Annotated in this window: 50 protein-coding genes, 8 tRNA genes and 1 pseudogene (1 of these 59 running past the window's edge); 57 read left to right on the top strand and 2 right to left on the bottom strand. The window is 35.8% G+C overall.

Annotation, left to right across the window (positions count from 1 at the left end; all coding sequences use genetic code 11):
- The 3 genes in view from pheS to HMPREF9013_RS07610 are tightly spaced (at most 13 nt apart) and all read left to right on the top strand, a layout consistent with a single transcriptional unit that may run on beyond the window.
- Positions 1-44 carry the end of a phenylalanine--tRNA ligase subunit alpha gene (gene pheS, locus HMPREF9013_RS03900; RefSeq protein WP_006627074.1) on the top strand. The gene continues 994 nt to the left of window position 1, outside the view, so 44 of the gene's 1,038 nt are visible here — the last part of the coding sequence; its start codon lies off the left edge, out of view; its stop codon occupies positions 42-44.
- A 13-nt stretch (positions 45-57) separates the two neighbouring features.
- Positions 58-2,250 (top strand): phenylalanine--tRNA ligase subunit beta, encoded by a 2,193-nt coding sequence (gene pheT / locus HMPREF9013_RS03895; RefSeq protein ID WP_006627073.1) that lies wholly within the window; start codon positions 58-60, stop codon positions 2,248-2,250.
- Positions 2,225-2,443, top strand: coding sequence for a phenylalanine--tRNA ligase subunit beta-related protein (locus HMPREF9013_RS07610; RefSeq protein ID WP_232209565.1), 219 nt, complete (start codon positions 2,225-2,227; stop codon positions 2,441-2,443). Before pheT ends, HMPREF9013_RS07610 begins: the two co-directional genes overlap by 26 nt.
- 62 nt (positions 2,444-2,505) lie before the next feature.
- On the opposite strand, the gene HMPREF9013_RS03890 is transcribed toward HMPREF9013_RS07610, so the two are convergent.
- The gene (locus tag HMPREF9013_RS03890; protein WP_006627071.1) at positions 2,506-4,764 is read right to left on the bottom strand and encodes a glycogen/starch/alpha-glucan phosphorylase; all 2,259 of its coding nucleotides are present in this window, start codon (positions 4,762-4,764) and stop codon (positions 2,506-2,508) included.
- A gap of 337 nt (positions 4,765-5,101) precedes the next feature.
- On the opposite strand from HMPREF9013_RS03890, the gene HMPREF9013_RS03885 reads away from it, so the two are divergent.
- The 15 genes from HMPREF9013_RS03885 (at position 5,102) to HMPREF9013_RS03825 (ending at position 20,988) form a co-directional block, all read left to right on the top strand.
- Positions 5,102-6,424, top strand: coding sequence for an ABC transporter substrate-binding protein (locus HMPREF9013_RS03885; RefSeq protein WP_006627070.1), 1,323 nt, complete (start codon positions 5,102-5,104; stop codon positions 6,422-6,424).
- A 72-nt stretch (positions 6,425-6,496) separates the two neighbouring features.
- Entirely contained in the window at positions 6,497-7,339 is an 843-nt protein-coding gene (locus HMPREF9013_RS03880) for a carbohydrate ABC transporter permease (protein ID WP_006627069.1), read from the top strand.
- A 1-nt stretch (position 7,340) separates the two neighbouring features.
- Positions 7,341-8,177 (top strand): carbohydrate ABC transporter permease, encoded by an 837-nt coding sequence (locus HMPREF9013_RS03875; protein WP_006627068.1) that lies wholly within the window; start codon positions 7,341-7,343, stop codon positions 8,175-8,177.
- 9 nt (positions 8,178-8,186) lie between these two features.
- Complete coding sequence (locus HMPREF9013_RS03870; RefSeq protein WP_006627067.1) at positions 8,187-9,197, top strand: LacI family DNA-binding transcriptional regulator; 1,011 nt, start codon at positions 8,187-8,189, stop codon at positions 9,195-9,197.
- 20 nt (positions 9,198-9,217) lie between these two features.
- On the top strand, positions 9,218-10,720 hold the full coding sequence (gene malQ, locus HMPREF9013_RS03865) for a 4-alpha-glucanotransferase (protein ID WP_006627066.1): 1,503 nt from the start codon (positions 9,218-9,220) through the stop codon (positions 10,718-10,720).
- Between the two features lie 4 nt (positions 10,721-10,724).
- Positions 10,725-11,888, top strand: coding sequence for an ABC transporter ATP-binding protein (locus HMPREF9013_RS03860; RefSeq protein ID WP_006627065.1), 1,164 nt, complete (start codon positions 10,725-10,727; stop codon positions 11,886-11,888).
- 171 nt (positions 11,889-12,059) lie between these two features.
- Positions 12,060-13,757, top strand: coding sequence for a M3 family oligoendopeptidase (locus HMPREF9013_RS03855; protein WP_006627064.1), 1,698 nt, complete (start codon positions 12,060-12,062; stop codon positions 13,755-13,757).
- 140 nt (positions 13,758-13,897) lie between these two features.
- Positions 13,898-14,182 (top strand): co-chaperone GroES, encoded by a 285-nt coding sequence (locus HMPREF9013_RS03850; RefSeq protein ID WP_040333477.1) that lies wholly within the window; start codon positions 13,898-13,900, stop codon positions 14,180-14,182.
- Between the two features lie 9 nt (positions 14,183-14,191).
- Positions 14,192-15,802, top strand: coding sequence for a chaperonin GroEL (gene groL / locus HMPREF9013_RS03845; RefSeq protein ID WP_006627062.1), 1,611 nt, complete (start codon positions 14,192-14,194; stop codon positions 15,800-15,802).
- A gap of 552 nt (positions 15,803-16,354) precedes the next feature.
- On the top strand, positions 16,355-17,215 hold the full coding sequence (locus tag HMPREF9013_RS03840) for a hypothetical protein (RefSeq protein ID WP_006627061.1): 861 nt from the start codon (positions 16,355-16,357) through the stop codon (positions 17,213-17,215).
- A gap of 261 nt (positions 17,216-17,476) precedes the next feature.
- Positions 17,477-17,626, top strand: coding sequence for a hypothetical protein (locus HMPREF9013_RS07445; RefSeq protein WP_156780632.1), 150 nt, complete (start codon positions 17,477-17,479; stop codon positions 17,624-17,626).
- 104 nt (positions 17,627-17,730) lie between these two features.
- Entirely contained in the window at positions 17,731-18,018 is a 288-nt protein-coding gene (locus tag HMPREF9013_RS07560; protein ID WP_006627060.1) for a MerR family transcriptional regulator, read from the top strand.
- A 110-nt stretch (positions 18,019-18,128) separates the two neighbouring features.
- Positions 18,129-18,578 (top strand): hypothetical protein, encoded by a 450-nt coding sequence (locus HMPREF9013_RS07555; protein ID WP_198002124.1) that lies wholly within the window; start codon positions 18,129-18,131, stop codon positions 18,576-18,578.
- Positions 18,579-18,904: 326 nt separating this feature from the next.
- Positions 18,905-20,437, top strand: coding sequence for a hypothetical protein (locus tag HMPREF9013_RS03830; RefSeq protein WP_006627058.1), 1,533 nt, complete (start codon positions 18,905-18,907; stop codon positions 20,435-20,437).
- Positions 20,434-20,988 (top strand): haloacid dehalogenase-like hydrolase, encoded by a 555-nt coding sequence (locus HMPREF9013_RS03825; RefSeq protein ID WP_006627057.1) that lies wholly within the window; start codon positions 20,434-20,436, stop codon positions 20,986-20,988. Before HMPREF9013_RS03830 ends, HMPREF9013_RS03825 begins: the two co-directional genes overlap by 4 nt.
- Before the next feature lie 77 nt (positions 20,989-21,065).
- On the opposite strand, the gene pta is transcribed toward HMPREF9013_RS03825, so the two are convergent.
- Positions 21,066-22,067 carry a phosphate acetyltransferase gene (gene pta, locus HMPREF9013_RS03820; protein WP_006627056.1) on the bottom strand — a complete coding sequence of 334 codons (1,002 nt, stop codon included), beginning with the start codon at positions 22,065-22,067 and terminating at the stop codon, positions 21,066-21,068.
- 90 nt (positions 22,068-22,157) lie between these two features.
- On the opposite strand from pta, the gene HMPREF9013_RS03815 reads away from it, so the two are divergent.
- The 39 genes and pseudogenes from HMPREF9013_RS03815 to HMPREF9013_RS03630 form a co-directional block, all read left to right on the top strand.
- The gene (locus tag HMPREF9013_RS03815) at positions 22,158-22,970 is read left to right on the top strand and encodes an aldose 1-epimerase family protein (protein ID WP_006627055.1); all 813 of its coding nucleotides are present in this window, start codon (positions 22,158-22,160) and stop codon (positions 22,968-22,970) included.
- An 11-nt stretch (positions 22,971-22,981) separates the two neighbouring features.
- Positions 22,982-23,713 (top strand): glucosamine-6-phosphate deaminase, encoded by a 732-nt coding sequence (nagB, locus tag HMPREF9013_RS03810; RefSeq protein WP_006627054.1) that lies wholly within the window; start codon positions 22,982-22,984, stop codon positions 23,711-23,713.
- Between the two features lie 59 nt (positions 23,714-23,772).
- Positions 23,773-24,081: a thioredoxin gene (trxA, locus tag HMPREF9013_RS03805; RefSeq protein WP_006627053.1), complete on the top strand. Its 309-nt coding sequence runs from the start codon at positions 23,773-23,775 to the stop codon at positions 24,079-24,081.
- Between the two features lie 145 nt (positions 24,082-24,226).
- A complete protein-coding gene (locus HMPREF9013_RS03800) occupies positions 24,227-24,769 on the top strand; it encodes a helix-turn-helix domain-containing protein (RefSeq protein WP_006627052.1) in 543 nt (180 codons plus the stop codon).
- A 9-nt stretch (positions 24,770-24,778) separates the two neighbouring features.
- A complete protein-coding gene (locus HMPREF9013_RS03795) occupies positions 24,779-26,353 on the top strand; it encodes an ABC transporter ATP-binding protein (protein WP_006627051.1) in 1,575 nt (524 codons plus the stop codon).
- Complete coding sequence (locus tag HMPREF9013_RS03790) at positions 26,353-27,132, top strand: ABC transporter permease (protein WP_006627050.1); 780 nt, start codon at positions 26,353-26,355, stop codon at positions 27,130-27,132. The genes HMPREF9013_RS03795 and HMPREF9013_RS03790 overlap by 1 nt, the downstream gene beginning before the upstream one ends.
- Positions 27,132-27,944, top strand: a complete 813-nt coding sequence (locus HMPREF9013_RS07550) for an ABC transporter permease (RefSeq protein WP_006627049.1) — start codon at positions 27,132-27,134, stop codon at positions 27,942-27,944. Before HMPREF9013_RS03790 ends, HMPREF9013_RS07550 begins: the two co-directional genes overlap by 1 nt.
- A complete protein-coding gene (locus HMPREF9013_RS07545; protein ID WP_006627048.1) occupies positions 27,919-29,010 on the top strand; it encodes an ABC transporter substrate-binding protein in 1,092 nt (363 codons plus the stop codon). Before HMPREF9013_RS07550 ends, HMPREF9013_RS07545 begins: the two co-directional genes overlap by 26 nt.
- Before the next feature lie 37 nt (positions 29,011-29,047).
- Complete coding sequence (locus tag HMPREF9013_RS03780; protein ID WP_006627047.1) at positions 29,048-29,635, top strand: HD domain-containing protein; 588 nt, start codon at positions 29,048-29,050, stop codon at positions 29,633-29,635.
- A gap of 297 nt (positions 29,636-29,932) precedes the next feature.
- The gene (locus tag HMPREF9013_RS03775; protein WP_006627046.1) at positions 29,933-30,400 is read left to right on the top strand and encodes a PTS sugar transporter subunit IIA; all 468 of its coding nucleotides are present in this window, start codon (positions 29,933-29,935) and stop codon (positions 30,398-30,400) included.
- The gene (locus HMPREF9013_RS03770; protein ID WP_006627045.1) at positions 30,393-31,220 is read left to right on the top strand and encodes a PRD domain-containing protein; all 828 of its coding nucleotides are present in this window, start codon (positions 30,393-30,395) and stop codon (positions 31,218-31,220) included. Before HMPREF9013_RS03775 ends, HMPREF9013_RS03770 begins: the two co-directional genes overlap by 8 nt.
- Positions 31,221-31,264: 44 nt before the next feature.
- Entirely contained in the window at positions 31,265-32,761 is a 1,497-nt protein-coding gene (locus HMPREF9013_RS03765) for a PTS transporter subunit EIIC (protein ID WP_006627044.1), read from the top strand.
- A gap of 196 nt (positions 32,762-32,957) precedes the next feature.
- Positions 32,958-33,737: a leucine-rich repeat domain-containing protein gene (locus tag HMPREF9013_RS03760; protein ID WP_006627043.1), complete on the top strand. Its 780-nt coding sequence runs from the start codon at positions 32,958-32,960 to the stop codon at positions 33,735-33,737.
- A gap of 272 nt (positions 33,738-34,009) precedes the next feature.
- A tRNA-Arg gene (locus tag HMPREF9013_RS03755) sits at positions 34,010-34,083 on the top strand.
- Positions 34,084-34,087: 4 nt separating this feature from the next.
- Positions 34,088-34,164, top strand: a tRNA-Pro gene (locus HMPREF9013_RS03750).
- Between the two features lie 3 nt (positions 34,165-34,167).
- Positions 34,168-34,244, top strand: a tRNA-Met gene (locus tag HMPREF9013_RS03745).
- A gap of 31 nt (positions 34,245-34,275) precedes the next feature.
- A tRNA-Ile gene (locus HMPREF9013_RS03740) sits at positions 34,276-34,349 on the top strand.
- Positions 34,350-34,354: 5 nt separating this feature from the next.
- Positions 34,355-34,445, top strand: a tRNA-Ser gene (locus HMPREF9013_RS03735).
- Positions 34,446-34,464: 19 nt separating this feature from the next.
- Positions 34,465-34,542 (top strand) — tRNA-Met (locus HMPREF9013_RS03730).
- A gap of 2 nt (positions 34,543-34,544) precedes the next feature.
- Positions 34,545-34,617: transfer RNA gene (locus tag HMPREF9013_RS03725), tRNA-Phe, on the top strand.
- A gap of 48 nt (positions 34,618-34,665) precedes the next feature.
- The gene (locus HMPREF9013_RS07350; RefSeq protein WP_006627042.1) at positions 34,666-35,556 is read left to right on the top strand and encodes a carbohydrate kinase family protein; all 891 of its coding nucleotides are present in this window, start codon (positions 34,666-34,668) and stop codon (positions 35,554-35,556) included.
- Between the two features lie 142 nt (positions 35,557-35,698).
- A complete protein-coding gene (locus tag HMPREF9013_RS03715) occupies positions 35,699-37,705 on the top strand; it encodes an HAD-IC family P-type ATPase (protein ID WP_198002123.1) in 2,007 nt (668 codons plus the stop codon).
- 237 nt (positions 37,706-37,942) lie between these two features.
- Positions 37,943-38,023 (top strand) — tRNA-Leu (locus HMPREF9013_RS03710).
- Between the two features lie 175 nt (positions 38,024-38,198).
- Positions 38,199-38,573: a hypothetical protein gene (locus HMPREF9013_RS03705; RefSeq protein WP_006627039.1), complete on the top strand. Its 375-nt coding sequence runs from the start codon at positions 38,199-38,201 to the stop codon at positions 38,571-38,573.
- Positions 38,574-38,611: 38 nt separating this feature from the next.
- On the top strand, positions 38,612-39,937 hold the full coding sequence (locus HMPREF9013_RS03700) for a replication-associated recombination protein A (protein WP_006627038.1): 1,326 nt from the start codon (positions 38,612-38,614) through the stop codon (positions 39,935-39,937).
- Between the two features lie 67 nt (positions 39,938-40,004).
- On the top strand, positions 40,005-42,287 hold the full coding sequence (lon, locus tag HMPREF9013_RS03695; protein WP_006627037.1) for an endopeptidase La: 2,283 nt from the start codon (positions 40,005-40,007) through the stop codon (positions 42,285-42,287).
- 198 nt (positions 42,288-42,485) lie between these two features.
- On the top strand, positions 42,486-45,161 hold the full coding sequence (locus HMPREF9013_RS03690) for a DEAD/DEAH box helicase family protein (RefSeq protein WP_006627036.1): 2,676 nt from the start codon (positions 42,486-42,488) through the stop codon (positions 45,159-45,161).
- Positions 45,162-45,183: 22 nt separating this feature from the next.
- The gene (locus HMPREF9013_RS03685) at positions 45,184-45,606 is read left to right on the top strand and encodes a hypothetical protein (protein WP_232209567.1); all 423 of its coding nucleotides are present in this window, start codon (positions 45,184-45,186) and stop codon (positions 45,604-45,606) included.
- Between the two features lie 429 nt (positions 45,607-46,035).
- Positions 46,036-46,515, top strand: coding sequence for a hypothetical protein (locus HMPREF9013_RS03680; protein ID WP_040333470.1), 480 nt, complete (start codon positions 46,036-46,038; stop codon positions 46,513-46,515).
- A gap of 439 nt (positions 46,516-46,954) precedes the next feature.
- On the top strand, positions 46,955-47,290 hold the full coding sequence (locus tag HMPREF9013_RS03675; protein ID WP_006627034.1) for a hypothetical protein: 336 nt from the start codon (positions 46,955-46,957) through the stop codon (positions 47,288-47,290).
- 122 nt (positions 47,291-47,412) lie between these two features.
- A pseudogene (locus HMPREF9013_RS03670) lies at positions 47,413-47,814 on the top strand (YfbM family protein); the annotation flags it as partial.
- A 67-nt stretch (positions 47,815-47,881) separates the two neighbouring features.
- On the top strand, positions 47,882-48,472 hold the full coding sequence (locus HMPREF9013_RS03665) for a DUF6707 family protein (RefSeq protein ID WP_006627031.1): 591 nt from the start codon (positions 47,882-47,884) through the stop codon (positions 48,470-48,472).
- 252 nt (positions 48,473-48,724) lie between these two features.
- The gene (locus HMPREF9013_RS03660) at positions 48,725-50,038 is read left to right on the top strand and encodes a C1 family peptidase (protein ID WP_006627030.1); all 1,314 of its coding nucleotides are present in this window, start codon (positions 48,725-48,727) and stop codon (positions 50,036-50,038) included.
- A gap of 53 nt (positions 50,039-50,091) precedes the next feature.
- A complete protein-coding gene (locus HMPREF9013_RS03655) occupies positions 50,092-50,994 on the top strand; it encodes an ROK family protein (RefSeq protein WP_006627029.1) in 903 nt (300 codons plus the stop codon).
- Positions 50,991-52,448 (top strand): DUF2779 domain-containing protein, encoded by a 1,458-nt coding sequence (locus HMPREF9013_RS03650; RefSeq protein ID WP_006627028.1) that lies wholly within the window; start codon positions 50,991-50,993, stop codon positions 52,446-52,448. Before HMPREF9013_RS03655 ends, HMPREF9013_RS03650 begins: the two co-directional genes overlap by 4 nt.
- A gap of 55 nt (positions 52,449-52,503) precedes the next feature.
- Complete coding sequence (gene hpf / locus HMPREF9013_RS03645; protein ID WP_006627027.1) at positions 52,504-53,031, top strand: ribosome hibernation-promoting factor, HPF/YfiA family; 528 nt, start codon at positions 52,504-52,506, stop codon at positions 53,029-53,031.
- A gap of 170 nt (positions 53,032-53,201) precedes the next feature.
- A complete protein-coding gene (locus HMPREF9013_RS03640; RefSeq protein WP_006627026.1) occupies positions 53,202-53,450 on the top strand; it encodes an MG284/MPN403 family protein in 249 nt (82 codons plus the stop codon).
- Between the two features lie 46 nt (positions 53,451-53,496).
- Positions 53,497-55,200, top strand: a complete 1,704-nt coding sequence (ptsP, locus tag HMPREF9013_RS03635; RefSeq protein ID WP_006627025.1) for a phosphoenolpyruvate--protein phosphotransferase — start codon at positions 53,497-53,499, stop codon at positions 55,198-55,200.
- A 491-nt stretch (positions 55,201-55,691) separates the two neighbouring features.
- The coding region (locus HMPREF9013_RS03630; protein WP_006627024.1) for a prealbumin-like fold domain-containing protein at positions 55,692-57,671 on the top strand (1,980 nt) is incomplete at its 3' end.

Below are 57,671 nucleotides of genomic sequence, written 5' to 3'. Positions count from 1 at the left end.
CCAATGATACTCGATTCTTGGATCAGTTTCGGGAATTAGACTAGGGGGAAAGAAAAGATGAAATTAAGTTATAACTGGTTATCTCAATATGTGGATTTAAAGGGAATTTCTCCGACTGAATTGGCACAATCATTAACCCGTTCTGGTCATGAGGTGGAAGGGTTGAATACTTTGGCGAATGCCAGTGGTTTGGTGATTGGTGAAATTATTGAATCAGACTTGATTCCGGAAACGCATTTGCATAAAGCACAAGTTCGTATTTCTAATCATGATGTGAAACAAATTATTTGTGGAGCACCAAATTGCCGATCTGGTTTAAAGGTTATTGTGGCTTTGCCTGGTGCAAAATTACCGATTGGTGAAATTAGTGCTAAATCTCTTCATGGGTTGGAATCTTATGGCATGTTATGCAGTTTAAAAGAATTAGGGGTGGATTTGAAACTTCTCAATGAAGCACAAATCAATGGGATAGAAGAATTGCCTCAAGAAGCACCAGTTGGGGAAACAGATGTGTTGGCTTATCTTGGCCTAGACGATACGATTTTAGATGTTTCTTTAACCGCTAATCGATCAGATTGTTTATCTATTTGGGCAATGGCAAGAGAAGTGGCCGCTATTGTTGGTCGTAAAGTGACACTGCCTGAACTTCAAAAGCATGTTGAAAAACCTTCTTCTTTTCAAGTTGTATTAAAGAGTGAAAAAGCTCCTTATTATTTAGGAAAAGTGATTGGTCATATCAAGGTAGGACCTAGTCCGAAATGGTTAAAAGAAGTATTGATTTCTTCGGGAATCAACAGTATCAATAATGTGGTCGATATCTCAAATTATGTGATGTTGGAAACGGGACAACCGCTTCATTTCTATCAATTGAATAAATTAAAAAACCATTCTATTGAGGTGGTAGATGGTCGTCGGGAGAAGATTAAAGCTCTTGATGGAATGGAATTTCAATTAGAATCGGAAGATATTGTGATTGAAACGAATGGTACTTTTGCCGGAATTGCCGGCATCATGGGTGGAGAAGAATCCATGATTGATGATGAAACGGTGGCTATTTTTATGGAAGCGGCTCATTTCTCTCCTGTTCAAATTCGTCATACTTCTATTCGTTTAAATTTGGTGACCGAAGCTGCTTCTCGTTTTATTAAGGGTATTGACCCTTTAGCGGCTCAACAAGCTATTCAAAGAGCGACGGATTTATTAGTGGAATGGGCTGATGGCGGAGAAATTGAAGAAACGGTTGAAGTGGGTCATGATGGCTATACACCAATTAAAATTAAGGAATCTTTGACCCGTTTAAATCAGGTTTTAGGAACAAAATTCACTATGAATCAAGTGACTTCAGTGCTGGAAAGATTGAATTTTGCGCCGTTAGTTCAAGGCGATGAAGTGGTTTGTCATATTCCAAGCTATAGAAGGGATATGGAGTTGGCTGCGGACGTACAAGAAGAAGTGATTCGTTTATTAGGATACGATGATTTAGAAACAACTTTGCCACGCATGGAAGCTAATGTTGGTGAAAGAAATGAACGTCAGGTAGCGAAGCGAAAGACTCGAGAAACATTGATTTCTTTAGGCTTACAAGAAATAGTAACTTATACTTTGCAATCAAAAGAAGAAAGTGAAAAGTCCCTATGGCCTTTGGGTGAAGCCATTGTTTTATCCATGCCGATGTCGGAAGCAAGAAGCCATATTCGAACATCTTTAATGAGATCTGTTTTAGCGAGTGCTCAATACAATATTGCTCATAAGAATTATCCATTAGCTTTTTATGAAATTTCAAAGGTATATGCGAAAGGATCTGAACAGGAACGTCTAGCGATTTTCTTAGAAGGAAATTACCAAGAAGATAAACTGTTTGGATTAGAAGAGAAGAGTGACTTCTATACTCTAAAGGGCATTATAATGAGCTGGTTAGAGAAGTTTGGTTTGCCTCAAGAGCGGATTGAAATCAATGAAAATAATCGGTATGACGATCATTTTCACCCTTATCGATCGGCCTTGGTGAATCTGGATGGTCAATTCTTAGGTGTTTTTGGTGAAGTGCATCCAAAACTTCAGAAAGAATATTCTTTAAAAGAAGCCTTATATGCTGAAATAGATTTAGAAGTGTTCTATCAAGCTAAAATAGATCGCCTTCACTTCAAAGAATTAGATCGTTATCCATCAATTGATCGTGATATTGCCTTAGTGGTTAAAAAAGATGTTCCGGCACAAAAAAATGGTGGATACGATCCGTCAATATGGTAAGAAAATTGTTCGCCAAGTCGATATTTTTGATATTTATGAAGGGGAACATGTGGAAAAAGGGTATAAGTCTGTTGCGTTAAGAATTCGTTACCAAGATGCAGATCATACTTTACAAGACGCGGAAGTAAGTGAAGTTCATGAGGTCATTCTTCATGAATTGGAAAAACAATGTCAAGCGATACTAAGATCGTAAAATAAATAAAGGAAATGTTCGTAAACATTTCCTTTATTTTTTGATCAAGATTTCCAGCAACTTTACTTTAAATGCCAAATATCCCGATTATATTCTTCGATTGTTCGATCACTTGAGAAGAATCCGGCTTTAGCAATATTGATCAGGACTTTTTTCTTCCAGACATTTCGATTTTCATAACAAGCCAGTAATGATTCTTTGACGGTGAAATATGAATTCACATCCAAAAGGGTCATAAACCAATCTGCATGGATCAAATTATTTTTTAAAGAAGATAGCATTTTTTCATCACCAAGAGCTAAAAGTTCTGGAGAAGTAATGAAATCAATACAATCATGAATGATAGCATTATTTTGATAATAGTCCATGGCATGATAACCTTCTGTTTCGTATAAATGAATCACTTCATCAGAAGATTTTCCGAATGTGTAGATATTTTCATCACCAACCAATTGGCGAATTTCTACATTGGCACCATCATTTGTTCCTAAAGTAATAGCTCCATTCAGCATGAATTTCATATTTCCGGTACCGGATGCTTCCTTTGAAGCAAGAGAAATTTGTTCGGAAATGTCACAGGCTGGAACAACCATTTCAGATTTCGCCACGTTATAGTTGTTTAACATAACCACTTTTAAATGTTGGTTGACAACCGGGTCGTGTTGAATTAGATCTTGTAGACAAATGATCAGATGAATGATGTTTTTAGCCATGTCATAAGCAGGAGCTGCTTTAGCTCCAAAGATAACGGTGATTGGTCTTTTCGGAAATTGTCCTGCTTTGATTTGTAAATATTTATGGATAATCCATAAGGCATTTAGCTGTTGACGTTTGTATTCATGTAGACGTTTGACTTGGATGTCAAAGATGGAATTTGGATCGACCTCAATTCCTTCCTGTTCTTTAATTTGTTGAGCAAGGAATGTTTTATTTTTATACTTAATTTCATCCAGTTGATTTAGTACATGCTCATCTTCGCTGAATGCCAATAATTTCTCCAGTTGATTTGCGTTTTTATGCCATGAATTCCCAATTAAACGATCAATTAAATTCGCTAAATCAGGATTACAATGCATGATCCAGCGACGGAAAGTAATGCCATTGGTTTTATTGTTAAATTTATTAGGGTAAATCGTATAGAAAGCCTTTAATTCCTGATTTTTTAGAATTTCTGTATGAAGGGCGGCAACACCGTTAATGGAGGAACTGTAGTGCATATCAATACGAGCCATATGGACACGGTTTTGTTCATCGATGATTGCTAAATCAGGCTGGCCATGAAATGCAGTATGAATGGAATGGTTTAGATCATGGATGATTGGAATCAATTGTGGCACCACTTCTTGTAAATAGTCTAAAGGCCATTTTTCTAATGCTTCTGCTAAAATGGTGTGATTTGTATAGGCACAAGTATTGGTTACAATGGACACGGCTTTTTCAAATGGGATTCCTTCTTGAATAAGCAAGCGAATCAATTCCGGAATGATCATGGAAGGGTGAGTATCATTAATTTGAATGGATACGTGTTTATCTAAATCATCTAAACAGTGTCCTTTTTCTTTTTCTTCTTGAATGATCAATTGAGCAGCATTGCTTACCATAAAATACTGCTGATAGATGCGTAGTAATTGTCCATCTTTATTTCGATCATCTGGATATAGAAATAGGGTAAGATTCCTAGCGATATCTGTTTTATCAAATTCTATACCATCATGAACAATCGATTCATCAATTGTATCTAGATCAAATAAATGCAATGTGTTTTTTTGACCATTATAACCAACGATATCCACATCATACATATGTGAAACATAAGTTTTTCCTGCTAACTCAATAGGAAAATGAACATCTGTTGGATGGAGAATGGTATTATCTTGTAACCATTCATCAGCCACTTCAAATTGTTTTCTGTCTTTGAATTCTTGATGAAATAACCCTAAATGATAATTCAATCCGATACCATCTCCTTGTAGGTTGAGTGTCGCAATAGAATCCAAGAAGCAGGCGGCTAGTCGTCCAAGTCCGCCATTACCAAGAGATGGTTCTTTTTCAATTTGCTCGATTTGTTTGAGGCTTTTATTGTTTTTAGTTAACACTTGATCTAACTCATGGTACAAGCCAAGATTAATTAAATTTTTACCCAATTGTTTGCCGATTAAAAATTCAGCACTGATGTAATATAATTTTTTTTCACCCTTGATGAAAGGCAATTCGAGTTTCTTTTGATTCACAATTTGTGTGATAGCATAAAATAATTCGGTATTTGATGCTTCTTTAATGGATTTGTTTAGTCGAGAATTTAAAAGTGTTTCTAGTTCCATACTTACTCCTTCATACAGACAATTCAAAAGTTAAAATAGATATGGAAAGACAAACTGTAAGGAATGTTATACAGTCTACGGGAAATCTTTATATTTATTTACTTTTTGTCTGTGGAATATAAATTCCACTGCTTATTTTAGCGAAAAACAATCAAGCAAGTAAAGCGTATCAGGCAAATTGAACTAAATAATAGGGCACTAAATATGGAATAAAAAATAATTTTATAAAATTGCTCAAAAACAATTGACGAATGATAGCGTTTTCAATAATATATAAGTATACCGTAATCGTTAACGGGAACGGTTACAGAATGAATAATGAAGCGGGAGGGAAAATATGAAACGCTTATTCAAAGCAGGTATTACAGCATTGATGGCTACCACGATGCTTGTAGGATGTGGGACACCATCCTCTAAAAGTTCAAATGAAAAACCAAAAGGTAAAGTGTATTACTTAAACTTCAAGCCGGAAGCAGATGCACAATGGCAAGAATTAGCTAAGTTGTATACGAAGAAAACAGGTGTTCCTGTAACAGTATTGACAGCTGCATCTGGTCAATATGAACCAACCTTAAAAGCGGAAATGGCTAAAAAAGATGCGCCAACTTTATTCCAGGTAAACGGCCCTGTAGGATTAGCCGGTTGGAAAGACTATTGTTATGATTTATCAGGATCGGGTGTTGTCGGACAATTAACTTCAGAAGATTTTGCTTTGAAGGATGGTAAGCAAACATTGGGTGTGGCTTATGCTTTGGAAACATATGGTTTAATTTATAATAAGAAACTATTAGCTAAAGCAGGATACAAACCAGAAGATATTAAATCATTTAATGATTTGAAGAGGGTTGTTGAAGATATTACAGCTCGCAAGAAATCTTTAGGTTTCTCAGCATTTACCTCTTCCGGTATGGAAGGTTCCTCAGATTGGCGTTTCAAAACGCATTTAGCGAACTTGCCAATTTACTATGAATATAAGGCAGATGGGATTACCACCACTAAGGCTATTAAAGGAACTTATTTAGATAATTACAAGAAGATTTGGGACTTATATATCAATAACTCTACCGTTGCTCCTAGTCAATTATCGGTTAAAAAGGGTGATGATGCGGTTGCTGAATTTGTGAAGGGCTCGGCTGTTTTCTATCAAAATGGTACATGGGCATATAATGACATTGCGGCAGTCGGTGATGAAAACTTAGGAATGTTACCAATTTATACTGGTGTTCAAGGGGAAGAAAAGCAAGGTTTATGTACAGGTACAGAAAACTATTGGAGTGTGAATAAGAAGGCAAGTAAAGAAGATATTCAAGCTACATTGGATTTCATGAATTGGTGTGTTACTTCTGAAGAAGGCATTAAGGCCTTGTGTGGTGGAGAAGGTGCTATGCCTAGCGGTGAAGCCGGTATGGGACTTGTGACTCCTTTCAAGAAGAACTTGAAATCTAAGAATTATTTGGCAACGATTGCAGAAGAATATGTTAAAAAGGGATTGACTCCTGTTTCATGGAATTTTACAACAATGCCTTCTGAAGCATGGAAGAATGGTGTTGGTTCTGCATTGACAACCTATGCAGCAAAACAAACCGATGCCAATTGGGCAGCCGTTAAGAAAGCATTTGTAGATGGCTGGGCTGCTGAAGCAAAAGCTACCAAAAAATAAATACAAAATGATTAGTGCTTGGCAGCAGGCGAGTTTACAGGCTTGCTGCCAATATATTTTTAGAGGTGAGATATGGAAAAAAACATAAAAAAATATTGGCCTTTATTTGTGGTTCCGACAATAGCTGCTTTCGCAATTGGATTTCTAATTCCGTTTTTGTTGGGAATCTATTTATCATTCTGTGAGTTTAGAACAGTAACGGACAGTCAATTCGTTGGATTGAGCAATTATATAAAAGCCCTTTCTGATACTATATTTCAGCACTCCTTTTTTTACACAGCTGCGTTTGCTTTTGTGACAGTGATTGTGATTAATGTTGCAGCATTTGCATTAGCCATGGCACTGACAAAGAAGTTGAGAGGCACGAATTTATTCCGTACCATTTTCTTTATGCCAAATTTGATAGGAGGCATTGTTTTAGGGTATATTTGGCAACTGATTTTTTCGGGTATTTTATCCCAATTCAATACAGCCTTAAATTTAAATGCAAGGATAGGCTTTGTTGGATTGGTTATTCTAGTTTGTTGGCAACAAATTGGGTACATGATGATTATTTATATTGCCGGATTGCAATCCATTCCTCAAGAAGTGATGGAAGCGGTGGAAATCGATGGGGCAAGTGCTTGGGATAAGTTGATTCATGTGACTTTACCAATGATGATGCCTTCTATTACCATTTGTACTTTTTTATCAGTCACAAATGGATTTAAATTATTCGATCAAAACTTGGCTTTAACAGCCGGAGAACCGGCTAAAATGTCGGAAATGATGGCTTTGAATATTTATAATACATTTTATGGCCGTGTTGGTTGGGAAGGTGTCGGTCAAGCTAAAGCGGTTCTATTCTTTATCATGGTTGTGGGCATCGGTTTGATTCAATTACGAGCAACTAGAGAAAAGGAGGTTCAACAATAATATGGCAAATGAAAAGAAAAATCATGTTGGACTGGGTGCGATTTTATCAGTGTTGTCCATCAGTTGGATTTTACCTATATTGATTGTTTTAGTTAATTCTTTTAAAAATAAAATTTGGATCAATGATGAGCCTTTTAAACTTCCAAATGCAGAAACATTTAGTGGCTTCTTAAATTATGTTATGGCCATGAAGAAATATGGATTTTTAGAAGCGGTAGGATGGACTGTATTTATTACGGTGGTTAGTGTTATTTTGATTCTTGTTTGTACGTCTATGTGTGCATGGTATGTGACAAGAGTTAAGAATAGAGTGACAAAATTGATTTATTTGTTGTGTATTTTCTCAATGGTTGTTCCATTTCAAATGGTTATGTTTACATTAAGCTTAGTGGCCAATCGTCTTGGCTTAGTAACGCCTTGGGGAATCGTGATTATTTATTTGGGATTTGGTGCCGGGTTAGCTGTATTTATGTTCTGCGGCTTTGTTAAGTCAATTCCGATTGAAATTGAAGAAGCTGCCATGATTGATGGTTGTTCCCCCGTTCAAACGTTCTTTTTAGTGGTGCTTCCTATTATGAAGCCTACTTATATTTCAGTGGGGATTTTAGAGACGATGTGGATTTGGAATGACTTCCTGTTACCATATCTTGTATTGGATGTTAAGAAATACAAGACGATCTCTATTGTGATTCAGTATATGAAAGGTAGTTATGGCCGTGTGGATATGGGAGCCATTATGGCTGCCCTGGTTATGGCGGTGATTCCTGTGATTGTGTTTTATTTGAGTTGCCAAAAGTATATTATAAAAGGCGTTGCCGCAGGGGCGGTGAAAGGATAAAGATATACCATGAGTAAGGCATTAACAATCAAAGATATTGCAAAACTATCGGGATTTAGTACAGGTACTGTTTCTCGTGTATTAAATAATCATCCGGATTTAAGCCCGGAAACAAAAGAAAAAATAGAGAAAATTATTGAAGATCATAATTACCAACCGAATGTTAATGCAAAGCAATTAAAAAAAACAATAAGTTCGAATATCGTTATTATTGTGAAAGGATATGGAAATATTTTATTTGCGGATTTACTGGAGCAAGTGCAAGGGAATTTATCGAAAAAAAGAGAAGAGGCCTCAGTTATTTTTATTGATGAAAATCAGAATGAAGTGATGAGGGCATATCAAATGTTGTTAGAAAAAAAACCAAAGGGATTTATATTCTTGGGAGGAAACTTAGAAAACTTTAGAGCTGACTTTAAAAGAATTTCGGTTCCATGTGTTTTATTAACTAGTGATGCCAGTGAACTTTCTTTTGATAATTTATCTAGTTTTACGACGAATGATGTCAGTGGAGCAGCAAGTGCTATACAATATTTATTGGAAAACAATCACCGAAGGATTGGCATTGTGGGTGGTACAGAGGATTCTCAAATTACTCAGAATCGGGTGAAAAGTTGTATTGGTGTATTGAAGAGTCATCGCATACGATTCGAGGATGATTATTATGAAGATAGTCGATTTTCAATGGAAGGTGGTTATGCCAGCACTATTAAGTTATTAAAAAGACATTCTGATATTTCAGCTATATTTGCTGTATCAGATACCATTGCAGTTGGTGCCATTGCAGCCATTCGGGATAGTGGTAAAAGAGTTCCGGAGGATATTTCTATCATAGGATTTGATGGTATTTGTGTTGGGCATTTTATCTATCCAAGGCTGGCGACTATTCATCAGGATACACAAGAACTTGCAAAACGAGGGGTGGACGATTTACTTTTACGAATTGCCTATCACGGTTATGGGATTCATGAAGAAATACCATATCAATTGATAAAGGGTGCAAGTATAAAAAAGATATAAATTTAGTGGGAGATTTGATCATGAAACGAAGCGCAGGAGTATTATTGCCGATTGCTTCTTTACCATCAGATTATGGTATCGGAACAATGGGAGAACAAGCTCGTAAATTCATAAAGTTTTTAAAGAAAGCTAAACAAACGTATTGGCAAATTTTACCAATTGGACCTACGGGATATGGAGACTCTCCTTATCAATCTTTTTCGACATTTGCCGGTAATCCCTACTTTATTGACTTGGATGATTTAAAAAAAGAGGGCTTATTGAAGACAAATGAATACGCTTCTATCAACTGGGGAAAGAGAAAAAATAGAATTGATTACGAAGCTATTTATCAGAACCGCTTTAAGGTTTTAAGAAAAGCATGTAACCGTATATCGCAAAAGAAATTGAATGAATTTAATCAATTTGTGATGGATGAAGCTTATTGGTTAGAGGACTACGCATTGTACATGGCTACTAAAGAATCGCTTGGCGGAATCGCCTTGCAAGAGTGGCCAAAAAATATTCGTACACGGGATGATTCAACTATACAAGCACTACGGATAGATTTGAAAGAAGAAGTGCTATTTTGGAAAAAAATTCAATTTTTATTCTACGATCAATGGCGTAAACTGAAAAATTATGCGCAGGATCATGGGATTTATATTATTGGAGATTTACCGATTTATGTTTCTGGTGATAGTGCAGATGTATGGTGTCATCCGAAGTTGTTTCAGCTCAATAAAGAATATGTTCCTATAGAAGTGGCAGGTTGCCCACCTGATGGTTTTTCGGTCGATGGACAATTATGGGGAAATCCTTTGTTTGATTGGGAATATCTGAAGAAAAACAAGTATGAATGGTGGATTTTAAGAGTGAAACATCAATTGCGTTTTTATGATATTTTACGCATCGATCATTTCCGCGGCTTTTCTTCCTACTATGCAATTCCATTTGGAAATTCAACGGCTTCAGATGGTAGATGGTGTAAAGGCCCCGGATATGACTTATTTAAAGCTATAAAAGAAAAGTTGGGGGATGTTTCTATTATGGCGGAAGACTTAGGCTTTTTAAGTGAAGATGTTCATGAGTTATTAAATCAAACGGGATATCCTGGAATGAAGGTATTACAATTTGCTTTTGATTCACGAGAAACAAACTCGGTGTATTTACCACATACGTACAACTATAATTGTGTTGTATATGCCGGTACGCATGATAATGACACGATTCAAGGGTGGTTGAAAACAGCTAACAAACAGGATGTAAAACGGGCAAAGGAATACTTCCACTTAACAAAAGAAGAAGGATATCATTGGGGTGTGATACGAGCTCAATATGCCAGTGTCGCAAATCTGGCTATTACTCAGTTTCAAGACTTATTGGGTCTAGGTAGTAAAGCACGCATTAATATACCATCGACTCTTGGAAATAATTGGGTGTATCGGTGCAATAAAGAAGATTTCAGATCGGATTTGGCGATTCGATTGGGTCGATTAGCTGAAGTTTACGGACGTTATATTCACGGGGATGAAAGGAAATAAATGTATGTCAACAGTCACATTAAAAAACATTGTTAAAATTTATCCGAATCAGGATAAAAAAAGGAAAAACAATAATCTTAAAATAACTGAAGAGGGAGTATTAGCTGTCCAAGATTTTAATTTGGAGATTGCGGATAAAGAATTTGTGGTGTTGGTTGGTCCATCCGGTTGTGGTAAATCAACCACATTGCGTATGATTGCAGGACTTGAAGAAATTTCAAAGGGGCAGTTGGAAATTGATGGAAAGGTAGTGAATGATTTAGCTCCTAAGGATCGTGATATTGCGATGGTATTCCAAAATTATGCTCTGTATCCACATATGACGGTACGCCAAAATATCGGTTTTCCACTTAAGATGCAAAGGGTTGCAAAAGATGAAATTGATCGACGGGTCAATGAAGCAGCGGAAATCTTGGGTATTACAGAATATTTGGATCGTAAACCAAAGGCTTTATCTGGGGGTCAACGTCAGCGCGTGGCTATTGGACGTGCTATTGTCCGGGAGCCTAAAGTATTGCTTATGGACGAACCTTTATCTAACTTAGATGCAAAATTGCGTAATCAAATGAGAGCGGAAATCATTAAATTACGTCAGAGAATTAACACAACTTTCGTATATGTTACACACGATCAGACGGAAGCGATGACATTGGGTGATCGTATTGTCATTATGAAAGATGGCATTATTCAACAAATCGGAACGCCACAAGAGGTCTATCATTCTCCAGCTAATTTATTTGTGGCCGGATTCATCGGTGTTCCGCAAATGAACTATTTTGATGGCCATCTTAAATTAAATGAACAAGGTCAGTATAGTGTTGTGATTGGTGGTAAGGATATTGTATTATCTGATCAGAAACAAGCTAATTTAAGAGCAAATCATATAACCGACAAAGAAGTCGTTATCGGTATCAGACCGGAAAATATTCAATTGACAGATGATAAAAATGCTTTGCAAGCGAATATTGAAGTAAGTGAAATGATGGGTAGTTCAATCCATTTGCATGCGAATTTTGAGGGGAATGAAATGATTGTGATCATGCCTACAATGAATGCAAATGGATCTCATGATATGAAGATTGGTGATACGATGTATTTTGATTTTAGTAATAATGCTATCCATGTTTTTGATAAAGAAACAAAAATGAATTTAGAAGTAAAACAATAAATAAATGGTATAAGTGATAAAAAAGGTCTTTAGAGTCATTTGATTTTAAAGATCTTTTTAAATGTTGTTTCTATCTAAGAAAGTTGATGCATAAAAATAGTGATTCAGGGAAAGGAATATTTTAATGAACTGTTTGGTAAACCTATGTATAATAGGCATTAGGAGGATTTTATGAAGTTTAGTGAATTCAAATATGAACAACCGGATTTAAAACAAGCTCAACAATCCGTGAACGCTTGTATTGAGAAAATAAAAAACGCAAAGAGCTATGAAGAAGCACGGGAAGCTTTCATAGAATTTGATGATATTAACAAGCATCTTCAAACTCTAGCCATTATTTGTAACACACGTTTTACTATTAATACACAAGATGAGTATTATAAAACTCAAAATGATTTTTGGGATGAAAATAGTCCTTTAATGCAAGAAATGACTGTTTCTTTTGAACGGGAAGTACTAAAAAGTCCTTATTTAAAACAATTAGAAGAAGAGTTCAAAAAACCTTATTTCTTAATGGCGGAAAATAATTTGAAGACTTTCTCGAAAGAAGTGATGGATGATTTGGTTCAAGAAAATCAATTATCCAGTCAGTACGCCAGTTTAATTGCTTCGGCTCAAATTGAGTTTGAAGGAAAGAAGTATACTCTTGCTCAATTAACCCCAATGACTCAATCGGTGGATCGGTCTACTCGAAAAAAAGCTAGTGAAGCTTTTTGGAATTGGTTTCGTGAACATGAAGAAGAGTTTGATGATATTTTTGATAAAATGGTCAAGGTTCGTACAACGATTGCGAAGAAATTAGGATACGCCAGTTTTACAGAATTAGCGTATGTTCGTATGAATCGGTTGGATTATAATCAAGTAATGGTGGAAGGCTATCGAAAACAGATTCTTCATTCCGTTGTTCCATTCGTCCATCGGTTAGCTCTTGCTCAACAAAAGAGGTTGGGATTGGATCATATGTATTATTATGATTGGTCATTATCTTTTAAAGATGGGAATGCGAATCCGAAGGGTAGTGCCGAAGAAATTTTGGAAAAGGGAAGAGAAATGTACCATGAGTTATCTTCTGAAACGGCTGAATTCATTGACATGATGTTAGAAAATGAATTATTGGATGTTTTAGCAAAGCCGGGGAAGAGTGCTGGTGGTTATATGGAATTTATTCCAGAATATAAGGTTCCTTTCATTTTTTCGAATTTTAATGGAACGTTTGGAGATGTGGATGTGCTGACTCATGAAGCAGGACATGCTTTCCAAGGTTATCAATCCAGAAATATTGTTCCATTCAGTTTGGTAATGCCAACGTATGAGAGTTGTGAAATTCACTCTATGTCAATGGAATTTTTGACGTGGCCGTATATGGATAAATTCTTTGGTGATAAGGCAGATCGATATCGCTATAATCACTTATCTTCTGCCGTGAAATTTTTACCTTATGGGGTTTTGGTAGATCATTTTCAACACGAAGTGTATAACCATCCGGAAATGAGTAAGGAAGAAAGAAAAGCCTTATGGAAGAAATTGGATGAAATGTATCGACCAGATATGGACTATGAAGAAAATGATTTCTTAGCTAGAGGAGTCTGGTGGTATTGTCAAGGGCATATATTCCAATCACCTTTTTACTACATTGATTATACCTTGGCACAGGTTTGTGCTTTCCAATTCTGGAAACGTCAGTTCATTGATCACGATCCAAAAACATGGAAGGATTATTTAAAGATTTGTCAGGTAGGTGGTACACAAAGCTTCTTGGAAATTGTTGAAACGGGAGGACTGGTTTCACCATTTAAAGAAGGAACTTTGGATACTGTTATCAAAGCCATTGATGGTTACTTATCCAAGATTGATGATACAAAACTTTAATTTTAAATAAGGAAAAAGAGGGATTGAGATGATTCAATCCTTTTTTGGTGAGAAAGTAGAGGGAAGGAATTGACAGTGATAAAAATCGTGTTAAACTACTAATTAGCACATAAGCAGCAAGAGTGCTAAAGGAGGCTATTATGTTAAAACCATTGCGAGACTATGTTGTTTTAGAAAAAGTAAAAGAAGAAACGATGACGGCATCTGGAATTGTTTTGCAGACAAAAGAGGCTGGTGATGAACCGAGTCATGGTTTGGTGTTGGCAGTTGGTCCGGGTGTGACTGAAAACGGAAAACTAATTCCGATTGATTTAAAAAAGGGTCAACACGTTATTTATAAAAAATATAGTGGTACCGAAGTGAAAGATAAAAATGAAGATTACTTATTAATTAAGGCTGAAGATATTTTGGCCATTGTAGAATAGGAGGATTTTATGGCAAAGGAATTGAAATACGCAAAAGATGCACGTGATTTAATGGTAGAAGGAGTCAATCAATTGGCAGATGCTGTTAAGATTACTCTTGGTCCTAAAGGTAGAAATGTTGTGTTGGAGAAATCCTTTGGATCGCCAGTGATTACGAATGATGGAGTGACCATTGCCAAGGAAGTGGAATTAGAGGATAAGTTCCAAAACATGGGAGCTAAGTTAGTTTATGAAGCGGCGAATAATACTAATGAAGTGGCAGGAGATGGCACAACCACAGCTACGATTTTGACACAAGCCATGATCAATGCCGGTTTAAAGGCTGTAGATAAAGGAGCTAATCCGGTTTTGATGAGAGAAGGAATGGATAGAGCTGCTAAGGAAGTGGCGAAAGCTTTATTGAAAGCTTCCAAACAAGTGACCACCAATGAGGATATCAAGAATATTGCTACGATTTCTTCGGGAAGTGAAGAAGTAGGTGAAATTATTGCTCAAGCCATGTCTCAAGTAGGTAACGATGGGGTTATCAATGTGGATGAATCTCGCTCTTTTGAAACGGTATTAGAAATGACCGAAGGTATGCAATATGATAAGGGCTATGTTTCTCCATATATGGTTTCCGATCGTGATAAGATGGAAGTTTCTTTGGATAGTCCTTATATTTTAGTAACAGACCAAAAAATCAATACCATTCAAGAAATTCTTCCTTTATTAGAAGAAGTGGTGAAGGTAAATAAACCATTGGTGCTAATTGCGGAAGATTATGATAATGAAGTCATGAGTACTTTGATTATCAATAAGTTAAGAGGTACCTTCAATGTAGTAGCGACAAAAGCACCTGGTTTTGGAGATAATTCAAAGAATCAATTAGCTGATATTGCGGTGATGACAGGAGCGTCTTTCTGCTCTAAAGATCTAAATCAAAATCTATCTGATTTAACCTTAGCCGATCTTGGTTCAGCTAAAAAAGTAGTTGTATCCAAAGACAAAACAACAATTATTGATGGCTCTGGCGATTCAAAAGCAGTAAAGGCTCGAGTGTCTGAAATTAAGAAGACGATTGAAAATACAACATCGGATTATGATAAAAAGAAACTTCAGGAACGTTTAGGTAAATTAACTAATGGAGTTGCTTTGATTAAGGTTGGGGCAACTACCGAAACGGAATTGAAAGAAAAGAAATTAAGAATTGAAGACGCCTTAAATGCAACAAAAGCAGCTGTTGAAGAAGGCGTGGTTTCTGGTGGAGGATTAGCTTTAATCGAAGCTTACAAGGAAGTTAGGGGCCATCTTAAGGAAAATGTCGTGGATGTTCAACGTGGTGTGAATGTGGTTTTAGAGGCTTTAAAGACACCGATTTGTCAGATTGCAGAAAATGCCGGTTTTGATGGTAATGAAATTTTGGAGAAACAATTATCTGAAAAGAAGGGTATTGGTTTCAATGCGAAGAATGGTGAATGGGTAAACTTATATAAGACAGGAATTATTGATCCAACAAAGGTGACTCGTTCCGCCTTGCTTAATGCGGCTAGTATCTCCGGTTTGTTCTTGACAACAGAAGCGGCGATTGCTGAGTTGCCAAGTAAAGAATCTCCTTTACCACAAATGCCTCAATATTAAAAAATGATGGAAAAATGAAATAAACTGTTCTGTTACAAAAGGATAGTGATTTGAAGATGAATAAACACCTTCTATACAAGTAAGGTGATCTTAAAAGCTAGATGAATCATCTAACTTAAAGAGGTCAACTTGGAGAGAGATAGGAGGTGTTTTTCTATAGAAGAAAAGGAAGAAATAGAGTGGTCATGTTTATTTTTTCAGATTAAAATAGAAACAGTTAGATGTGTTTATGGATATCTTTCGATTGATTTTTAAAGTTTATTGGACTTTACAGATGTGGACTTAAAAAGAAAAATAGGCATAGCACTTAGCGGTATACTAAATAATGTGTTTTCCTCCATTTCCGGGTGATATATGCAAGTGGTGTGTATCTTAGAAAATCTATTAAAAGGGATCAGGATATTTTTTACTAATCTATCCCTTTATGGTGGACAACTAATGAAATGTTAAAAATGAATGTTTGTGATAGAACCTAGAGATAGAAAAAGTAAACTATATAGGCATGTATATGTATTGGACAAGCTGTTATAAGAGTCATGAAAGGAGTAAAAAATGGCTTATACGCAAGAAGATTTTCAAGAATGGATATTTTATATATCAGATAAGATGGATCAATTTACAAATGAATTTGCGAAAGATAATCACTTGATTCTTGACTATACACGAGCTTCATTGGACGATTTGGAAAGATGGATTCTGAATCACTATTCTAACATTCAAGCTTTGATTGAAGATAGAGATACTTTGGATCGTTTGACAATCTACATTGGACAGACCTTTAGAAAATACATTGGTGGGAAATGGGTCATTGATTTGAAAAATAAGAAAAATGCTTATTACTCGATGCCCACTTTGACGGATCCTTCTTATCGAGGTGAGGTATACATTGCCCCTATGACTTTTGCGACAGCTTGCATCAACCGAAATAGAGGTAATTATATCAGCTGGATTCTGACAAATAACATTGCAGATCAAATTAAAAAAATAGATGATTTGGTGGAATTTATGGAAAAAGAGTATTACTCTTTTGATTCCTTTTCAATCGGAAAATATAGGGCGAAGGAAGGCTTATTTTTAGAGTGGGATGGGAAGAATTATATCTATGGATATTCTGAAAGAGGAAACAGAGAGATAGAAAAGACGTTTAGCAGGGAAGAAGAGGCTGTTCAATATGTTATGAAACAAATTTCTGAGGGCAAAGTAAGTAACGACCATTTGGTGGCGTGGACTTGGACTAAAGAAGAGATTGAACAGGCAGAAAAAGAGTTACAAGAACGATTTATTCCTTTCAAGCGAAACGATATCCCCTGCTTTGATATTAAAGGAAGAACCGCTTATAGAATCTTTGTCTACGGGAAAAACGTAAAGTATTTGGATGATTTTCAAAAGAAATATAGATATATTCATGTTTAAATGGATATATGAATACACACTTAAAATGCTCAAAAGTGCTTAAAATAAAGTTTTTTAAAAATTGAAAAATAATCTAGCTAAAAAAGCTAGATTTTTTATTTGAAGGGACTTATTTCAAATGCAAAGATGTCAACAAAATGACACGCTATGTGTCTTGTTATTAATTAACTTAAAGAATGATACATGTTAGCTAAGGAGAATCAATAATAAAAGATGAGATGGACTATATGGATTCCCCAATACTAATGTTGGAGGTGGTATATGAAAAAAGAAGTAATTAAACTTGAATTAAAGTTTCTGAAATTGATAAAGTTAGGAAAGCAGGAGTTACTGCATACGCTGGGCTATCAACAGGAAAAGATGAGCATAGAAGCTCAAATTGGTTACCCTATATTTCTTGATGAATGGTAGAGGGCAATTTTTCTTTGTTGGATAATGGTGATTTATAGTACATATAAAACTTGACTTTCCCATTGGGGACAGTGCTATTTTTTAAATAAAGGAGGTGGCAGACCATGTTAAGAAATGAAATTCAAAATAAAACAGGTTTAACCAGGAAAGCACTTGAATATTATGAGGAAAAAGGACTGATCAATCCTCGGAAATTTGAAAACGGGTATAGGGATTATAGCAAGAAAGATTTAGAGATTTTAACTAAAGTAGCCTTATTTAAAAAAATCGGAATGAGTATAGCTGAAATAGAACAGTACTTATTTTCTGATCGAAATTCATTATCTTCCATTTTAAGAAGAAAACAACACCAATTAGATATTGAAGAAAAAAAGAAGAAATTTTTGAACTAATAGTAAAAGGAGAAAGTCAGGAATTAATAAACGAAAAAATCAAATGGATTGAAGCAGAAGAAATCATCTACGAAAGATTGGAGAGGTCATTTCCCGGATATTTTGGGCAGATGTTGTTTGCGGCATACCAACCATTTTTGAATGAACCGTTAGATAAAGATGGAAAAGAAGCCTATGAAAAGTTTGTGGATTATTTAGATAATCTACCGTCATTTGAATTGAGTAAGGACGAGCAAGAGTATGTAGATAACATTAGCTCAACTTTTGATATGAAAACGCTAAAAAAAGTTAATCAATCTAAGGTGAATGCTATTGAACATGTTGAAGATTGGATAAAAGAAAATGGTGATAGTATTTCACAATATGAGGAATATAAAAATAGTGAAGAATATCAAAACAGCTTAATGAAACAAATTCAAGATAAGCTACAAAAGTTTATGAAAGACAACAAATATTATGAAATAGCCATTCCCCTGATTAGAAAGTTTAGTAAAAGCTATGATGACTACTATCAAAAATTGCTAAAGGCAAATGAATCATATTTAAGTAGTAAAGGTTAGAGCTATAGATAAGCTTCTACTACTAAAGGTGGGTGTTTTTAATGCCTAAAAACAAACAGTTTCAAAGTTCGGATAAAAAATTGAGTTATATCAAAGGAAGTATAAAACCAGAAAGAATTTATCGGGTGTATCATGCAGTCTTTGCTTATCTATAAGATGGGGATTTCATCAGAGAAATTCTGAATTATCCAGAAATAGAAAACCAATTCATCGTATTGGCTGTTTAGAAGAAATCACCATTCGGTTTTTAAGACTGAGTTAATCTCACTCTTTTTGGACAAGTCAAAAAAAGTCCATTAAAATAGGAAGGTAAAAAGGAGACTAACATGGCGCTGGGGATATTAGTGAGTATGGTATCAGTAATCTTATGTGAAGCTTTGGGACATTGGGTTCAACATGTACTTCACTTTAGTAAAAATAAAGAATATGGCTTTCCATTAGGTGTTGTGGCCAGCTTTGGGATATTAGAGTTTCTGTTCTTGATTGGTATTGGTCTTCACTTTGGGACTGGTTGGTTTCTTTTTTGGAGCATTATTTTAATTGGTTTTATGATTTTTGCCCTTTGGTCGCAATGGAAAAAGACAGTTTACTTTCTTTTCCGTTGGCAGACTTTGGTTGTGTTAACCAGTTGTGTCTTAGGACTGGTGTTAATGAAGCGGTATGCCAGTTTAGAAGTTAGCTTCATTCATACTTCTTTATTACAAGGATTTCCTCTTTGGCAACAGACGCTTCAATATAGTTTGCGTTATGTTCAAATTTCTTTTGGACTATGGATTATTTTGATTAGCCTTTGGTTTTTAGGATCGTTGATTTTTAATATTGTGGATAGTTTTCATTTGAAAAATCCATGGTTTTGTTTCTGTGTGTTGTTGGCGGGTATCTTTTTTAGCACTTTTCGTAGCCACCAATTGATACAACTTGGATCCATGAATTATTGGCGTATCTTATTGGTATCTCATTTGTTGTTTGTATTCTATAGACTTTTTTCCAATCAGGAAGAAGTAGTGCATCCGTTTTTTATACCAATGACTATTCTGGCGGGATTGTTTGTGTCAGATGGTTTTGTTTTAATGAGTGGAGAACTTTTGTTAGCTTATTTCATTTTTTGTCTGTATCGAAAAGAAGTAAAAATTTTATACCATTTGATTTTTTGGATTTTCCCACTCATTTTGTATCTGGCTAGTTATCTAGGACAAAAAAATATCATCGGGTTTATTTTGGTCATGATGTTGTATTGGTTTGTTTTAAAGATGAGAGATCATGAAAAAATTTATGCTTGCCTTATTGATGTGGAGACATTTTTTTTAGATCACTATCGGAAAATTTTCTTTTTAATTGGTCCCATTCTGTTGATGTTAGGAACATTGTTCCTTCGTTTTATAGTTCCGGAGAATGCTTCTTTATATCGTTCTTTTTTAAATTATTTGACAGCGAAACCAGTCAACTATTATTTCTTTATTCATAGCAATTGGCTGGAAATTATTTTAAGTGCTATTCGTTGGATTGGTGTTATCATCTTTGTGTGGCAATCGCATAAAAGAGAAGAAGATAAATGGATTCGGACTTTGTTGATTTTAATGGTGATTTGGTTTGTGAATCCGTTGACTATGGGTTTATTGGTAAAAATTTGTGGATTGAATGCCTTGACCTTAGGGTTTGAAATTCTTTTTAATCCTCTAACGGATTTATTATCATTTATTGCTATTTATCGATTGTTTCAATGGACGGTGATCGGTCAATGGGTTTTGGAGTTGGTTTTGGTGTTCGCTACTTTATTTGGTCATACTCTTTCTTATTTACACGTACCGGCTGGATTGTATACGGATTTGATCGATGGCACGATGGAGGTGGGAAAATGAACGTTTACGATTGGGATAATACCATTTATGCTGGAGATTCTACCGCTGATTTTATTCGTTACTTATTTTGGCATTATCCAAAGACCTTATTGAATGTACCTAGAATTCTTGTGTTCGGTCTTGGGTTTGTTTTGCACATGGTTCCAAAACAAACCTTTAAAGAACAGGTATTTCATTTATTTGTGTATGTTCCGGATATGATGAAAGCAACTAGAGAGTTTTGTATTAGTCATTTAGATCATGTAAAAGGGTTTTATCAACAAAAAGAAGATGATGTGGTTATATCGGCTTCCCCTGAATTCTTGGTGAAAGAGTTTGGGCGTTTGTTGCATATTCAATACACGATGGCTTCTCCCGTTCATCAAAAAACAGGTCGCTATGAAGGACTCAATTGTCATGGGAAAGAGAAGGTACGACGCTTCTATGAGTGTTTTCCGAAAGGGGAAATAGAAGAGTTTTATTCTGACTCTTTAAGCGATGATCCTTTAGCAAAGTTAGCAAAAAAAGCCTTTTTAGTAAAAAAAGACCAATTAGTTTCATGGCCAAAGTGAAAAAGTTATGTTCCGGTATAAAGGAATAAAAAAGGAGGAGCAAGAAAATAGTCTTGTTCTTCCTTTTTCGGTTTTAATTAGTGTTGTTGAGCTTGAACGGCCGTTAAAGCAACCACTCCTACGATATCTTCCCATGAACAACCGCGAGATAAATCGTTTACTGGTTTGGCGATTCCTTGTAACATTGGTCCATAGGCTTCAGCATTTCCCAAGCGTTGTACCAGTTTATAACCGATATTTCCGGCGTCTAAGTTAGGAAACACCAAGACATTTGCATGACCTGCTACGCTGGAATTTGGAGCTTTTAAGGCTGCCACTTCCGGAATGATGGCGGCATCTAATTGTAGTTCACCATCAGATTTCACATCGCGATATTCCCGAGCCGCAATTTCAGCTGCTTTTCTAACTTTATCGACCAAAGTATGTTTAGCACTACCTTTTGTGGAATGACTCAAGAAAGCCACCTTGGCTTCACCACCAACAAGGTATTCAAAACTTTTGGCAGAATCCGCTCCAATGGAAGCAAGCTGCTCAGCCGTTGGATCTTGATTTAATCCACAGTCAGCGAAAATGAAAGTACCATTTTCACCCAATTCTTTATTCGCAGTACTCATGACAAAGAAGCCGGAAACCAATTTAGCATTTGGGGCCGTCTTTAAGATTTGTAAAGCAGGGCGTAAAGTATTGGCGGTTGAATGACAAGCACCAGAAACCAGCCCATCGGCTTCATTGTTTTTGACCATCATGATACCAAAGGTAGCGTTATCTTCTGTTAGAGCTTTGTGAGCCAATTCTTTTGTCATCCCTTTTGCTTTACGAAGTTCCGTTAAAATAGTCACATAGTTCTCTAATTGATCGCTTGTTTTAGGATCAATGATGGTTGCTTGATCAATATTCACACCTAACTTTTTGGCGTCTTCTTTTACTGTTTCAACATTCCCTAATAAAATTAAATCAGCTAAATTTTCTTCTAAGATTTTAGCAGCTGCCCGGATCGTTCTTTCATCTTCTGCCTCCGGCAAAACAATGGTCTTTTTATCGGCCTTTGCTTTTTCCTTAATGGAATCAATAAATGCCATAATTTTTCATCTCCTTTTGTAATGTTATTATAAACCAACTTTGCTCTTTATGCTTAGTGGTGAACAAGGTATACTAACAAAGAGGTGACTATGAGTATATATACAATTGAAAATCAATCAGTTTTAGTTCAAATCAGTGAACAAGCATCGGAAATCCATCATTTTCAATCGAAAGAAACGGGGTTGGAGTATATGTGGCAAGGAGATCCAAAGTATTGGTCAGGGAGAAATCCAACATTATTTCCAATGGTTGGAAAGAGTTGGAGCGGTGTTTTAACCATTCAGAAAAAACCATATACGATGGGAAACCATGGTTTTGCTAGAAACAGCCTTTTTCATTGCGTGCACCATGATGAAAAAAGGATTGTGATGGTTTTGGAAGACAGTGAAGAAACTTGGAAACAATATCCCTATCATTTTCGCTTGATGATTGAATATACTTTAACGGGTAAAAAATTAGAAATTAATTACACGATTGAAAATAAAAACAAAGGAACCATGCCATTTCATTTTGGCCTACATCCAGCTTTCAATTGTCCGCTTCAAGAAGGAGAAAATCAACAGGAATATCGTATTGAATTAGAATGTCCGGAAAAAATTCACGGGAATTTGAGTTCTCACATTACTTTAGACCCATTAGAATTACGCAAGACGATTATTTTAGAAAATCCAAAGAGTACTTGGTCGAAATTGACGAACGGTAAGCACTTTGTAAAAGTTGGTCATGAAGGATATCCATGGATTGCCTATTGGTCAAAAGAGGCTCCTTTTGTTTGTATAGAGCCTTGGTATTCACATACGGATTTTACAGAAATACATTTGGACTATGAGGAAAGAGAAGGTTGTATTAAACTAGAAGAGAACAGTGTGTGGCATTGTTCCTATTCCATTGAAATTGATTAAGGAGAAAAAGTATGTTTAAAATCATTATTGAAAAAAATTATGAAGCAGTTTCAGAAGTGGCTTTTGAGGTTTTTCGTCCGGTGATGGATCTGGAAAATCCCGTGTTAGGGTTGGCTACAGGATCAAGCCCGGTAGGTTTATATAAGAAAATAATTGAAGATCATCAAAAGAATGGTACTTCTTATGCCAAAGCCATCAGCTTTAATTTAGATGAATATGTTGGCTTACCAAGAAATCATAAGGAAAGTTACTATACCTTCATGCATGAAAATTTATTCAATCATATTGATATCAAGGAAGAAAATACCCATGTTCCAAATGGTGAAACAAGTGCGCCTGAACAAGAATGTCAGGATTATGAAGAAGCTTTAAAGAAGGTATCTGTAGATGTTCAAATTTTAGGAATTGGCTCTGATGGTCATATTGCGTTTAATGAACCGGGTACTTCTTTTGAAAGTGAAACCCATGTTATGGAATTGACAGAACAGACACGTCAAGATAACGCTCGTTTCTTTGATGGAGATATCACGCAAGTGCCTACGTTGGCGATCACTCAAGGGTTGGCTTCCATTATGAGAGCTAAGAAAATTATTTTAATTGCGACAGGAGAAAATAAAGCTCAAGCAGTTAAGGATATGCTGAAAGGAGAAAAGAGTGAGGCTTGTCCGGCTTCTGTTTTGCAAGATCATGCTGACGTGACGGTTATTTTAGATGAAGCGGCCGCTTCTCTTTTGAGCAAATAAATTGTCAGAAAAATGATTTATGTCATACTAAAGATAGAAATCAAAAAGGAGAACTAGAAATGAATGTGATCAAAAATGCAACTGAATATGATGCAATCTTAAAGGACAATGAGAAAGTATTTGTGGACTTTTATGCCGATTGGTGTGGTCCATGTAAGATGGTTGGTCCGGTAGTGGAACAGCTATCCAATGAAATCAGTGATGTGGCTTTTGTGAAAGTCAATGTAGATGAACATCCACAGATTGCTCAGCGCTATGGCGTGATGTCCATTCCAACAATGATTGCGTTTAAGAATGGTCAAGCTGTTAAAACAACGGTAGGATTTAAACCAAAAGAAGCGTTGGAAGAAATGATTCAATCTTTATAGGAATCAGGTGTAATACCTGATTTTTTTGTTGTTGATCATTTATCATTTTTTATGATAAAACATTGAATAATAAAGGAAAGATTGGTATTATCTTTTTTGATATTACCAATCTTTTTGTTTGGTAATATCAAACAAAGGAAAAAATATGATTAATATTGGTGCAAGAATAAAACAGTTACGATTAAAAAATGATCTTACGTTAGAGGAATTAGCCTCACGAACGGAATTGACGAAAGGTTTTTTATCACAACTAGAGAGAAATAGAACTTCTCCATCTATTCAAAGTTTAGCGGATGTAGCAGAGGCTTTAGGGGTCAATTTAAGTGGCTTTTTTCAAGAAGATGTGGAAGAACAAATTGTCTTTCAAGAAGAAGATGCGTTTGTGGATGAACAAGAAGGAATGAAAATATTTTGGATTGTTCCCAACGCTCAAAAGAATGTGATGGAACCAATTCGTCTGGTTATCGAATCGGGTTATCAATCAAAGGTTTTAGAACCCCATGAAGGGGAGGAATTAGGCTATGTCTTGAATGGGAGAATTCATGTGGTGACCCAATCTCATCCAAAGGGATATGTGGTTCGCAAGGGGGATAGTTTTTATTTAACCGGGAAAGAAGCACATTGGATTGAAAATAGATCTAAAAAAACAGCGGAAGTATTGTGGGTTTCAACGCCACCGAAATTTTAGGGAGAGAATATGGCAAAAAGATTAATTGAAATTAAAAATGTGGTCAAAACCTTTGGACAACAAGTGGTTTTAAAAGGCATTAATTTAGATATTTATGAAAACGAATTTGTTACTTTATTAGGACCTTCCGGGTGTGGAAAGACGACTTTATTACGCATTATTGCAGGTTTTTTAGAGCCGGATGGAGGATCGGTTTTGATGAATGGTGAGGATATTGCGACTTTGCCGGCTTATAAGCGGGATGTTAATACAGTTTTTCAACACTATGCGTTATTTCCTCATTTGAATGTATACGATAATATTGCTTTTGGTTTGAAAATCAAGAAAGAACCGAAGGATATCATTGATCAAAAAGTAATGCGTATGTTAAGTCTGGTGGGATTGGAAGGTTATGAAAAGCGTCATGTGACTCGCTTGTCCGGTGGTCAGCAACAACGGATTGCGATTGCCAGAGCTTTAATTAATGAACCAAAAGTTTTATTGCTGGATGAATCTTTAAGCGCTTTAGATAAAAATCTAAGAAAAGAAATGCAATTGGAGTTGAAAGAAATTCAACGAGAAGTAGGAATTACATTTGTTTTTGTGACACATGATCAAGAAGAAGCGCTAACCATGTCTGATAAGATTGTGATTATGCGTGAAGGAGAAATAGAACAGGTTGGTAGTCCTTTATCGGTGTATAATGAGCCAATTAATGAATACTGTGCTCGTTTTATTGGGGATTCCAATATCATTGATGGAGTGATGATTGAAGATCGTCTCGTCAGTTTTGATGAAAAGAAATATGTTTGTACGGACTATGGTTTTGAATCAAATCAAGAAGTAGATATTGTGATTCGTCCGGAAGATATTGATATCGTAGCAAGAAATAAAGGCTTATTAAATGGAGAAGTTAAGTCGGTATTATTTAAAGGAGTTCATTATGAAGTAATTGTTGAAACGGCTAGTGGAACAGCTAAAACAATCACTATGCACGTCACAAAAGAAAGAGATGTGATCAACGAAGAATATGGAGAACGTATTTCCGCTTCTAATTTTTCAATGGACTTAGAAGACGTCGCCGGTTTAAATGATAAAGAAGTCATTGCTCGTGCCAATGCCCAAGCTTGGCGTGAGGGAGAAGAAGAAAATATTTCTTTGACGGAAGTTCAATATCAAGTAGAAGAAAAGGTAGGTAGTTATGATTGTACCTTTGGCACAAGCAACGGAACTCGTATTACCATTCAAATTCAAGTGGTAGAGCCAAAGACGACTGAAAATCAACTCAATCAAGAAGGCATCCAAGCTTTTGATTTTTATACGACCGTTCAAGAATTACAAGAATCAGTTGCTTTAGATACAGATTTGGTACGTTGGGCGGATGCCTATGCGTGGGATATGGAAGATAATTCTAAAGTAGAAATTTGGGACGTCAAATATGATTTTGATGTGGATGAAATCAAGGAAGGCGATTATAAGATTACTTTTGCGACACAAGGTCGTGAATTAAAATTAGAAACGACCGATGCGATTGAAGTAGGGCAACGAATTGGTTTATCGTGGCAGCCGGAAGACATTCATGTCATGGAAAAGATGGTGTACTAATGAAAAGTTTTAGACGATTGGTGTATCCATATGTAGTCTGGATGGCGGTTATGATTGTCATTCCGATGTTAATGATTGTGTTCTATGCCATCACAAAAAAAGGAAATTCTGTTTTAACGCTTCAGTTTACTTTGCATCACTTTATTCGTTTTTTTCAAGATCCGATTTTTCCGATAGTGATGTGGCGTAGTTTGAAAATGGCTTTTGTGACAACGATCATTTGTATTATGGTGGGTTATCCGATGGCTTATGCGATGGCTAAGTTGAAGGGGAATTCACAAGCCCTGGTTTTGTTATTGGTGACGTTGCCTATGTGGATCAATATGTTGGTTCGTACCTATGCTTGGCGAGGTATTTTGACTATGATTGGAATGAGTCCGGAGTTGAAGGTGTATGTGGGTATGGTATATAATTTTCTACCTTTCATGATTCTTCAAATCTATACTTCTTTATCCAAGATTGATCCTAGTTTATTGGTGGCAGCTAGAGATTTGGGAGCAAATGAAACACAAACATTTTATCGGGTTGTTTTGCCGTTATCCTTTTCCGGTGTGATTTCAGGAATTACATTGGTTTTTTTACCGGCGGTATCCAGTTTTTTTATACCGAAGTTATTGGGCGGTGGACAGTATGTCTTGATTGGTAACTTGATTGAAGATTATTTCATTAGTACAGGAGATTGGAATTTTGGTTCGGCCATTAGTTTGATTATGGCGATCATCATTTTAATTTCCATGTATATCACACGTCGTTTAGACAAGGAAACGGAGGGAGAATAATGCCGGAAAAATCATCAATTTTCTCCAAGATTTATTTGTGGTTGGTACTGATCTTTTTCTATGCACCAATCGTATATGTATTAATTTTTAGTTTTAACTCTTCTAAATCGTTGTCTAATTTCACAGGATTTTCGACAAGATGGTATGCCAAAATGTTTGCGAATCGAACCATTATGGAAGCCATTTGGTATACCGTGATCATCGCTTTATTGGCGACACTTATTTCAACTATTGTAGGAACGATTACAGCTATTGGTTTAAGTAAATCCAATCGAGTTTTAAAGGAAATGGTTCATCAGGTGAATAACTTACCGATGTTGAATCCGGAAATTGTGACAGCGATTGGACTCATGTTGTTTTTTACAAGTTTAAATCTATCAACCGGTTTTATGACGATGTTATTGGCTCATATTGCTTTTTGCATACCGTATGTGATTTTATCCATTACGCCACGTTTGAGAAGACTAGATCCTAATTTAGCGGATGCGGCTTTAGATTTGGGGTGTACGCCCATTCAAGCCATGTGGAAAGTGATTGTGCCACAAATCAGTGGGGGAATTATAGCAGGAGCTTTAGTGGCTTTTTCGATGTCTTTTGATGATTTTGTGATTTCCTTGTTTACGACGGGGCCTGGAGTTTCCAATATTTCGATTTATGTTTATTCCAACGTGAAGCGAGTGAATCCAACCATCAATGCTTTATCAAGTTTGATTGTTTATGTCATTACGATTGTATTGATTTTAATTAATGTGGTACCAATGATTCGAAATTATAGGGGAAAGAAAAATGAAAAAAACAGTTCAATTGATTAGTGTTGCTTTGGTTTTATCTATATTGACCGCTTGTGGAAATGAAAAACAAGAAACAGGAGAAATAGACGCCAAACAAAAGTATGGTTGTAATAAAATCAATGTGTATAATGCATCGGAATATATAGCGGATGATACCATCAAAAATTTTGAAAAAAAGTATAAAGCCCATGTGCAATATTCTGTTTTTGATTCTAATGAAATGTTGTATACCAAACTTTTGGGTGGTAATTCATACGATGTGATTGTGCCTTCAGATTATATGATCGAACAATTGATTCAAGAAAATCAACTTCAAAAGCTAAATAAGTCTTTGATCCCGAATTTATCTCATGTGAACTCCAATCTTTTAGAAAAACAAAAAATGTTTGACCCCAAATTGGAATATGCGGTTCCTTATTTTTGGGGTAATGTTGGTATTGTCTACAATAAGAAAAAAGTAGATCCTGTTGAGGTTGAAAAGCTCGGTTGGAATATTTTCCATCATACGAAATATAAGGGAAAGATTTTTTTCTATGATAGCCAAAGAGATGGTTTTATGGTAGCTTTAAAGGCTTTAGGGTACTCTATGAATACAAAGAATGATGAAGAGATTCAAAAAGCTTATACTTGGTTACGAAAAATGAATAAAACGATGGAGCCTTCTTATGTAACGGATGAAGTCATTGATGATATGATTAATCGAAAGAAAGACATTGCGTTAATGTATTCTGGAGATGCGGCTTATGTATTGTCGGAAAATAAAGATTTAGCGTATTTTCAACCGAAAGAAGGAACGAATATTTGGGTAGATGCGATGGTTATTCCTAAAAATGCCAGTTGCCCGGCTTTGGCGAATGCGTTTATTAATGAAATGACTTCCAAGGAAGTTCAAAAAAACAATTCTGAAGCAGTCGGTTATACACCTGTCATTCAATCGGTGGAAGATGATATTGCTGAAAGAGACTATCAAGGCGTAACGGCATACAAGCCTAGAACCGGCTATGTGAAGGATGAGATATTCCATTATAATCCGGGTGTGAAAGAAAAATTATCGGATCTTTGGACGAAAGTCAAAGTTCAAAATTAGCGAAGGAAATCCCTTCGCTTTTTGTTATAATTGGACTATGACAATAGATGAACTGATACAAGCCATGGATGTGAGCATCCGTTTAAAAGATAGAACGAGGCATTGCTATACGCAAGAAGGAAGACATGAAAGCGTTGCAGAACATAGTTGGATGTTGACAATGATGGCGTTTCTTTTAAAAGAAGATTATCCGGATGTGGATATGGAAAAAGTGATAGAAATGTGTATTATTCATGATTTAGGAGAAGTCTTTACCGGTGATATTCCTACTTTTTTGAAAAAAGAAAAGGACCAAATCAAGGAAAAAACAATTTTATTGGATTGGGTGAATCAACTATCAACACCGACACAAGAAAGAATGAAATCTTTGTATGCAGAAATGGAAGAACAAAAAACCATGGAAGCGAAAATTTATAAAGCTTTAGATAAAATAGAGGCTGTTTTTCAACATAATCGTTCAGATATTCAAACTTGGCTCCCTTTAGAATATGAATTGCAATTGACTTATGGTATTCAAGAATCCTCCTTTTCTAACCATCTACAAGCCTTACGAGAAGCTATTCGCCAAGAAAGTTTATTAAAAATCAAAGAAGCAGCACAAACTAGAGAGGTAATCAATAATTAGATGTGTCAATCAAAAAGAAAATGTCTTAAAAGATGATTTACAAGAACATCAAGAAGCGTTGTTAATTTATACAAGTCATGAAGAGAAGTCTGAAGACTTTGCGGATGCTGTCTTTGAAATTAGTGAAAATAAAATAACAAAGGTGTGTGGTTGAAACCGCTAAAAAATAATATAAAAAACTATTTCATTTGAAAAAGTTTATGTTATTATAAAGCTATAAGAAGCGTGTTACTGTCGGTTAACAGGCATTAGCTCATTAGATTTTTCTAGTGAGCTTTTATATTTTTGGAGGAAAGTATGGGTTTATTTTCAAAAAAGATGACAATAGAAGCTCCTTGTACAGGTGTTTTAAAACCATTACAAGAAGTAAACGATCCGGTATTTTCAAAAGGGTTAGTTGGTCAAGGTTTTGCTGTTTTGCCAAATGATGGAGAAGTCGTTTCACCAGTAGAAGGGGAAGTCACGATGGTCTTTCCAACCGGTCATGCTTTTGGCGTAAAGGATAAAAAAGGTTGGGAATATTTGATTCATTTGGGTATTGATACGGTGAATCTAAAGGGAGAAGGCTTTGAAACAAAAGTCTCAGTTGGACAATGGCTTCAAAAGGGGGAACCGGTTTCTCGGATGGATCTTGCTCTTTTAAAAGAAAAAGGGTTAGAAAGTGATGTTTTGGTATTAGTTACCAATCCAGCAACTGTGACTATAAAACAACCATATGGGGATGTAGAAAAGGGGCAAATTGTTGCGGAAGTGAATCATGCTTAAGGTTGAAAAGATATTAAATCACAATGTGGTTTTGTGTAGGGATGAAAGTCAAAGAAACCTAATTGCCTTCGGAACCGGTATTGGTTTTAATAAGAAATCTGGAGATAGTTTGGATGAAGCTAGGATTGTTAATTTGTATGGTTTAAAGAACTTAGCTCGCTATGAAAAATTGATTAGTGAAACCGAAGATCAGATTGTATCCCTATCAGAACAAATTATTCGTGAATTGGAAGAATGTTTTTCACAAGATTTTGATCGAAATATTCATGTATCCTTACTGGATCATTTGCAATTTAGTGTAAAGCGATATCGAGAAAATATGATCGTCCAAAATGTTTTTTTGGATGAAACGGCTTATTTTTATCCAAAGGAATTTGCTTTTGCCAAACAAGCATTGGCGATGGTGAATGAAAGTTTAAAAATCAATCTTCCTTTATCTGAGGCCGGTTTTCTTTGCATGCATATTCATGCGGCTTTGCATCATGAGGATTTAAGTTTTACTAATTTTAGCTTTCAAGTGATGCAAGATATTTTAGGTTTGATTGAAACTGATTTAGGTATTGATTTGAAACAATATGAAGATGCTCGCCAACGTTTGATGACTCATATCCGTTTTGCGATTAAACGGTCTTTGGAACATAGTGAGATTCAAAATGATTTGCAAGAAGTGATTCAGGAGCGTTATGTGAGGGCTTTTGCTTTAGCAAAAAAGATTTCTACAGTAGTTCAAGAAAAATATGATTTATCCTTAAATGAGGCTGAGCTAGCTTATTTGAGCATTCATTTGGAAAATATTATTCGTAGTATTCCATTGGTCTAAACATAAGTATTCTTATGTCAATACAGAAAGAAAGGAGAGAATGTATGTTTAAGACATTGCAAAAAATTGGTAAATCATTCATGCTGCCAATTGCTATTTTGCCAGCAGCTGGTTTACTTCTAGGGATTGGTGGAGCTCTTTCCAATCCAACAACGGTAGCGACTTATCCTGTTTTAGCCAATCCGGCATTACAAGGTATTTTCAAAGTTATGTCGGCTGCCGGAAATGTGGTCTTTGCTAATTTAGCGTTATTGTTATGCGTTGGATTATGTGTGGGCTTAGCTAAAAGAGACAAAGGAACGGCAGCTTTAGCCGGGGTTGTTGGATACTTAGTAATGACAGCTACGATTGCAGCTTTATTAGCTATTTTCAATCCAAAAGGAAGCGCCATTGATACGGGTGTGATTGGAGCTATTGTGATTGGTATGATTACGGTAACATTGCACAATAAATATCAAAATATCCAATTACCTCAAGTATTGGGTTTCTTTGGCGGATCTCGTTTTGTGCCTATTGCCACTAGCTTTGCGGCAATTGGTATTGGTGCTATTTTCTTTGTGATTTGGCCTCCATTTCAAAACCTGCTGGTGACTTCTGGTCAATACATTTCAAAGGCCGGTCCAATTGGTACTTTCTTATATGGCTTCTTGATGCGTCTATGTGGGGCGGTTGGTCTTCATCACATGATTTATCCAATGTTTTGGTATACTGAATTGGGTGGTGTTGAAACGGTTGCCGGTATTTCTGTTGCCGGTGCACAGAAGATATTCTTTGCTCAATTAGCTGATCCGAATCATGTCGGTTTGTTTACAGAAGGAACTCGTTTCTTTGCTGGACGTTTTTCAACTATGATGTTTGGTTTGCCGGCCGCTTGTTTGGCTATGTACCATTGTGTACCAAAAGAACGTCGTTCAAAATATAAAGGTTTATTTATTGGAGTGGCTTTAACTTCCTTTATCACAGGTATTACAGAACCGATTGAATTTATGTTCTTGTTTGTTAATCCGTTATTATATGTGATTCATGCGTTCTTTGATGGCGTTAGTTTTTTCATTGCGGATGTGCTTAATATTTCTATCGGTAATACATTCTCAGGTGGTGTCATTGACTTTACATTATTTGGTATTTTACAAGGAAATGCTCGTACAAATTGGCTTCTTCAAATCCCGTTTGGAGCGGCATGGGCTGCCCTTTACTACTTTTTCTTCAGATTCTACATTACTAAGTTCAATGTCATGACACCAGGAAGAGGTGAAGAAGAAGGAGAAGAAATCAAAGTAGATTCGAAGTCTTCGTTGAAAGAAGAATCCATGGAAGTGATTGAAGCTTTAGGTGGTGCTACAAATATTGAAGAGGTAGATGCTTGTATTACTCGTTTAAGAGTGAATGTTAAGGATTCATCAAAAGTGGATAAAGCGAAATTAAAGAAGATTGGAGCAACCGATGTGTTGGATGTAGATGGTGGTATTCAAGCTATTTATGGTGCAAAAGCGGTTCTCTATAAAAATAATATTGTTGAAATTCTGAATTTAGATGAATAAAGAATAGCCCTGAAAGCTCAGGGCTATTTTTAACTGTCATTGAATCATGACATGAAAACTGAAAATAAGGGATAAATTCGCCACTAAAATAATCAGCTTAGTAAAATGAGTTTTTAGAAACCTGATAAAGGAATAACAGGTATAATGATGTCATGTATCCATGGATGGATTTTTTAAATTGAAAAGGAGAGGGATCATGTCGTTTTTAGATGAAAAACAAATAAAATATGGATTTGATTATTATCATAAAGATGAATCGCAATTGAAAAGTGTCGTAGAAGTATCAGAGTATCACGGCGAAAAGCAATTAATGATCAATTGTACTCAGTTGGGAGATTCTTTTACGCCACAATACCAAACAAGAAAAGAAAAAAAACGAGTTTTACAAGAATGGTGTGATTTTTTATTAAAGAATAAAGAAACTTTTACTGAGTTGTCATTTGGTACAAGAATGCCACAAGAATTATTTGAGGCTGTTTGTGCACAGAAAAAGCTGAAAAAATTATACATAAAATGGGGTGTGTATTCAGATATTTCTAAAATGGTTAATCTTACAGAATTAGAATATTTACACTTAGGTTCCGGTGCAAGTGTTCAAAGTATAGAACCTATTGCGCATCTTGAAAAACTGCTTGCTTTATCGGTAGAGAATTTTCAAAAAATAGAGGATTATGATTCACTGATCAAACTTAAAAAATTAGAAAGCCTTTCGATAGAGGGAGATTCGTTTGGCCCACAATACATTCACGTAAAATCTTTGGATTTTTTGTGTCAAATGAAGCAGTTGAGATTTTTTAGATTTTTAACAGCCCGTTTAAAAAGTAAGGATTACACACCTGTTTTAAGTTTGAAAAATATAGAACATTTAACACTACGTCCATGCAAAGAAGTTAAGAAACTATATGATGAGATGATTCAATTATCTAATTTGAAATATGGACTATTAATCGATAAACCGGAACTTTATCTGAAATAATGAACTTTATTTTTGACTTGTGGTATCTAGCCATGAATTCCGCTTTCATTTTATAAATGGAAATAAGTTCGAGATTCTAATAACTTTCTTACAGATATAGAAGTGACGGTTTAGTTTAATATTTGTTTTGGATATTTCAGGGAAGAAATTTGATGAGAGAAATCATTTGTATATAGATCACTTGCTTTCGTCGCAATTGAAAAAACAGTGAAAAAGCCCTTGCCAAAAATAATGGGCGATGGTACTATGAATAGGCACTAAAAAATAAATATGCGCCGATAGCTCAACTGGATAGAGCATTTGACTACGAATCAAAAGGTTGCGGGTTCGACTCCTGCTCGGCGCGCTTTCGGGATGTAGCACAGCTTGGTAGTGCACTTGATTTGGGATCAAGGGGTCACAGGTTCGAATCCTGCCATCCCGACCATGTGGCGAGGTAGCTCAGTTGGCTAGAGCAATCGGTTCATACCCGGTAGGTCATGAGTTCGAATCTCATCCTCGCTACCATTGTTTTTTAGATAAGAGTGTTACCACAGGAGGACCCTTAGCTCAGTTGGTTAGAGCTATCGGCTCATAACCGATCGGTCGAAGGTTCGAGTCCTTCAGGGTCCACTATTGGAGGAATACCCAAGTGGTTGAAGGGTCCGGTCTTGAAAACCGGTAGGTCGAGAAATCGGCGCCTGGGTTCGAATCCCAGTTCCTCCGCCATTATCTAGCACTCACACATCGCGAGGTAGAGCAGTCTGGTTAGCTCGTCGGGCCCATAACCCGGAGGTCGTTGGTTCAAATCCTTCCCTCGCAACCATTGGCTCTGTAGCTCAGTCGGTAGAGCAAAGGACTGAAAATCCTTGTGTCGGCGGTTCGATTCCGCCTGGAGCCACCTTGTAAAAGCCCCTTAATTGGGGTTTTTATTTGTTATAATAGAATCATGAAAAAGACACTGATTATTGGTACGATGCAAACTGAATGGCTTGAGTATGTGAAAGAATTGCCTAAGGGAAATGAAGATTATGAAGTTCTTTCCTCTCGTTTACAACTAAGTGGATCGGCTTTGAAAGCAGCAAGCCTTTATCAACAATTCGGCTTTCCTTATGAAGTGATTGCTCCGGTAGGAAGGGGAAGTGCTGGAGAGATGCTTAGTGCTTATTTAGAAGAAAAACAAATTGATGTACAACACGTTGAGGGCATACACGGTTCATCTACTTTATTGGTCGATAGTAAAGATCGCTCGAATCGTATTTATGCGCCAGGGGTTGAGTTTGATATTTCTAATAACTTATTTTTGACAATTGATCCGGAAAATATTGATCGTGTTTTGGTGTTTGGAGATGCTTTGATTAGTGAGAACGCTAAAGATGTGATTGATTTATTGCAGGAAATTCAACAGGAAGTTTACTTTGCACCGGGATCTTATTTTCAATCCATTGAAGATTCGATCTTAGATGCCATGTTAGACTTTCACCCAATCATGATTTTAGAAGATACTGATTTATTATTGGAAAATTTTGAGTATTTGGAAACGATGATTTCCGGTTTACAGGAAGACAGTCATAATACCATCTTATTTTTAGCACAATTTCAGGGTTTATACGGTTTTGAATTAACACAAAAGTTTTTATTAAAAAATACTTCTTTTGAAGATGCTGAATATATTGCAATTGCCTATTCTCTAGCAAGATTAGCCAATGTTGATTCTAAGAATGCCTTATTATTAGCTCAAGAAATGGGCATAGCCGCCATTCATCATCAAACCCTATCTTTTCAACAAATGGAATTATTTAAACAACGATTAAAAGGAATGATTTTACATGCAGCATAACTCAACAGACACTTTTTGGAGAGATCTCTTTTTTGAACATATTTTGACTTATTTTAATTTCATCAATGTTCTTCTTTTTATATGGGTTTCTAGTATTGGTCGATGGGAAAATGGGCTTTTCATGGGAGCGTGTTTATTTGCTGTGGCAAGTAGTGTGTATCATTCTATCAAAGCAAGATATCAGCTTAAAAAAATGGAACTGTTTGTCCAAGAAAAATACCATTCTCCGCTAAAACCGAATCTTTTGTTATTACGGGATGAAATTCAAATAGGTGATCAAGTGGAAATAACCGTTGGTCAACAAATCCCGGTAGATGCCATTTTGATAGAAGGAAACTTAGAAGTCAATGAATCCTTATTGACAGGCGAAGAACAAGAAATTATCAAAAATCCGGGTAGTTCTTTAATTGCCGGCAGCTATGTTCTTTCGGGAAGGGGTATTTTGGAAGCGATGACAACCGCTCAAGATTCGAAAGCCGAGAAAATGATTCAAGATGCTCGAAAGGTTAAAAAGGGAAAGATTGGTTTGGTGAAAGAATTGGATCATTTTTTGCGACTGATTTCGATCGTATTGATTCCTCTTGGAGTGGCTTTATATGTTGTTCAAATTAATAACATTGGTTATGAACGTACAGTTTTAAGTACAGTAGCGGCTTTGATTGGCATGATACCGGAAGGTCTTTTGGTATTGACAAGTATGTCTACGATGATAGGGGCACTTCGCTTAAGCAAACGTTATGTCTTGACGCAAAACTTAAGTGCTTTAGAAAATTTAGCTAGGGTCGATACCATTTGTTTGGATAAAACGGGAACACTAACGACAGGTCAATTAAAAGTAAAAGAAGTGGACTGGCTAGAGGCATCTTATGAGAATCAGCTAAGAATACATATGAGTCAAGAATTAACCAATAATCCAACTCAATTGGCTTTACAAAAATATCTCGGGAAAGATGAAAGATCGGTAGAAGGTTACTTGCCTTTTTCTTCAAAACGGAAATACAGTGCTTCTAAAATGGAAAATGGCTTTATCTTTCTAGTTGGTTCGGCAGAATCTTTTGGTAGTGGTGAATTGCCGGAAAAATTGATTTCTGAACAAAAAAATGGCAATCGAGTGATTACATTGGCGTGTGGAACAGGAGATTTAGATCAGGTTAAGAATGTGAAAGCGGTTGGTTATGCGGTGTTAGAAGATGAATTAAAAGATCACATTCAAGAAACATTGGCTTATCTTCAACAAGAACACGTTCAATTACGAATTATTTCAGGGGATCATGAAAGAACCGTTTCTTCAATTGCACGTAAAGCAGGGTATCAAAATTTAATAAGAAGTGGAAATGTGGGTAAGACATTGGATTATTCTTTACAGGTATTTGGGCGTGTATTACCAGAACAAAAAAAGGATATTATTGCGCATCTTCAGAAAGAAGGACATATAGTCGCTATGGTGGGAGATGGTGTGAATGATGTATCTGCTTTGAAACAAGCAGACGTATCCATTAGTTTTGAAAGTGCACATGCGGCGGCTAAAAATGTGAGCGATATTGTGCTTGTTCACAATGACTTTGCGGAGGTTCCTAGGGCGATTGAAGAGGGAAGAAGGATTATTTTTAATATTTCAAATAGTGCTTCTTTATACTTCATAAAGACGATTTATTCTTTAGCTTTCACTGTTTTATTATTGACATTAAATTATAGTTATCCTTTTTTACCGATTCATTTAACCGTATTATCAGCTTTTGGGGTAGGTATTCCTACTTTCTTATTGCAATGGGAAAGTCATCCTGATCCGATTCAAAAAGGTTATTTTAAAAAGGCTGTTTTAAAAGCTGTTCCTTGTGCTCTTTATTTGTTAATGGGGATTTTGGTACTTCGTCATTTGCAACTACCAAGATGGATTTTAGTTTGGACTGCTATGAGTTATATTGTGGCATTAGTAACCATTTATCCGCCAAAAACCAAGATGAGAAAGATAGTCATTCTTTTGATGCTGATGGCGTATGGTTTAGTCTTTTTATGGTTGAATCTTCATCACTCGTTGGATGTGCCAAGTCTTCAGACTATGAATGATTGGGTTGTCTTTGGAAGTATGATAGGAATTCAAATTTTATGCGGTTTCATTCTTCAAATGAAAAAAATAAAGATAACTTAAAAACAGTTGATTATTTGGACTGGTACTTAGCGATATCGTGGAGTAAAATGGTATTGGATTTCTTGGAAAAGAAGTTCTAGAGTTAGAGATACTTTATTTGGTTTGAACATGAATGATTTCATAATTTGAAAAGAACAGATTTGCTTATCTCTAAAAAACAAGAAATTTTACCTCCGATAGAGCATTAGAAAAACTTGAAATAAAAGGTCGATCTTGCCTATGAAAGGTAACGTGAAGGCGGTCATGGTGGAATGGTAGACACGCTGATCTCAGACGTCAGTGAGGAAACTCATGCAGGTTCAAGTCCTGTTGGCCGCATAAGAAAGCATAAAGCTTTCTTTTTTATGTAAAACTCATGAAACTTTTTGACTTTTTATAAAAATTTTTAAAGAAAATTAAAATCCAGTAAAAATGATTGGTATTTTTTGTATATATTCATGTAAAATAAAGGTAAATATAAGGAACTCTATGGAATAGAGACAGGGAGGGTGTTATGAGAAAAATTCATAATGGAAAAGTTTATGACACAAAGACTTCTGTATTTGTGATGTCGTTGAATCTGGATGGGCTAAAACGAGATCTTTATCAAAAATCAACAGGAGAGTTTTTTCTATATGATAAAAATTCAGAAAGAATGCGCCCACTTCGTTTTAAGGATGCTCAGCAATATGTGATGGATCAGGGAACCAAAGAAATTCAAGATCAATTTTTTGGTCAGATTGCCACAAATCATGAAAAAATTTTGATTTCAGCTTATATTACGAAAGAACAGAAAGCGCACCTGAAAAGAGCGGCCGCCATTCGGGGAATGTCGATTTCGTCTTTGATTGGAAGCTGGGCAGAATCGTTGGAACATCTAGATAAATAAAAGAAGACGAAAGCCTTCTTTTTTTATACAATAGAGTTATGAATTTATTTCAAGAAGAAAGTGATGAACTAAAAGAACCTTTAGCCCTTCGGATGCGTCCTAAAACTTTAGATGAAGTAGTGGGACAAACTCATATTTTAGCGAAAGATAAATTGTTGTATCGAGCCATTCAAGCCGATCGCTTATCTTCACTGATTTTAACAGGTCCACCGGGAACAGGAAAAACGAGTTTGGCAATGGTGGTTGCTCAAAGTACCAAATCCCACTTTGAACAGGTGAATGCGACAGTTGCAGGAAAAAAAGATTTAGAAAAAATAGTGGAAGATGCCAGTGTTCGTAAAGAACGGTATGGTGAAAAAACCATTTTGTTTATTGATGAGATTCATCGTTTTAATAAAGGACAACAAGATTATTTATTACCTTTTGTGGAAGCGGGTTTGTTGGTATTGATTGGAGCGACTACGGAAAATCCTTATTTTGAAGTCAATCGTGCTTTGTTGTCGAGAAGTAGTGTGTTTCAGTTAAAACCGTTACTGAAAGAAGATATTGTTCAATTGTTAAAAAGAGCGTGTGGTGATTCTAAGAAAGGGATGGCCTCTTTTATGCCTATGGTTTCAGAAGAGGTTTATGACTTCTTAGCTGAAGTGAGTGGTGGAGACGCTAGAGTGGCATTAAACGCTTTAGAATTAGCCATTTTAACAACCGGTGCTAATGAAGAAGGCTATCGGGAAATCACTTTAGAAATTGTCAGTGAATGTGTTCAAAGAAAAGTGCTTCACTATGATAAAAAAGGAGATAATCATTACGATACCATTTCGGCGTTTATTAAAAGTATGCGTGGATCGGATCCGGATGCGACTATTTACTATCTGGCCAGAATGTTGGAAGCGGGGGAAGATGAACGGTTTATTGCTCGACGTATTATGATTTGTGCTAGCGAGGATGTTGGGAATGCGGATCCTAGAGCGATAGAGGTCGCTACTAGCTGTGCTTTAGCAGTAGAAAGAGTTGGTTTGCCAGAGGCTTCTATTATTTTGGCTCAAGCTTGTATTTATGTGGCTTGTGCTCCTAAGTCCAATGCAAGCTATTTAGCTTTGCACAAAGCGCAAGAGGCGGTCAAGAAATATGGTAATTTACCGATACCTGGTTATCTTAAAAATATTGTGGTTGAAGGAGAAGAAGCTATCGGTAAGGAAAAAGGATATCAATATGCCCATGATTACCCACATCACTATGTGGAACAGCAGTATCTACCGGATGCTCTTCAACAAGAAATCTTTTATCGGCTCAGTGATAATGCGTATGAAGCTAAATTGAAGAAATATTTGGCATATATTGGTAAAAAGAAAATAGGGAAAGAGTGAACAGAATATTAGCACTCTTTTATTTTAAGTGCTAATATAGTTCTTATAATAGAAAGGTATCTAAAATATGGCAGAAATCGTTCCTATTTATAATGTTGTGATCCTTCCTCATTCAACCGTTTTTTTGACAAGTGAGTCTTTTAAAGAAGCCACCGGAAAAGAAGCGAAAGTAGGAGAAAAAATATATTTTGCACTAGAGAAAAAGGCATTGAATGAAGAGAACTTTCTTCCGGAGAATTTTTATGGTTTAGGGGTTTCCGGAATCATTACAGAAGTTCATACAGATGGCTTTTTGATTGTGAAGACGTATAATCGTGTTCAATTTGAAGATTTATATTTACACTCAAATCGAACGTTGGGGGTTACTGGTGTGATCAATCACCCGGAAACGGAAGATGTGGATGAACAAAATTACCAAAGTCGCATCCAAGGCTTAAAGAATAGCCTGATCCAATTTACATCTCAATATCGTTGGGCTTTAGGGGCAAAAAGTTATATCCAACAAATGACAACAGCGGAAGAGATCATGACGGGTATGTCTCAATTAATCAGTATTACCGCGGAAGATAAATACGCTTTATTAGCGGAAGATTCACAAGAAAAGCGTTTATCCATGATTGAAAAATATGTCTTGGAATACACAGAAATGAGTAATGTCTCAAAGGCGGCCAGTTCTGCTCAAGAAGAAGATAATCAAAAAGCTTATCGAGAAATGGCCATTAAGAAACAAATTGAATTTTTACAAAAAGAACTGGATGAGATGCATCCGGAAAATGTGAGTGATATTCGTAAATTAGAAAAAAGAATCCAAGAATCCAGTATGAATGAAACGGCTTTAAAAGAGGCGGAAAAAATTCTTTCTCGTATGAAACAAGAAGGTTCAAATTCTCCTGAATATGGCAATTTGTATAACTATTTAGATTTTTTGACTTCACTATCTTGGCAAACAAATCCATTGGAAAAGATAGATATTCAAAAGGCTGAGGAAATCTTGGATGAAGACCATTATGGTTTACAGAAAGTGAAAAAACGAATTTTAGAACAAATCGCTGTCATGGATTTGAATCATAAGCAGTCGGGATCAATTCTCTTGTTTGTCGGGGCTCCCGGGACCGGGAAGACGTCTGTTGGTAAATCCATTGCTAGAGCACTAAATCGAGAGTACGTACGAGTGGCTTTAGGCGGTGTTCGAGATAGTTCAGATATTCGTGGTCATCGTCGTACTTATATCGGTGCCATGCCGGGGAGAATTATGGATGGGATTCAGAAAGCCGGTTCTTCTAATCCGGTGATGGTTTTGGATGAAATTGATAAATTATCCTCTTCATATAATGGTGATCCGGCTTCAGCTTTATTAGAGGTTTTGGATCCCGAACAAAATCATACATTCACCGATCACTATATGAATGTACCGTATGATTTATCCAATGTCCTATTTATTTGTACAGCGAATAGCTTAGATACGATTCCCGAACCGCTTTTAAATCGTATGGAAGTCATTATGTTTCAAGGCTATACAGCCAGTGAAAAATTCCAGATTGCCAAACGCCATTTATTGCCTAAGTCTATGAAACAAATGGGCATAGAAAAGGCGATGTTGGCAGTGAGCGATGCGGGTATACGAACGATTATTTCTAGTTATACGATGGAAAGCGGGGTTCGTGGCCTGAAAAAGAGAATGGACCAAATTTGTCGGTATACCGCTGTTTTGATTGCCCGTGGTCGTCAGACAAAGTTTCATGTGAGTCAGAAGAATTTGTCAGAAGTGTTGGATATGGATCCTATTGAACATGAAAAAATTCAAAGAAATACTAAAGTTGGTATTGTAACAGGATTAGCTTGGACAGCTTCCGGTGGAGAAATTCTCTTTATTGAAAGCTTAGTGAGTGAGGGAAAAGGAAACATCAAGGTCACAGGGCAACTAGGGTCGGTGATGCAAGAATCGGTTCAAATTGCTTTGTCTTTGGTGAAATCAATTTTTCCTAAAGAAGCGAAACAATTAGAAAATCACGATATTCACATTCATTTTCCATCCGGATCGGTCAAAAAGGATGGACCGAGTGCCGGTATTACTGTCACAACGGCTTTAGCGTCTTTGTTGACAAAACAGAAAGTAAATCCAAATCTAGCCATGACAGGAGAAATTTCACTTCGTGGTGGAGTGATGCCAATAGGGGGCTTACCTGAAAAATTGATGGCGGCTGCTCGATCGGGTGTGAAAACCGTTTTGATTCCAAAGGACAATGAAAAGAACTTAAAAGATGTTCCTCAAGAAGTGAAAGATCAATTAAAGATCCTCACTGTTTCAACAATTGAAGAAGTTTTATCCTTAGCTGGAATTCAGAAATGAAAAAGGGTCAAGATGAGACACATTTCCTCATAACAAGAAACCGCTAAGAGGGGGATAGAAATCTTATTAGAAGATAAATCCTCCTTTTTCTTTTGGATGATTAAATGTAAAAAGTTCCAACTTAGATTCCATAGCCTTATGGGGAAATGATTGAATCTTTTTTCTTTTATTCTATAATTTCCTTGGACGGAGTATTTTATGACCAGTAATCTTTATGACAATCATCTTCAGTTTAAAGGAGCTTTTCGAGATTATCAGAAAAAAATATTAGATCAAGCAACGACTTATCTAAAAGATAAGAAAATTCATATCGTGGCACCACCCGGCAGTGGAAAAACAACATTAGGCATTGAGTTAATCAGACGGTTAGGAAAAAGAGCGTTGATTATTTCGCCACGACTGGTGATTAGAAATCAATGGATACAACGAATTGAAGAAGCGTTTTTATTAGATCATTCAATCACATTATCAACCTCTCTGGTAGAAAATAGTGATATTACATCGATTACTTACCAGACTCTTTTTAGTGCTATGACACGATTTAAAGGAGAAGAGCGTGACGATCAAGAAACGGATGATGTAGTAGAAAAAAATGAGGTGGATTATTCACAATTTGATTTCATCAAAAACATAAAAGAAAATCCGATTGAAGTCATTTGTTTAGACGAATGTCACCATCTTCATAAAGAGTGGTGGAAGGCACTGGAAGAATTTATTTCTACGATTGGTAGAGATCATGTGACCATTATCTCTTTGACAGCGACACCTCCTTATGATGCGCAAAAAAGTGAATGGAATCGATATATTCAGATGTGTGGAGAGGTGGATGAGGAAATCAGTATTCCTGAATTGGTGAAAGAAAAAAATCTTTGTCCTCATCAAGATTATGTTCTGTTTAGTTATCCAACCGCTAATGAAAGAAAAGTAATTCAAGATCATCATCAGACGAAAATCAATATTTTTCATTATTTGATGAACCATCAGGATCTTCTTTCAGCTTTGAAAAATCATAAGAAAATCAATGATTATGACCATTATGCCGATGAGATGCTGGAAGATCCGATGTATTTATCTTCTCTTTTGTTTTATTATCATTCTCATTCTGTCGAATATGATAAAAGATGGAAGAAATTAATGGGGATTATTCAGTTTCCGAATATGACGTTACCTTTCTTTGAAAAACTTTTGCAAGGTTTTTTATACGATGATATAGATTCTTATTCATGTGATCCTTCTTATCGAGAACAATTAATCATTTTTTTAAAGAAAAATCATATGATTTATAAGTGTAAAGTCATTCTGACAGATAATGCTGTTATTCAATCTTTGTTAGTGAACAGCATGAGTAAATTACCTAATCTTGTGACTATTTGTAAAACAGAATATCGTCATAACAAAGACACATTGCGAATGTTGATTCTAACGGATTATATTAAGAAGGAATATATCACGATGTTAGGGACAGGGCAATCCTTTCATGATTTAGGTGTGATTCCTATTTTTGAGACGTTAAGAAAAGAAATGGATCCCGCTTGTTTGTTAGGTATTGTATGTGGCAGTCTTGTGGTTGTGCCGAAGGGTAGTTTGGAGAGATTGAAAGAATTAGCCGATGGTAAGAGTTATACGGTCTCTTCTTTTTATGATCAGTATGATCAAGTGGTGATGGCAGCTTCCAATAGTGATATGGTTGCCATTCTTTCAAAACTGTTTGAAGAAGGTTATTTTCAGATCATGATTGGTACAAAATCACTTTTGGGTGAAGGCTATGATTCTCCTTGTATCAATTCTCTTATTATGGCCAGTTTTGTTGGTAGCTATGTTTTGGGTAATCAAATGCGTGGAAGAGCGATTCGTACCTACGATCAAGATCCAACAAAAGTGGCGAATATATGGCACCTTGTTTGTATTGATAAAGCTGAAGAAATTGATAAAATGCGAATTCTTGGTTTTACAGAACAAGCGGTTAATGAAGATTACATGAATTTAAAACGAAAGTTTGAAGGTTTTTTGGGTGTCAGTTATGATGGAATGACGATTGAAAATGGATTGGGTAGATTAACAGCCATCAAAGAACCGTTTACTCTTGACAATATTAAACGGATCAACGAGGAAATGCTGGCTCTTTCTGCTTCACGAGAGGGTCTTAAAGAAAAGTGGGATCATGCCCTTTATCAACACCACGAAACGGTTCTTATGTTTAAAGAAGATAATGATGTGATAAAATCAAAAACGTCCTTTGACGATGTATTGGGGATGATCCTTTTCAATATCGTTTTTTGGGTGGTTGGTATTTCTATCGACAGATTTTTCCGTTCTTTGTTTTCATCTCGTGCCTCTAATATGTTCTGGATGGCTCTTATTGGTATCGGTATTTCTTTATTCTGCTATCTGATATTTCGTATTTACTTACATCTTTCGCCAGGAAAGTATTTAAAGCAAGTTGGAAAATCCATTCGGGATGCTTTGGTGGATAAAGGCGAAATTTTAGAAACTTCCAGAGTGATGGTTGAAGGTAATCAGTTTTATCACAGTATCTATTTGATGAATGCGTCTTTGCGAGAAAAGGAAATTTTTGTTCAATGCGTCGATGAGTTTTTGGGAGTAGTCAATAATCAAAGATATCTGATTCGTTTAAAAGGAAGGATGTTTCGCTTTTATGTGGTACCGACTTATTTTGAGAAGAAAAAAGAAGATGCTATGTTATTTTTGAATCAAGTAAAACGTCATTTGGGATCTTGTGATTTAATCTATACCAGAAATATAAAGGGGAGACGAGTTCTTTTGAAAGCAAGAATGCGTTCTTATGCTAATTTTGTAAAAGGTTTAGAGCAATCAGATAGGAAAGAAGATCATCACTTACAAAAATACAAATAGGGAAAATAATGGGGTCGGAGTGATGATGAATTTGTTCATAAAGAAAATAACCATAGAAAATCCAAAAATCAATAGAGAGCATTTTTTCATAGTAGGATTTTGTCCGGAAATAGAACGGTATTTACTTTGTGTTCATATTTCGTGGGTGGCCGGTTATGATCGGTATTATGCGATAGACGAAAGGGATATAGCGCTTTATGAAGATGATCCAGAAGCATTTTATCAAACATACGCTAACGAAATCAAAGCTGATAGAACAAAAAGATTGCTTGGTGCAGGAGCGCTAAGAGATTATGATTTTAGAGGTTTGCCTGATGAGATATTCAAGAGTTTGAATCCACATCCGTTATTTAAAGGGTACTATTATAAAGATGAAATACTTTACGCTCAAATAAAGATAAACGATAGGTTTTTTACGATTCCACCAATTTATGATGAAAAATAAACGGATGGTTAGAACCGATGAATCCGAAGTCTATCATGGTCCATACTCCAAAGAATATTGAACTAAAAATATTGAAAAGTTTAGAGAGTATGAATGAACAAAAGAAAGTATTGATTCAAGAAGAATGAGCCAAACTTCGAAAACCTGATGGCAGTCTAACAAAAAAAGATGAAAGAAAAGACCTTTGTAAGAGATATAGTTTAACCGAAACAGCAAAGACACCTTTCCGGACAAACTTTTCTATCTGTTCTTATGTAAGATTTACAAGTGAGTGGGAAATCTGATAGTAGAAAAAATGCTATAATGGATTATGTGAATTGAGATTGAAATATCTTCTACTTTTGTCGGGATTATATTTCTTCTGCTGAGTATAATGATGTCTTTTATTGGGGTTAGGATATATTACGGAAGGTTAATGAGATAAAAAATATGTTTGATTATAAAATACTTTATTACTTTTTATGCTATATCTTGATGTTTGTGTTTGGCAGTATTTTAATCGTAAGATTTTCACGATTGCTGAGTTATCTATTTTTTCCGAATGACTATTATACAAAACATTTTGGTGAGTTGGAGCCTTTAATAAAAGTTAAAAATAAAAAATTAGCTTGGATAGTCAGTTTTCTTGTGCCGATTCCTATGGTTGTTGGATTGTATTTTATAAGATTTACAAATATCGGAGACTTCTTTTGGTATCTTTCACTCTACACCAACCCAAAGACAGCATTTTATACATTAGGTTCCATATATTTTGTGGAAGCTCTTCTATTTTTAGTCATTATATTGGAACAAAAATCAATAAGAAAAATAGGTCAGAGTAAACAGAGATTAATATTAGCAACTTTATTTTATGCTATTCTGATCATCAGCTTGTTGATGATTTTTATTAAATATATGCCCAAATTTTAAAGATAAAGGTATGGAAGATCAGTATAATGTTGCCCAATCTGATTTTCACATATAACTTTATGAAGAAGACAGTGGAAAGAGTTAAAACCAACAAATAAGAAATATATAGTAAAACCTTGTCAGGCAGTAAATCGAATAAGTTTACTGTTTTTTGTTGTTTAAAATCAAGAAAAAATCTCATTATTCAGCAAAAGCAAAATAGGTACTTTGAGGAATGAAAAAGATGGTCTATCTTCTCAAATGATAGACCTATGAAAAGAGGCTGAACAATCTGAAATTGTTAGAAGATGGATAGAGAAATGACGGTAAGAAAACAAAGGATTAACGCAGGTAAAGAAGCAAGAGTTAGACTTATAAAACTAAGGGAAAATATGGTATAATCCTAATAATATTAGGTATAATAAATGAGTGTTTTTGGTACCAGTAAGAGGAGAAATAAGTGAAAGATAATGTGTGCAGAATCATCAAAATAAATCAGGAAGCCTTGTTTGAATTTATATATGAAAATTTCATAAATCAGGAAGAAGAACTGCTTGATTTAGAAACAAAAGTCGGTATCAGTCATCATTTCAATATAAATTGGAAGACAGGTGAGTTTATATTTTTAGCACATAATGGTGAAGATGCGAAGGAGAATATTATCCCATTTCCTAAGGATATAGATATTAAGAAAGTGATGGATAGATTGCCTGATACAACGGATTCTGTTTTGAACTCAGCTAAGAATTATACGGAATTAACTTTTGATGAATTAAGAAATTTAAGTTATGATTGAATTTAGGAGGAAATAAAAATGGGAATAATAGCTAATTATCAATATTTAAGTGATAAAAATTTAAAAAACTTAAAACTTTTTATGAGAAAAAAGCTAAGGTTTTTGAAGAAGTTGAAGATGAGAATGAAGGGGTGAAGATACTTCTTGATTTAGACAAGATGTGGGATGCACTTCATTTTGTGTTGACTGGTGTAGGTAGTAGTGAACCTATTAAAAATAATCCTCTCAGTGAAGCGGTTGTGGGGTTGGTTCCTATTGAAGATGTGGAAGAATACCTAGCTTACACAGAAAAATCAAGGGTGAAAGATATTGTTTTGGCTCTGGAACATTTTGATATAGAGAAGGCTATGGAAAATTTCAGCATGGAGGAATGCCAAAAAGCGGACTTGTATCCCGATATTTGGGATTATGAAGAAGAAGCTGATGAAATAAAAGAAGAACTGATGGACTGCTTTCAAAATCTGAAAGACTTCTATAAAAAAATAGTAGAAGCAAATGGTAATGTATTGGTTACGATTTGTTAATGAAATGAGAAAGTGAATAACTCTCATTTATAGAAATGGGGCGATTAGAAGTTGTGGAGTAATACATATGTTGTTTGATGATATTATGATGAATCATGAAGAACGAGAAATTGTCAGACTCTGTAAAAAATTAGGTAAAAGTTGTTCTTTTACAAAAAATGCAGATATGTCTTCTTTGTGTGAACTTGCGTATTGGCTATATATTGATGATTGCAAGGAAGAAGCATTGAAAGTTTGCGAATATGTAAATATCGAGATTCCGGAGAAAATTAACTACAATGTATGGGATTTTATTATCTGGATCTGGGGATTGGAAGCACATATTTATCATGAAACCGGAAGAAAAAATGATAAAAATTTCAGAGTGGCTCAAATGAAAAAGGTTTGGTCTACACCTAAGCATCACGATGAAACAGAAGAGGACGCCTGGAGATTTTGTCAAAAGATCATGAATAGAAAAACTTTTGAATCTATATGTCATACAGCAAATATAGAACAAGCCTCCGCCATTAATGATAAGAAATTAGAAAATCATTATCGCTTAACAGCACTTTACAGTATGATCGGCTATGGAGTTACAGGCTTTTATTTAAATCTGGAAAATAATAAAGAAAAGCTGTCGGAAAAAATAAATGAATACATGATGCTCTTAAGATAAAATTCAGTTTGTCTAATTGAATATAACTTGAATATAACCATTTGGAAAGCAGTAAATCAAATAGGTTTACTGTTTTTGATTACGTGATTTTCAACATAAAAGCATCAAGCAACAATAAAAATCCCCTGACAAAACGCTTATTAATGAGATGTTTAGGAATTGGAATTCATTGTTTTATAGAAGGATAAACAGGCAAAAAGGTAGACAGTTAGTTATAACTAACCTATACTAAATAGAAAGTGAGGAATGGATATGAAAATTGAATTAAAAGAGATTGAAAAACTAGAAAAGAAATATGTTAAGAATGAAAAATTAACGGTATTACGCCATGCTTTGAGTACTCACCCATTAAATGATGTGGTGCATAACGAAATGGCGGATCGAGATAATCAAAATATATTTTCCTTAGATTTGGAAACCATGCCAGTGACCAATCAGCTTCAATCCGGTCGTTGTTGGATTTTTTCGGCTTTGAATGTTTTAAGAGAAGTGGCTGCTAAGAAGTATAACGTTGAAGAATTGGAATTTTCTCAAAACTATGTGGCTTTTTACGATAAATTAGAAAAAGCCAATTGGTTTATGACTTGTGCCATTCAAGAAATAGGTGGCGGTTTAGATTCTGAAAAAATGCGTTTTTTATTAAAAGAAGTGGTTGGTGATGGTGGCCAATGGAATATGTTGGTCAGTTTGATTCGTAAGTACGGGATTGTCATCAAATCAGCTATGCCGGAAACTTATCAGTCATCACATACGAATTCAAATGTATTATTAAATCGCCGTTTGCGTCGCTTTGTCTTGGATATTCAAGGGAAAAAGGAAGCTGAAATAGTGAAATTGCACAAAGAAGCTTTAGAGGAAATTTATGGTTTACTAGCCTCCTGTTTTGGAGTACCACCAAAGAGTTTTACTTGGGAATATCGGGATAAAGATAAGAATTTTCATCGCTTAGATCATCTTGATCCGGTGAAATTCTATGAGGATTTAGGAGTTGCTTTGGAAGAATATATCTATGTGATCAATGGACCTACTGCGGATAAGAAATTTTATCAAACCTATTCAGTTGATTTATTGGGTAATGTCGTCGATGGAGAAGCTATTTGTATGCTAAATTTACCGATGGATGAACTAAAATCTGCAGTGATTTCACAAATGAAAGAAGGTATGCCAACATGGTTTGGTTGTGATTGCTCACAATTCGCAAATCGTACGACCGGGGCTTGGGATGATCAACAATATGCTTATGCATCTAGCTTTGATATGAAATTAGAAATGAGTAAGGCGGAATTGCTGGATAGTCATGAATCAATGATGAATCATGCAATGGTTTTGACGGGAGTCAATTTAGTAAACGATCAGCCAACTCGTTGGAAGATCGAAAACTCTTGGGGAGATAAGATTGCTCATAAGGGCTATTTCATTGCCTCAGATACTTGGTTTGATCAATACGTTTATGTGGCGGCAGTTCATAAAAAACACTTGAGTAAGAAAGCTTCCAAAGCTTTAAAGAAATCATCTAAAGTTTTAAAACCATGGGATCCATTTGGAACTCTGGCCATCATGAAGTAAAGGTGAGAGAAATCTCATCTTTTTCTTTGTATAATAGAGTCAGGAGATAAAGTATGAAAACATATATTGGAATTGACTTAGGTGGTACGAATGTTCGGGTAGCTAAGATAAGTGAAGCAGGAGAGATATTAGCTAGTGTGAAGGGACCTTCTTATGGAAAGGAAGGAACAGGCAAAGTGATGGAAAACTTGAAATCTTTGATTCGAGAAATTCCAAATTGGAAAAATTGTGAAGCAATGGGTATTGGAGTACCCGGACCTGTGAATACAAATATCGGTGTGATGAATTTAGATACGAATTTACCGGGTTTTAAAGGCTATCCCTTGGCTAGTGAATTGAAGAAAGAATTTGGTATGCCGGTATTTTTAGACAATGATGCGAATGTAGCTGGTCTTGCAGAGGCGATGGTTGGTGCTGGCAAGGATTTTGAAAGCATCTATTATATAACGATTTCTACGGGAATTGGAGGGGCTTTTATTTGGCATAAACAAGTGATTTCAGGAAGCCATGGCTTTGGTGGTGAAATAGCGAATATCATTATTGATAGAAGTCGAGAAAAGATCAATTACTTAAATGTAGGGGCCATAGAAAATGAAGCTAGTGGTACCGCTATTGTTCGTAAGGGAAGAGCCTTATTTCCTCAAGAAGATATTCAACATGCCGGACAGATTTTTCAATTGGCAGATCAAGGAAACAAAAAAGCCATTCAACTTAAGAAAGAAATCATTCAAGATTTAGGGCAATTATTAGCAACCTTATCTTGTGCAGTGGATCCGGAAGCTTTTGTACTGGGTGGTGGTGTGATGAAGTCGGCAGATTCGTTTTTTACCGAGGTGATTCAATCTTTCCAAGCACAATCACATACCATGGTGGGAGATACACAATTTTTAATGGCAGAATGTGAAGAACCAGGGGTGATTGGTGCAGCCATGTTACCGATGTCTCGAGGACTATGATATTTCATATTGAAGATCATCGTCGTTATCGCCGTTGCGTTCGTTTGTTTCAATATACCTTTGAAAAATCAATAGAAGAATTTCAATATCTTAGAAAAGAAGATGAAATAACACGATTGGCCATGAGTTATTTAGGAATTACTTGTTACGGAATTGGGCAACAAGGAGATACCCCCAGCCATAGTTGTGAACTTTTAGAAAGTCATGAGTGGGTGATTAAAGCTCGTTTTGAATTTCATGGTTTACGAGTCAAAATTCCTATTTTGCATCATGGGGAAAATGGATATGATGTGTATTTTATTTTCATGGGAAATCAACCGAGAAGTGTTGATTTACTCTATTACCAAGACAGTTTGTTTGTTCTTAAGGGAAATCATTTAGCTATTCAAAAAGTCTATTTGTTGTATTTGAATCCGGAGTACACACGGAAAGAATGGTTGAATCCCCAAGATCTTTTTAAACAAACCGATAGTTTTTTAGATCATCCGGAAAAAACAATCTTGAAAATCATTCAACCTAATGAAAGGATGATTTTTGAGGATTTGAAACGGATGAAAAGGTGTTATCAACAAAGAAAGATAGAAAAGCGTTTATCAAAAAAATGTTTTCAACCGACGGATTGTCCTTTTTTAAAAGAATGTCAACCAAGTTATGAAAGAGAACCGGATGATTCCATTCTTTTTGCAAAGAATACAACGCTCCGTTTTCAATGGTACTATCAAGGAAGAAAGAAATTATTAGAAATACCACCAAGATTTAAAACGGGACAATTACGGGAAATAGCCCAGTGGAAGGCGATACAAAATCCACCTTTGTATGTCGATAAGATGAAGATGAAGCAATGGTTAAGTAATCTACAATATCCTTTAATTGCGTTTGATATGGAATGGGATCGTTTTTCTATCCCGGCTTATTCGGGTTTAAAGCCAATGATGGTTTTGCCCTTTGCGTATAGTTTAACCATTTTAGAAAAAGATGGCTGTGTTCATTCCCGTTGTTTTATTTCTGAAGGTGATGGAAGAGAAAAGATGATTGCTTCTTTGATCCGTCAAATTCCAAAAAAAGGAACGATTGTGACTTTTAATATGTTAGGAGCAGAAAAACTTCGCTTGGAAGAATGGATGGAACAGTTTCCTAACTATCAAAAGAATTTGCAGAAATATTTAAAACGAATGGTGGATCTTCAAGAGCCTTTTCAATCGGGATATTTGTATCATCAAAAAATGAGAGGATCTTGGACATTAAAGTCTATTCTATCGGTGTTAGAACCTGAGACTTATTCCGGTTTGAAAGTGCATAACGGATTGGAAGCGGTGGATACTTGGCGTAAGTGGGAAAAAGAGGAAAATTTTCAGCGGAAAATGCAACTGAGAAAGAACCTGCGAGAGTATAGTTTAATGGACTCCATGGCTTTGATTAAAATTATTTCTTGGTTGATGGAACTAACGAAGTGAAGATGTTAAAATAAAGATAGAAAAAGGGAAAATCTTTTTCAACAGGAGGTATCTAATGCGTTTTGAAATTGTTGGTAAAAATGTGGAAATCACAGAGGCTATGCGTAGTCAAATTGAAGAAAAGCTAACCGGCTTAGAAAAGTATCTCTTAGTGGATGGAAATACGGTGGCTCGTGTGGTGGCTAGAGTTTATCCAAATTCTCAAAAGGTTGAGATTACTATTCCAACTAAAGTGGGAACAGTTCGTGCGGAAGTGATTCAAGATGATTTCTATGCGGCTTTGGACTTGGCTATGGATAAGTTAGAAGATCAGATTCGTCGTCAAAAAACGCGTTTATCAAAGCGTCATCGGGAACATTTAGCAAAAGCTTTTATTGATGAAACCGTTCATGAGGAAGAAAATGAAGTTCCTGTTCGAACAAAAATTGTGCAAGCAGATAAGATGTCATTGGATGAAGCAATCCTTCAAATGGAATTGTTGGGTCATAGTTTCTATGTTTATACAGATGAGGAAACCAATAAGAAAGCAATTGTTTATCAGCGTGATCTAGGTGGTTATGGTCTTCTGGAAGTTCAAGATTAAAGGCAGAAATGCCTTTTTTTAAATATGAGTTTTTCAAGTTTAATTGGTTTATCAATAGTCTATATAGAATATTGATACAATTAAAAGGGTTTTGTAATAGACTGGTAATAAGAGGATGAAAGGAATAAAAGATGTATATCCACTGTTACCGAGATCAACAAATAATTTTGATGTATGTCGGACAAGCTTATCAATGTTGTAAAAAGAAATCCCAGAGAAATGAATATGATGAACAATTCTTAAATTTAATTGAAACGACACTGATGACTTGTTCGGAGCCGACAAATTGGATCATTCGTCATGATTATTTAGAGAAAAAGAAAAATAATTGGTACATGGAATATTTTGCAAAATCATCCTATTATCGTTTGAAAAAAGTGGCTATTAACGAGTTCTTAAATTGCCTTGAAGTCTCTTGAATGATAAAATTAGTGAAGCGTTTCCAAGAGAAATATTAGGAGGACAGTGATGAAAGGTATTGCAGCATCGCAAGGAATTGCTATTGCAAAAGTGTATAAACTGGAGCAACCGGTAATTGAGATTGGTTTAGCAGTGAAATCGGTGGAGGAAGAATTGGCTATTTTAGAGAAAGCCATGGTGAAGACGGTTTCTGATATTGAAATGATTAAAGCAGTTGCTTCAAAGAGTTTAAAAGAAGAAGAGTTAGAGATTTTTGATGCTCACTTAATGATGGTGAATGATCCTGAATATCGAACTTCTATTGAGGCTTCTATCCGACAGGGTGGTGTTAGTGCTGCTGGTGCAACCAAGAATGTATCAGATATGATGGTTGGCATGTTTGAAAGCATGGATGATGAATACATGAAGGCTCGTGCAGCGGATATTAGAGATGTCTCTTTCCGTCTTTTATGCAATATTTTGGGCAAAGAAATTCCCAATCTTGCGACACTTCAAGAACCGGTTGTGATTGTAGCGAAAGATCTGACTCCTTCAGATACAGGTTCTTTAAACAAGGAATATGCCAAGGGATTTGTTACAGAAATGGGGGGACGTACTTCTCATTCGGCTATTATGGCCCGTTCTTTAGAAATTCCAGCCGTGGTCGGTTGTGGGGATTTGTTAAGTCAGGTGAAGAATGGGGATGAAATTATTTTAGATGCTATTACCGGTGAAATTATCTTACATCCAACGGCTGAACAGATTGCTTCTTATCAAGAAAAGTTAGCGATTTTTCAAAGGGAAAAAGAAGAATTAAAGAATTTGAAGGATCAAGCTTCCATTACATTAGATGGTCATCAAGTTGATTTAGTGGGAAACATCGGTTCTCCGGCTGATGTGCAAGCTGTTTTGGATAATGGTGGTGAAGGAGTCGGATTATTTCGGACTGAATTCTTATACATGAAGAGTGAAGATGATTTCCCAAGTGAAGAGGTACAATTTTCTGCATATAAGCAAGTGCTAGAAGCAATGCAAGGTCGCCAAGTGGTGATTCGTACTTTGGATATTGGTGGGGATAAAAAGTTGAACTACTACCAATTTGAAGAGGAAATGAATCCTTTTTTAGGCGTTCGTGCTGTTCGTTTTTGTTTGATGAGAAAGGATATTTTCCGAACACAATTACGGGCTTTATTAAGAGCTTCGGTTTATGGTAAGTTGGCTATCATGTTCCCGATGATTGCCACAGTGAATGAATTTCGTGAAGCGAAGAAATTATATGATGAAATACGTGCTGAATTGGAACAAGAAGGTGTAAAGGTCGGAAATGTTCAAGTTGGTATTATGATTGAAATCCCGGCAGCAGCGGTAAACGCTGATCAGCTGGCAAAAGAAGCTGATTTTTTCTCCATTGGTACGAATGATTTGATTCAATATACAATGGCGGCTGATCGTATGAGCCAAAATGTGTCGTATTTATATCAACCATTCAATCCATCCGTTCTTCGTTTGATTAAGATGGCTATTGATGGTGCCCACTCGCAAGGGAAGTGGTGTGGTATGTGTGGTGAAATGGCGGGCGATGCCCAAGCGGCTCCGGTCTTATTAGGGTTAGGTTTGGATGAATTTTCGATGTCAGCTGTTTCGATTTTAGCAACTCGTAAAGTGATCAATGGCTTAAACTATGAAGCTATGAAAAAATTAGCCAATGAATGCGTTCAATTAGCAACGGCTGAAGAAGTAAAAGCTCATGTAGAAAAAGTGTTAGGATAATAAAAAAATAGATTGTGATCGAAAGATAACAGTCTTTTTTCTTCCTAGTTGAAAGCAGTTGATTAAATGGAGATTCATCTTTGAAAGTTATAAAAATTAAAAATGTCATAAACCTTGATTCATAAAAGGGAATTGACATTTTTTATTTGCCATGATTTTAGATAGGATTCTTGCCGGTTTGAACTTTGTATTTGTATAAAAGCTGAATATCTCATGCCATTAAACTACGATCATTTTTCCGTATTTTGATATATAGATCTTTGTTCGTTTCTTCTCAAGAATCTGTAGAAATGCAGGAGACTAAATGGAATGATTTTCTATGAAAATGGAAAAATAGGTAGACTTAATGTGACACCCTTCTTCTGTATCTATTTTTCTTTTTAGGCATAGTTACACTTATACGAGCTTAGAATATCATTTTTGGAATTTAAAGTCTGCTTTTTGTGACAATATTACACTTATTATGAAATCGCAATGAAGGGGAGAGAAATATGAAAATCCAAAAAACACTTTCAAAAATTTTCACATTTTTGATGTCACTGACTATGATAGTTGGGTTGTTTTCAGTGCCTATTTATGCCAGAGAAACAGAGACGGATATTACAGATAAGGTAACGATTGATTCTATCACGTCACCAAATGCTGAGATCCATGATTCTACGAACGTGAATGATTTTCATTCATCGGTGGATTTTAATGCAAGTGTAGATTATAAGATTGATTTAACAGTCAATAAGGGGACACCGATTCAAACGGGTGATGTCATTGAAATTCCCATCAAAGCGGAGCGGGGAGAATTATTTGAGAGCGTTGGGCTTTCGGTTTTGGATTCGGAAGATGGTTCCCTTTTAGGAGAAGCCACGATCACTAGAGATAAGATTCGAATCAAATTTACTAAAAAGAATAATACTAAGACATCGGCTAAGTTAACGATATCGACAACATTAAGGAATGTTGGTACATATTATGGCGGTTTTCCAACACAAGCAGAGGTAGATGCAGCGAAAGCTAAACATCCTACAGGAATTGATAAAGTAAAGATATTGGATAAAAACGCCAATATCAATGTTAAATCGAATTATTGGTTAACTGAAGGAACGAAAATTTATGGCAACTATGCTCCACCGGAAATTAAAGATCCTAATGCTTTCTTTTTGATTCGGCAGGATAAATCAGGGGGAACTTCCGGCACCAATACTAGTACAAAATGGACAATAGTTTGGAATTTTTCATATTACAAATATACCGTAACAGCTCCAAGCAATGGCCAAAAAAAGGAAACAACTCTTGACTCACCTGCAGGAGCTGCGTTCTTATTTGGCTATGATAAGGCTTACGGTTCTTATTCAGCCACCGAAACTTCTTACTTGGAGGATACATTTCCGGCTGATATGTATAAGAAAATCACTTTTGATTCTGTTGTGCTAACGGGTATGTATTTATACGAAGATGGGAAGACTCCGCTTCTTAGGGAAAGATATGCTAACGGAAAGAGTGTTGGTGCTGAACATCTTTCTCGAGGAAATGGAGTAAAGTTTGACGATCTTTTCACTAAGAAAACAGCTACTGCCGGGCAGTCCTATGAACAATTCAAAGCTTCCTTAAAGCCGGGAGAGTATGGGATTTATGAGAGTCCTAATGGAGATAAAAGACTGGTGGTAAGTCTTGGAAAGCTTGGTTCGAAAGACTCAAACCAAATGTATACGTGGGGTGCTCTATGTGATAAGTTGGGGAAGGAAACGATTATTAATAATTTCTTCCCTTGTTATGCAATAAATGCTAATCATGAATTGAAACAAATCAATACATCACCGGAAAAAATCAATGAGATTTATGAAAAAATAAAAAATTGGCCGATTTGTAAAGTGCTTTTATACATGACGGCCGATTTAGTCAAACCTGTGATGAGAACAGGAGCTTCGGTAGAAAATACAGCGACCATATCAGGTCAAACAGTGACAGCGAAGAACTATTTTGTAGTAGGAGAAATCAGCTTGCATACGTATAAAGATGGGATGGCCATTTTAAAGACGGATGTTAAAACAGGACAAGGGGTTGAAAAAGCGGAATTCAAGCTACAGGAAAAAGACGGAACAGGGAATTGGATCGATTCGGATGTTCAAAATATTACAGTGGTCGGTCATGCAGGTAGTAAGGAAAATCATCGATTTTATACAAATGAGAAAGGCATTTTAAATATCCGTGGTCTTGCCAACGGAAAGACCTATCGACTTTTAGAGACAAAGGCACCGGAAGGATATGATCAGACCAATCCTGCCACTTCTAAAGAATTTGCGATCAGTTTTACCGAGCAAGATAAGAATGCTCCAAGTAATAATAAGGATTTAACATTGACGAATCGAAAAGCGGAATATAAAGTGACGTATAAGATTGTCAAAAATCCAAATGGAGAAGAGATACCAAGTGGAAGTCCAAGTGCTCCTGTTGATTCTAAGAAATACACATTTAAA

This window comes from Bulleidia extructa W1219 (assembly GCF_000177375.1).
GTDB lineage: Bacteria > Bacillota_I > Bacilli_A > Erysipelotrichales > Erysipelotrichaceae > Bulleidia > Bulleidia extructa.
This window is presented reverse-complemented; position numbering and strand designations above follow the sequence as displayed.

Bases quoted from the DNA above. Each gene is read 5' to 3' on its own strand.
- pheT (WP_006627073.1), top strand. From the start codon at position 58: ATGAAATTAAGTTATAACTGGTTATCTCAATATGTGGATTTAAAGGGA.
- HMPREF9013_RS03890 (WP_006627071.1), bottom strand. From the start codon at position 4,764: ATGGAACTAGAAACACTTTTAAATTCTCGACTAAACAAATCCATTAAA.
- HMPREF9013_RS03885 (WP_006627070.1), top strand. From the start codon at position 5,102: ATGAAACGCTTATTCAAAGCAGGTATTACAGCATTGATGGCTACCACG.
- HMPREF9013_RS03880 (WP_006627069.1), top strand. From the start codon at position 6,497: ATGGAAAAAAACATAAAAAAATATTGGCCTTTATTTGTGGTTCCGACA.
- HMPREF9013_RS03875 (WP_006627068.1), top strand. From the start codon at position 7,341: ATGGCAAATGAAAAGAAAAATCATGTTGGACTGGGTGCGATTTTATCA.
- HMPREF9013_RS03870 (WP_006627067.1), top strand. From the start codon at position 8,187: ATGAGTAAGGCATTAACAATCAAAGATATTGCAAAACTATCGGGATTT.
- malQ (WP_006627066.1), top strand. From the start codon at position 9,218: ATGAAACGAAGCGCAGGAGTATTATTGCCGATTGCTTCTTTACCATCA.
- HMPREF9013_RS03860 (WP_006627065.1), top strand. From the start codon at position 10,725: ATGTCAACAGTCACATTAAAAAACATTGTTAAAATTTATCCGAATCAG.
- HMPREF9013_RS03855 (WP_006627064.1), top strand. From the start codon at position 12,060: ATGAAGTTTAGTGAATTCAAATATGAACAACCGGATTTAAAACAAGCT.
- HMPREF9013_RS03850 (WP_040333477.1), top strand. From the start codon at position 13,898: ATGTTAAAACCATTGCGAGACTATGTTGTTTTAGAAAAAGTAAAAGAA.
- groL (WP_006627062.1), top strand. From the start codon at position 14,192: ATGGCAAAGGAATTGAAATACGCAAAAGATGCACGTGATTTAATGGTA.
- HMPREF9013_RS03840 (WP_006627061.1), top strand. From the start codon at position 16,355: ATGGCTTATACGCAAGAAGATTTTCAAGAATGGATATTTTATATATCA.
- HMPREF9013_RS07445 (WP_156780632.1), top strand. From the start codon at position 17,477: ATGAAAAAAGAAGTAATTAAACTTGAATTAAAGTTTCTGAAATTGATA.
- HMPREF9013_RS07560 (WP_006627060.1), top strand. From the start codon at position 17,731: ATGTTAAGAAATGAAATTCAAAATAAAACAGGTTTAACCAGGAAAGCA.
- HMPREF9013_RS07555 (WP_198002124.1), top strand. From the start codon at position 18,129: ATGTTGTTTGCGGCATACCAACCATTTTTGAATGAACCGTTAGATAAA.
- HMPREF9013_RS03830 (WP_006627058.1), top strand. From the start codon at position 18,905: ATGGCGCTGGGGATATTAGTGAGTATGGTATCAGTAATCTTATGTGAA.
- HMPREF9013_RS03825 (WP_006627057.1), top strand. From the start codon at position 20,434: ATGAACGTTTACGATTGGGATAATACCATTTATGCTGGAGATTCTACC.
- pta (WP_006627056.1), bottom strand. From the start codon at position 22,067: ATGGCATTTATTGATTCCATTAAGGAAAAAGCAAAGGCCGATAAAAAG.
- HMPREF9013_RS03815 (WP_006627055.1), top strand. From the start codon at position 22,158: ATGAGTATATATACAATTGAAAATCAATCAGTTTTAGTTCAAATCAGT.
- nagB (WP_006627054.1), top strand. From the start codon at position 22,982: ATGTTTAAAATCATTATTGAAAAAAATTATGAAGCAGTTTCAGAAGTG.
- trxA (WP_006627053.1), top strand. From the start codon at position 23,773: ATGAATGTGATCAAAAATGCAACTGAATATGATGCAATCTTAAAGGAC.
- HMPREF9013_RS03800 (WP_006627052.1), top strand. From the start codon at position 24,227: ATGATTAATATTGGTGCAAGAATAAAACAGTTACGATTAAAAAATGAT.
- HMPREF9013_RS03795 (WP_006627051.1), top strand. From the start codon at position 24,779: ATGGCAAAAAGATTAATTGAAATTAAAAATGTGGTCAAAACCTTTGGA.
- HMPREF9013_RS03790 (WP_006627050.1), top strand. From the start codon at position 26,353: ATGAAAAGTTTTAGACGATTGGTGTATCCATATGTAGTCTGGATGGCG.
- HMPREF9013_RS07550 (WP_006627049.1), top strand. From the start codon at position 27,132: ATGCCGGAAAAATCATCAATTTTCTCCAAGATTTATTTGTGGTTGGTA.
- HMPREF9013_RS07545 (WP_006627048.1), top strand. From the start codon at position 27,919: ATGAAAAAAACAGTTCAATTGATTAGTGTTGCTTTGGTTTTATCTATA.
- HMPREF9013_RS03780 (WP_006627047.1), top strand. From the start codon at position 29,048: ATGACAATAGATGAACTGATACAAGCCATGGATGTGAGCATCCGTTTA.
- HMPREF9013_RS03775 (WP_006627046.1), top strand. From the start codon at position 29,933: ATGGGTTTATTTTCAAAAAAGATGACAATAGAAGCTCCTTGTACAGGT.
- HMPREF9013_RS03770 (WP_006627045.1), top strand. From the start codon at position 30,393: ATGCTTAAGGTTGAAAAGATATTAAATCACAATGTGGTTTTGTGTAGG.
- HMPREF9013_RS03765 (WP_006627044.1), top strand. From the start codon at position 31,265: ATGTTTAAGACATTGCAAAAAATTGGTAAATCATTCATGCTGCCAATT.
- HMPREF9013_RS03760 (WP_006627043.1), top strand. From the start codon at position 32,958: ATGTCGTTTTTAGATGAAAAACAAATAAAATATGGATTTGATTATTAT.
- HMPREF9013_RS07350 (WP_006627042.1), top strand. From the start codon at position 34,666: ATGAAAAAGACACTGATTATTGGTACGATGCAAACTGAATGGCTTGAG.
- HMPREF9013_RS03705 (WP_006627039.1), top strand. From the start codon at position 38,199: ATGAGAAAAATTCATAATGGAAAAGTTTATGACACAAAGACTTCTGTA.
- HMPREF9013_RS03700 (WP_006627038.1), top strand. From the start codon at position 38,612: ATGAATTTATTTCAAGAAGAAAGTGATGAACTAAAAGAACCTTTAGCC.
- lon (WP_006627037.1), top strand. From the start codon at position 40,005: ATGGCAGAAATCGTTCCTATTTATAATGTTGTGATCCTTCCTCATTCA.
- HMPREF9013_RS03690 (WP_006627036.1), top strand. From the start codon at position 42,486: ATGACCAGTAATCTTTATGACAATCATCTTCAGTTTAAAGGAGCTTTT.
- HMPREF9013_RS03685 (WP_232209567.1), top strand. From the start codon at position 45,184: ATGATGAATTTGTTCATAAAGAAAATAACCATAGAAAATCCAAAAATC.
- HMPREF9013_RS03680 (WP_040333470.1), top strand. From the start codon at position 46,036: ATGTTTGATTATAAAATACTTTATTACTTTTTATGCTATATCTTGATG.
- HMPREF9013_RS03665 (WP_006627031.1), top strand. From the start codon at position 47,882: ATGTTGTTTGATGATATTATGATGAATCATGAAGAACGAGAAATTGTC.
- HMPREF9013_RS03660 (WP_006627030.1), top strand. From the start codon at position 48,725: ATGAAAATTGAATTAAAAGAGATTGAAAAACTAGAAAAGAAATATGTT.
- HMPREF9013_RS03655 (WP_006627029.1), top strand. From the start codon at position 50,092: ATGAAAACATATATTGGAATTGACTTAGGTGGTACGAATGTTCGGGTA.
- HMPREF9013_RS03650 (WP_006627028.1), top strand. From the start codon at position 50,991: ATGATATTTCATATTGAAGATCATCGTCGTTATCGCCGTTGCGTTCGT.
- hpf (WP_006627027.1), top strand. From the start codon at position 52,504: ATGCGTTTTGAAATTGTTGGTAAAAATGTGGAAATCACAGAGGCTATG.
- HMPREF9013_RS03640 (WP_006627026.1), top strand. From the start codon at position 53,202: ATGTATGTCGGACAAGCTTATCAATGTTGTAAAAAGAAATCCCAGAGA.